60 protein-coding genes (2 of these 60 cut by a window edge) are annotated in these 57,671 nt (G+C 40.3%); 49 read left to right on the top strand and 11 right to left on the bottom strand.

The genetic code is table 11. The features are described from left to right. The 5 genes from LX92_RS07105 to LX92_RS07090 form a co-directional block, all read right to left on the bottom strand. A protein-coding gene (locus tag LX92_RS07105; RefSeq protein WP_109649570.1) for a SusC/RagA family TonB-linked outer membrane protein crosses the window boundary here: on the bottom strand, positions 1-3,096 show its 5' portion. Its footprint begins 60 nt before the window's first position; only the first 3,096 of its 3,156 coding nucleotides appear in the window; the start codon lies at positions 3,094-3,096; the stop codon falls past the left edge of the window. A 385-nt stretch (positions 3,097-3,481) separates the two neighbouring features. Further along, the gene (locus LX92_RS22385; protein ID WP_170117801.1) at positions 3,482-3,619 is read right to left on the bottom strand and encodes a hypothetical protein; all 138 of its coding nucleotides are present in this window, start codon (positions 3,617-3,619) and stop codon (positions 3,482-3,484) included. A gap of 688 nt (positions 3,620-4,307) precedes the next feature. After that, positions 4,308-5,219: a DUF1735 domain-containing protein gene (locus LX92_RS07100; RefSeq protein ID WP_109649569.1), complete on the bottom strand. Its 912-nt coding sequence runs from the start codon at positions 5,217-5,219 to the stop codon at positions 4,308-4,310. A gap of 18 nt (positions 5,220-5,237) precedes the next feature. After that, positions 5,238-6,620 carry a SusD/RagB family nutrient-binding outer membrane lipoprotein gene (locus LX92_RS07095; RefSeq protein ID WP_109649568.1) on the bottom strand — a complete coding sequence of 461 codons (1,383 nt, stop codon included), beginning with the start codon at positions 6,618-6,620 and terminating at the stop codon, positions 5,238-5,240. Between the two features lie 13 nt (positions 6,621-6,633). Then, entirely contained in the window at positions 6,634-9,855 is a 3,222-nt protein-coding gene (locus LX92_RS07090) for a SusC/RagA family TonB-linked outer membrane protein (protein ID WP_109649567.1), read from the bottom strand. A 429-nt stretch (positions 9,856-10,284) separates the two neighbouring features. Here LX92_RS07090 and rpsL point away from each other — a divergent pair, with 429 nt between their 5' ends. The 40 genes from rpsL to ctlX all read left to right on the top strand — a co-directional run bounded on the left by rpsL (position 10,285) and on the right by ctlX (position 37,103). Beyond that, the gene (gene rpsL, locus LX92_RS07085; protein ID WP_013305196.1) at positions 10,285-10,659 is read left to right on the top strand and encodes a 30S ribosomal protein S12; all 375 of its coding nucleotides are present in this window, start codon (positions 10,285-10,287) and stop codon (positions 10,657-10,659) included. Between the two features lie 25 nt (positions 10,660-10,684). Next, entirely contained in the window at positions 10,685-11,161 is a 477-nt protein-coding gene (rpsG, locus tag LX92_RS07080) for a 30S ribosomal protein S7 (protein WP_109649566.1), read from the top strand. A 6-nt stretch (positions 11,162-11,167) separates the two neighbouring features. Beyond that, positions 11,168-13,300 carry an elongation factor G gene (gene fusA, locus LX92_RS07075; RefSeq protein ID WP_109649565.1) on the top strand — a complete coding sequence of 711 codons (2,133 nt, stop codon included), beginning with the start codon at positions 11,168-11,170 and terminating at the stop codon, positions 13,298-13,300. A gap of 10 nt (positions 13,301-13,310) precedes the next feature. Beyond that, positions 13,311-13,616: a 30S ribosomal protein S10 gene (gene rpsJ / locus LX92_RS07070; protein WP_007094989.1), complete on the top strand. Its 306-nt coding sequence runs from the start codon at positions 13,311-13,313 to the stop codon at positions 13,614-13,616. A 149-nt stretch (positions 13,617-13,765) separates the two neighbouring features. Beyond that, positions 13,766-14,389, top strand: coding sequence for a 50S ribosomal protein L3 (gene rplC / locus LX92_RS07065; RefSeq protein ID WP_109649564.1), 624 nt, complete (start codon positions 13,766-13,768; stop codon positions 14,387-14,389). Continuing rightward, the gene (rplD, locus tag LX92_RS07060) at positions 14,389-15,018 is read left to right on the top strand and encodes a 50S ribosomal protein L4 (protein WP_109649563.1); all 630 of its coding nucleotides are present in this window, start codon (positions 14,389-14,391) and stop codon (positions 15,016-15,018) included. Before rplC ends, rplD begins: the two co-directional genes overlap by 1 nt. Positions 15,019-15,024: 6 nt before the next feature. Continuing rightward, positions 15,025-15,315, top strand: coding sequence for a 50S ribosomal protein L23 (rplW, locus tag LX92_RS07055; RefSeq protein ID WP_109649562.1), 291 nt, complete (start codon positions 15,025-15,027; stop codon positions 15,313-15,315). 9 nt (positions 15,316-15,324) lie between these two features. Beyond that, positions 15,325-16,149: a 50S ribosomal protein L2 gene (gene rplB / locus LX92_RS07050; protein WP_109649561.1), complete on the top strand. Its 825-nt coding sequence runs from the start codon at positions 15,325-15,327 to the stop codon at positions 16,147-16,149. Positions 16,150-16,161: 12 nt separating this feature from the next. Beyond that, positions 16,162-16,440 (top strand): 30S ribosomal protein S19, encoded by a 279-nt coding sequence (rpsS, locus tag LX92_RS07045; protein ID WP_109649560.1) that lies wholly within the window; start codon positions 16,162-16,164, stop codon positions 16,438-16,440. A 3-nt stretch (positions 16,441-16,443) separates the two neighbouring features. Then, complete coding sequence (gene rplV / locus LX92_RS07040) at positions 16,444-16,851, top strand: 50S ribosomal protein L22 (RefSeq protein ID WP_109649559.1); 408 nt, start codon at positions 16,444-16,446, stop codon at positions 16,849-16,851. 1 nt (position 16,852) lies between these two features. Further along, positions 16,853-17,572, top strand: coding sequence for a 30S ribosomal protein S3 (rpsC, locus tag LX92_RS07035; RefSeq protein ID WP_109649558.1), 720 nt, complete (start codon positions 16,853-16,855; stop codon positions 17,570-17,572). Positions 17,573-17,592: 20 nt separating this feature from the next. Further along, the gene (rplP, locus tag LX92_RS07030; protein ID WP_109649557.1) at positions 17,593-18,018 is read left to right on the top strand and encodes a 50S ribosomal protein L16; all 426 of its coding nucleotides are present in this window, start codon (positions 17,593-17,595) and stop codon (positions 18,016-18,018) included. 12 nt (positions 18,019-18,030) lie between these two features. Beyond that, positions 18,031-18,222 carry a 50S ribosomal protein L29 gene (rpmC, locus tag LX92_RS07025; protein ID WP_109649556.1) on the top strand — a complete coding sequence of 64 codons (192 nt, stop codon included), beginning with the start codon at positions 18,031-18,033 and terminating at the stop codon, positions 18,220-18,222. A 13-nt stretch (positions 18,223-18,235) separates the two neighbouring features. Further along, entirely contained in the window at positions 18,236-18,493 is a 258-nt protein-coding gene (rpsQ, locus tag LX92_RS07020; protein ID WP_079510393.1) for a 30S ribosomal protein S17, read from the top strand. A gap of 1 nt (position 18,494) precedes the next feature. Beyond that, positions 18,495-18,863, top strand: coding sequence for a 50S ribosomal protein L14 (gene rplN, locus LX92_RS07015; RefSeq protein ID WP_013993867.1), 369 nt, complete (start codon positions 18,495-18,497; stop codon positions 18,861-18,863). Between the two features lie 14 nt (positions 18,864-18,877). After that, positions 18,878-19,192: a 50S ribosomal protein L24 gene (rplX, locus tag LX92_RS07010; protein WP_109649555.1), complete on the top strand. Its 315-nt coding sequence runs from the start codon at positions 18,878-18,880 to the stop codon at positions 19,190-19,192. Positions 19,193-19,194: 2 nt separating this feature from the next. Beyond that, complete coding sequence (rplE, locus tag LX92_RS07005) at positions 19,195-19,746, top strand: 50S ribosomal protein L5 (protein ID WP_109649554.1); 552 nt, start codon at positions 19,195-19,197, stop codon at positions 19,744-19,746. A gap of 1 nt (position 19,747) precedes the next feature. After that, positions 19,748-20,017, top strand: coding sequence for a 30S ribosomal protein S14 (gene rpsN, locus LX92_RS07000; RefSeq protein ID WP_109649553.1), 270 nt, complete (start codon positions 19,748-19,750; stop codon positions 20,015-20,017). Positions 20,018-20,084: 67 nt separating this feature from the next. Continuing rightward, positions 20,085-20,483 (top strand): 30S ribosomal protein S8, encoded by a 399-nt coding sequence (gene rpsH / locus LX92_RS06995; RefSeq protein ID WP_109649552.1) that lies wholly within the window; start codon positions 20,085-20,087, stop codon positions 20,481-20,483. Between the two features lie 21 nt (positions 20,484-20,504). Next, positions 20,505-21,047: a 50S ribosomal protein L6 gene (gene rplF / locus LX92_RS06990; RefSeq protein ID WP_109649551.1), complete on the top strand. Its 543-nt coding sequence runs from the start codon at positions 20,505-20,507 to the stop codon at positions 21,045-21,047. An 11-nt stretch (positions 21,048-21,058) separates the two neighbouring features. Beyond that, positions 21,059-21,415, top strand: a complete 357-nt coding sequence (gene rplR / locus LX92_RS06985; RefSeq protein ID WP_109649550.1) for a 50S ribosomal protein L18 — start codon at positions 21,059-21,061, stop codon at positions 21,413-21,415. An 8-nt stretch (positions 21,416-21,423) separates the two neighbouring features. Beyond that, positions 21,424-21,948 (top strand): 30S ribosomal protein S5, encoded by a 525-nt coding sequence (gene rpsE / locus LX92_RS06980; RefSeq protein WP_109649549.1) that lies wholly within the window; start codon positions 21,424-21,426, stop codon positions 21,946-21,948. An 81-nt stretch (positions 21,949-22,029) separates the two neighbouring features. Further along, complete coding sequence (gene rpmD, locus LX92_RS06975) at positions 22,030-22,209, top strand: 50S ribosomal protein L30 (RefSeq protein ID WP_109649548.1); 180 nt, start codon at positions 22,030-22,032, stop codon at positions 22,207-22,209. Between the two features lie 15 nt (positions 22,210-22,224). Further along, positions 22,225-22,677: a 50S ribosomal protein L15 gene (gene rplO, locus LX92_RS06970; RefSeq protein ID WP_109649547.1), complete on the top strand. Its 453-nt coding sequence runs from the start codon at positions 22,225-22,227 to the stop codon at positions 22,675-22,677. 18 nt (positions 22,678-22,695) lie between these two features. Beyond that, complete coding sequence (secY, locus tag LX92_RS06965) at positions 22,696-24,039, top strand: preprotein translocase subunit SecY (RefSeq protein ID WP_109649546.1); 1,344 nt, start codon at positions 22,696-22,698, stop codon at positions 24,037-24,039. Positions 24,040-24,042: 3 nt separating this feature from the next. After that, positions 24,043-24,258 carry a translation initiation factor IF-1 gene (gene infA, locus LX92_RS06960; RefSeq protein WP_013305172.1) on the top strand — a complete coding sequence of 72 codons (216 nt, stop codon included), beginning with the start codon at positions 24,043-24,045 and terminating at the stop codon, positions 24,256-24,258. A gap of 9 nt (positions 24,259-24,267) precedes the next feature. Beyond that, positions 24,268-24,384, top strand: coding sequence for a type B 50S ribosomal protein L36 (ykgO, locus tag LX92_RS06955; RefSeq protein WP_013305171.1), 117 nt, complete (start codon positions 24,268-24,270; stop codon positions 24,382-24,384). Between the two features lie 2 nt (positions 24,385-24,386). After that, positions 24,387-24,761 (top strand): 30S ribosomal protein S13, encoded by a 375-nt coding sequence (rpsM, locus tag LX92_RS06950; protein WP_109649545.1) that lies wholly within the window; start codon positions 24,387-24,389, stop codon positions 24,759-24,761. 13 nt (positions 24,762-24,774) lie between these two features. Next, positions 24,775-25,167 (top strand): 30S ribosomal protein S11, encoded by a 393-nt coding sequence (rpsK, locus tag LX92_RS06945; protein WP_109649544.1) that lies wholly within the window; start codon positions 24,775-24,777, stop codon positions 25,165-25,167. Between the two features lie 84 nt (positions 25,168-25,251). Next, on the top strand, positions 25,252-25,857 hold the full coding sequence (gene rpsD / locus LX92_RS06940; RefSeq protein WP_109649543.1) for a 30S ribosomal protein S4: 606 nt from the start codon (positions 25,252-25,254) through the stop codon (positions 25,855-25,857). 18 nt (positions 25,858-25,875) lie between these two features. Continuing rightward, positions 25,876-26,868, top strand: coding sequence for a DNA-directed RNA polymerase subunit alpha (locus LX92_RS06935; RefSeq protein WP_109649542.1), 993 nt, complete (start codon positions 25,876-25,878; stop codon positions 26,866-26,868). A gap of 64 nt (positions 26,869-26,932) precedes the next feature. After that, the gene (gene rplQ / locus LX92_RS06930; protein ID WP_109649541.1) at positions 26,933-27,436 is read left to right on the top strand and encodes a 50S ribosomal protein L17; all 504 of its coding nucleotides are present in this window, start codon (positions 26,933-26,935) and stop codon (positions 27,434-27,436) included. Positions 27,437-27,586: 150 nt separating this feature from the next. Further along, a complete protein-coding gene (locus LX92_RS06925; RefSeq protein WP_146197811.1) occupies positions 27,587-28,279 on the top strand; it encodes a hypothetical protein in 693 nt (230 codons plus the stop codon). A 389-nt stretch (positions 28,280-28,668) separates the two neighbouring features. After that, on the top strand, positions 28,669-29,376 hold the full coding sequence (locus tag LX92_RS06920) for a hypothetical protein (protein WP_109649539.1): 708 nt from the start codon (positions 28,669-28,671) through the stop codon (positions 29,374-29,376). Between the two features lie 94 nt (positions 29,377-29,470). Then, on the top strand, positions 29,471-30,598 hold the full coding sequence (gene carA, locus LX92_RS06915) for a glutamine-hydrolyzing carbamoyl-phosphate synthase small subunit (protein ID WP_109649538.1): 1,128 nt from the start codon (positions 29,471-29,473) through the stop codon (positions 30,596-30,598). A gap of 102 nt (positions 30,599-30,700) precedes the next feature. Continuing rightward, positions 30,701-31,993, top strand: a complete 1,293-nt coding sequence (eno, locus tag LX92_RS06910; RefSeq protein ID WP_109649537.1) for a phosphopyruvate hydratase — start codon at positions 30,701-30,703, stop codon at positions 31,991-31,993. A 112-nt stretch (positions 31,994-32,105) separates the two neighbouring features. Continuing rightward, complete coding sequence (locus LX92_RS06905; RefSeq protein WP_109649536.1) at positions 32,106-33,647, top strand: glycogen synthase; 1,542 nt, start codon at positions 32,106-32,108, stop codon at positions 33,645-33,647. A 131-nt stretch (positions 33,648-33,778) separates the two neighbouring features. Next, positions 33,779-35,062, top strand: a complete 1,284-nt coding sequence (locus LX92_RS06900) for a citrate synthase (protein ID WP_109649535.1) — start codon at positions 33,779-33,781, stop codon at positions 35,060-35,062. 104 nt (positions 35,063-35,166) lie between these two features. Next, positions 35,167-36,081, top strand: a complete 915-nt coding sequence (locus LX92_RS06895) for a dimethylarginine dimethylaminohydrolase family protein (RefSeq protein ID WP_109649534.1) — start codon at positions 35,167-35,169, stop codon at positions 36,079-36,081. Positions 36,082-36,170: 89 nt separating this feature from the next. Then, positions 36,171-37,103: a citrulline utilization hydrolase CtlX gene (gene ctlX / locus LX92_RS06890; protein ID WP_170117800.1), complete on the top strand. Its 933-nt coding sequence runs from the start codon at positions 36,171-36,173 to the stop codon at positions 37,101-37,103. Positions 37,104-37,120: 17 nt separating this feature from the next. Here the strand turns inward: ctlX and LX92_RS06885 are convergent, their stop codons facing one another. The 3 genes from LX92_RS06885 to LX92_RS06875 form a co-directional block, all read right to left on the bottom strand. After that, positions 37,121-38,563: a BCCT family transporter gene (locus LX92_RS06885; protein WP_223308271.1), complete on the bottom strand. Its 1,443-nt coding sequence runs from the start codon at positions 38,561-38,563 to the stop codon at positions 37,121-37,123. Between the two features lie 61 nt (positions 38,564-38,624). Further along, a complete protein-coding gene (locus LX92_RS06880; protein ID WP_109649532.1) occupies positions 38,625-40,049 on the bottom strand; it encodes an SDR family oxidoreductase in 1,425 nt (474 codons plus the stop codon). Beyond that, positions 40,046-40,471 (bottom strand): hypothetical protein, encoded by a 426-nt coding sequence (locus LX92_RS06875; RefSeq protein ID WP_109649531.1) that lies wholly within the window; start codon positions 40,469-40,471, stop codon positions 40,046-40,048. Before LX92_RS06875 ends, LX92_RS06880 begins: the two co-directional genes overlap by 4 nt. A gap of 115 nt (positions 40,472-40,586) precedes the next feature. Between LX92_RS06875 and argS the strand changes: the two genes are divergently transcribed. Both argS and LX92_RS06865 read left to right on the top strand, forming a co-directional pair. Then, positions 40,587-42,374 (top strand): arginine--tRNA ligase, encoded by a 1,788-nt coding sequence (argS, locus tag LX92_RS06870; protein ID WP_109649530.1) that lies wholly within the window; start codon positions 40,587-40,589, stop codon positions 42,372-42,374. Beyond that, entirely contained in the window at positions 42,375-43,196 is an 822-nt protein-coding gene (locus tag LX92_RS06865) for a zinc-dependent peptidase (RefSeq protein ID WP_109649529.1), read from the top strand. Positions 43,197-43,231: 35 nt separating this feature from the next. Here LX92_RS06865 and LX92_RS06860 read toward each other — a convergent pair whose 3' ends face one another. The 3 genes from LX92_RS06860 to LX92_RS06850 form a co-directional block, all read right to left on the bottom strand. Further along, complete coding sequence (locus LX92_RS06860) at positions 43,232-45,802, bottom strand: TonB-dependent receptor (RefSeq protein ID WP_109649528.1); 2,571 nt, start codon at positions 45,800-45,802, stop codon at positions 43,232-43,234. After that, positions 45,783-46,694, bottom strand: coding sequence for a FecR family protein (locus LX92_RS06855; RefSeq protein WP_109649527.1), 912 nt, complete (start codon positions 46,692-46,694; stop codon positions 45,783-45,785). Before LX92_RS06855 ends, LX92_RS06860 begins: the two co-directional genes overlap by 20 nt. Positions 46,695-46,850: 156 nt before the next feature. Then, positions 46,851-47,363 carry an RNA polymerase sigma factor gene (locus LX92_RS06850; protein ID WP_109649673.1) on the bottom strand — a complete coding sequence of 171 codons (513 nt, stop codon included), beginning with the start codon at positions 47,361-47,363 and terminating at the stop codon, positions 46,851-46,853. Between the two features lie 106 nt (positions 47,364-47,469). Here LX92_RS06850 and LX92_RS06845 point away from each other — a divergent pair, with 106 nt between their 5' ends. The 7 genes from LX92_RS06845 to LX92_RS06815 form a co-directional block, all read left to right on the top strand. After that, a complete protein-coding gene (locus LX92_RS06845; RefSeq protein WP_223308270.1) occupies positions 47,470-49,233 on the top strand; it encodes a hypothetical protein in 1,764 nt (587 codons plus the stop codon). A gap of 332 nt (positions 49,234-49,565) precedes the next feature. Continuing rightward, complete coding sequence (gene ffh / locus LX92_RS06840) at positions 49,566-50,906, top strand: signal recognition particle protein (protein ID WP_109649526.1); 1,341 nt, start codon at positions 49,566-49,568, stop codon at positions 50,904-50,906. Positions 50,907-51,069: 163 nt separating this feature from the next. Then, the gene (locus tag LX92_RS06835) at positions 51,070-51,954 is read left to right on the top strand and encodes a bifunctional 5,10-methylenetetrahydrofolate dehydrogenase/5,10-methenyltetrahydrofolate cyclohydrolase (RefSeq protein ID WP_109649525.1); all 885 of its coding nucleotides are present in this window, start codon (positions 51,070-51,072) and stop codon (positions 51,952-51,954) included. Between the two features lie 114 nt (positions 51,955-52,068). Beyond that, the gene (locus LX92_RS06830; protein ID WP_109649524.1) at positions 52,069-54,114 is read left to right on the top strand and encodes a M13 family metallopeptidase; all 2,046 of its coding nucleotides are present in this window, start codon (positions 52,069-52,071) and stop codon (positions 54,112-54,114) included. Between the two features lie 257 nt (positions 54,115-54,371). After that, positions 54,372-54,914, top strand: coding sequence for an RNA polymerase sigma-70 factor (locus LX92_RS06825; protein ID WP_109649523.1), 543 nt, complete (start codon positions 54,372-54,374; stop codon positions 54,912-54,914). A 183-nt stretch (positions 54,915-55,097) separates the two neighbouring features. Further along, positions 55,098-56,255 carry a FecR family protein gene (locus LX92_RS06820; protein ID WP_109649522.1) on the top strand — a complete coding sequence of 386 codons (1,158 nt, stop codon included), beginning with the start codon at positions 55,098-55,100 and terminating at the stop codon, positions 56,253-56,255. A gap of 145 nt (positions 56,256-56,400) precedes the next feature. Then, positions 56,401-57,671, top strand: the 5' end (the start) of a protein-coding gene (locus LX92_RS06815) for a TonB-dependent receptor (RefSeq protein ID WP_109649521.1). The gene runs 2,110 nt beyond the window's last position; 1,271 of the gene's 3,381 nt are visible here — the first part of the coding sequence; it begins with the start codon at positions 56,401-56,403; its stop codon lies off the right edge, out of view.

Raw genomic sequence — 57,671 nt, 5'->3', positions numbered from 1 at the left:
AATACCCTGTAGGTTACCAGACCCATATGCATTTACATCAGGGTCAAAATTCGTGTACTTGGGTATGTTGGGGGCATAAAACCATAGGTTGTTCCCTACCAATGAAAAAGTCATGGACCCGATAAAGGTGTTTTCTAAAAACTCTTTTGGAATGTCATAGGTCAATGAAATTTCCCTTAACCTAAATACGGTACCATCATAAATAGAGGCTTCATCAACGGAGTTGATTGCGAAAGTGTTGCTATTGGTTGTGGGGGAGAAATACAGGTTGTTCATTGTTAATTGGGTCGTATTCGGGATTTTATTTCCGGACCCGTCAAGAATGGCTTCCCCTGTAGTGGGGTTTCCGTAAACTCCTGGAATGATAAAGGTGCGTTCCCGGTCCTCGGTGTCCTTAGTGACACCTCTTCCTAAAAGGGAGGCGATTGTTGTAGAGGAAATGTCCCCTCCTTCTTTCCAGTCAAATTGAGCCTGTAGGCTTAATGTTTTATACTTGAATGTGTTGGTGAAACCTACTTTGAAATCAGGATTAGGGTCACCTATTACTTGATTTTCCAAGGCCTGTAAGATGCCACCGGCACCCTCTTCGATCAAATAATTCCCTTCATCATCCCTTGCGAAAGCGGAACCGTAAAATACACCGAAGGGTTGGCCTTCGTCAACAAAGGCAATCTCGTTTACGTTGATTGGAAATCTATCAAGACCTTCAATCAATTTGTTTACCATGTTCTTGTTTTTGGTAAATGAAGTGAAAGTCGACCATTTAAAGTTCTCGGTTCGAATGGGAATCAGTTTTAGACCTACTTCAATACCCGTATTTTCCATTTCACCGATATTCGTCAAAAGGGAGGAGTAACCTGAAGAGGTTGGAACATTGACTTCGGAAATAAGGTCTGTTGTGGTTTTCTTGTACCACGTAAAATCGACAATAGCTCTTTTCTTAAACAGTTCCAGGTCAAGACCTACTTCAAATTCTTCGGTGTTCTCCGGTTTTAAGTCAGGGTTGCCCAGTGTATACGGTACGTATACAGAGGGTTGTTCGGCATACACTGTTCCTACACTAAAGATTTTGTTTATTTGGTAAGGGTCCGCATCCCTGCTCACATTGGCCCAACCACCCCTTATCTTACCGTAACTAAGAATGTCATTCTCTATTCCAAAAGCCTCTGTAAATATAAAGGAGGAAGAAACAGAAGGGTATAGGAAGCTGTTGTTGGATTTAGGGAGTGTAGAAGACCAGTCGTTTCTTGCGGTAGTATTTAGGAAAAGATATTTTTTGTAGGACAATCCCAAATCACCAAACACACCAACGATTCTTTTTCTCTCGGTCAAATCGTAATCGGATACGACATTGGCTGTGTTATTGATGGTAAAGATATCATCGGCAATTAGGTTGGTTCCTGTGTAACCTACGCGATGGCTTGAGATTTGGTTTACATTATTTCCTACCAAAAAGTTCATGTTCAGGTCATCGGTCAAATCATAATTGAAGGTGACTACGAAGGTCGATTCAATTTCTTCACTACCATAGTCGTCGGTTACCACCCTGCCTGTACCTGAAGCGGCTCTAGAGCCCTTATCGGTTATTTCTACACGGGCTAAATCGTATTTGTTGATACCGAGTTGGTATCGGGCATTAATATGTTCGTTAAAGTCGTATGCGAAATTTATATTGGCAACGGTCCTGTTTACACCGGTCCTAATTTGGTTGTGTTCCCAAGACCATAGGGGGTGGTCCCAACCATCATTGGGGGCAACCGGTGCTCCATTGGCATCTTCGTAAGGAAGGCTTAGGTCCCATGTTCTACCTAGTACCAGTGTTCTGGCGAAAGAGGAAGCGGCACCGGAGTATTGGTTTTCCCCAAGAAAGGGGCCTACTTGATAGCTGTCGGAATAACTGATGTTGGCTCCGACCTGTAAGCCGTTCTCCAGTTTGAAATTACCCCCAGTGGAAATATTGGTCCTTTTATAGGAGTTATACGGAATATATCCCTGTTGGTCCAAATTGGAAAAAGTAAGGTTGAAATTGGAATTTTCGTTGGCAGAACCAATGTTTATTGAATTATCTGCTACAAACCCGGTTTTAAATAGATTCCTAACGTTATTTGGTTGTGCGACATAGGGTACGGTGGGTCCAAATTGATCTGGAAATGCTTTAAGTAAATTTGGCCAAGTCGGTATGGTTTCCATGGAGTCGAATCTTGCGCCCCAAGAACCGTTCGCATTGCTATAGTTGAAATTGGAACCGTTTCCATAGGTGTTTTGGTAATCTGGAAGATTGGCAATTTGTTCGAAATATACACCCGTGTTCAGTGATACTTCCATTTTTTTGTTTGACGATCCACCTGATTTTCCAGATTTGGTGGTAACGACAATAACACCGTTTACGGCCCTGGAACCATAGAGTGCTGCGGCCACCGCTCCTTTTAGGACCTCTATATTGGCGATATCGTTGGGGTCTAAGGATGAAATACCGGTTTCATAACCGCCACCGCCAGTGACCTGACTGGAAGTGGTTATTTGGTCGTTGCTGTAGGGGGTTCCGTCAACAACAAAGAGAGGTTGGTTGCCTCCTTGGAACGAAGTAGTTCCCCTTATGCTTATTTTGTTGGAAGCCCCGGCAACACCAGTGGATACATTGACGTTTACCCCGGGCACTTTGCCGTTAAGTGATTTTATCAAATCGGGTTCGGAGTTTTTTGTAATGGCTTCAGCTTCGACGGACTTTACCGAATACCCTAGTGATCTGGGGTTTCTTTTAATACCTAAAGCTGTTACGACAACTTCATCCAATGCTTGTGCATCTTCCTCCATTTGTATATTGATCGTACTTGAGGTTCCGACTACGATGGAAGTGTTTTTAAAACCAAGGTAGGAGAATAAGACAGTTTGCCCTACATCAGCCTGTAGGGTATAGTTACCGTCAAAGTCGGTTTGGGTACCTTGTGTGGTATTTTGGATTAGAATGTTGACGCCTGGTAACGGAATGCCGGATTGATCTGTTACAATACCGGAAATCGTTTTTTCTTGTGCAAATGAAATGTGCACAATAAACGTTAATAATAGCGTAAGGATTCCACTAAGATTTGTTTTCATTGCTCGGGTGATTATTTGATTTAGCAGGTGCAAAATTCACTATTTCATGTTGGCAATCCAATTAATGTTAACTATATTTTAAGAATTTGAGATTAAAAACATAACAAAAACCAATAAAAATGTTGTAAAAAAACATAGAAAGCATAGAAATTTCAAAAAATATAGAAAACATAATAAAAATGTTAAAAAAGTAAGAATAAAATAATATGATTATTTAAAAAAGACAGGTAATTGTGAATATGAAAATTGTAGAAGAAGAATAGCTTAAGGAATTAAGAAAAATGACGCATAAATCTTAACTAAAAGGCCTTACTTGTGAATATAATGTCCAAATAAGGCATGGTTATTGATTAATTTTCGAATTTTTTTGATAAATCGTAAGGTGTCAATAATCGATTTCTTCTGTTAAGGTTCTTTTGGGTGATTTCCAACCAAGAAAGGTTATGATTTTGGTGGTCTCATATATTAAGGAAACGGACTCTTTTTGGAATTTGTTAGGGTTGTTCTTTTGGACTTTCGTCATTGGTGTCCTTGGTTGTTTACAAAGAATATTTTGTTGATAGGTAGTATATTAACTGTTGGATTTTACTTGTAAGTTTAATGGGTATCTAAGTTGTAGTATATTGTAGGAATTGTCGGGATGACTATACTGTGTCGTTTGAATATTTTGGGATGGAATAGGATTCTTGGATTCTGGTTCGAGCCAATAAAGCAACATGGCTTCTTTTCCTTTAGAAGTACTTTTACATTTATTATGGGACTGGTGATTTTAAGAAGTATGTCTAACTTTTTAGGGATTAAGCTTTGTTTGCCACACTGGAAACTCTTTAGGGGCTTTTGTGTGTGACTGATGGAATATACCGTCTTGTGTATTGATTGGCTCTCTTAGGGCTTTATAGGGGTCTTTTTTTAGTTGTTGTTTTGTAATTGAATGGGACTTGGGATTATTCTGTTTGTTGATAACGGATAAAGAAAGGTTGTCCAATTGAATAAAGGGTGTGTAAACCCCCTGTGATAATGGATTTTAGTCTGGTTCTATTGTGTTGTGAATAGTTTTTTAGGGAAAGTAAAGAGGGGCGTAGTGTTTTTTTATGGTGTGTGAGTTTAGATATGACAGGTTCTATGTTCCTTGAATTTGGTTTTATAGTATAGAAAAAGGGGCATTAAATTTAATTAATGCCCCTTGGTCTTTATTGGTAATGTAAATAATCTTAGTTCATGGTAAAAGTACCTCCTAAGGTCTCTGATGCTAAATAGGTAGGATAATATTGTTTTCCAAGACCATCAGTATCACCAACATAATAAATATCGTAATCAATTATTAATGTTGGTTTGGCATCACAATTCGTCCACTTTCCAGTGCCGGCAATTTCGTAGTCATACGGTGCGCCTTCATAGGTTGTGGTGTAGATGTATTGTCTCGGAATTGTTATTCCACCGTTTCCAGCAACTTCAGCAGAGATTGCTTCACTGGCAATAACGGGTTCACCCCAGAAGCCTTCGATGAATGAAACTCCCAGTCCGGAAATCATAAGGGTCTCCCCATCTGCAACAGCGGAAATGGCATCGCCATAACCGTTAAGATCACTGGTGGCGGTGTAGGTGCCTTCTAAATCAACAGCCCCATTTTCTAAAGGGCAAAATGCTATTCGTAACAAGTTATAAGTCAATTGAAGGCCAGCCGTTGCCGAGTTGGCACCTGCATCCATATTCAAAATTAAATCCAATTCTTCACCCACTGGCATCAATTCTGTATTAGTGGTTAGTGTAACCAATCCACCTGCAGAACCCGCAGGAATGGTAATCGATGAAGCCGATAGTTCATACATACTTTCGTCGATAGTAGACGCAGGGTCAAGGGTGAGATTAACTGTAATGTCCTGTGCCTGTGGCAATCCTAGTATGTTTACAATGATTGTGGTTTCTATGTCTACCAAATCCCCTGATTCAGAAACGCCTGATTCTAAACTTTTGGAAGCATCCTTAAATTGAACATAATAGGTTGCATTGGGATCTGGACTATTTGATAGCGCTGCGAAATTATCTTCGTCCCAATCACATGATACGAGGAGAACCGCTGAAACTGCTACAAAAGCAAAACGTTTTATTATTTTTTTCATCATTTTTTTAGTTTTTAAAGATTATTGATCCCACCAAACTTTGGTTAATAGTGTAACAGAAGGTACATTTTGGGTATTGTAATCCAATTCGGATTGCGGGTAAGGAAATCTTACAGGGATTTCGCTAAGAACTGCATCCGATGCCAAAGTAAGGCTAGGAAGCCCAGTTCTTCTATAATCAGCATAGGGTTGGTTGGTGGCAGCGCCATCAATATACTTCTGTATCATTAATTTCTCCAAGGTAACAGGATCACCATTGATATTGGCATCCAACCAAGCGGTGTTGGCATCACCGGTCACTCGCAATACGGAAGCGGCTACTGCTTCTTCATACGCTTCTTGGGCACCTGCTTGTCCAAGACCCAATCTAGCCTCGGCCTCAATGAACTTCAATTCGGAGTAGGTCATCAACTTTGTTGGGGCGTCAGAACCTGCAAGATTAGAACCCAGTTTGGAAGCTTTTGCATTCTGGGCTCTAAGGGCGCTTCCTGTATAATTGCCGTCATCGTCTTTTTCTGCATAAAAAGGTAATCTAGGATCGTCAGTGGCCAATAACAAGTCGATTAAAAAGGCACCCATCCTGATATCCCCCCTTTCATCCATAAATTGGTAGAGAGGATTTTTGTTTGCATCTTCCCAAGGAACCAACATATCATCGTCATTGGAAGTAAAACCATTGGAGACAGCTGCTAAGGCCGCTGTATAGGCTGCATTTCCATTTTTAGCGGATAATTGGATTGCGTGTCTTGCTTTAATCGAATAGGCAGCCTTCTTCCATAGATCGATATCACCGTCGTAAATAACATCTCCTTCAACATCGATGACGTTAGTGGCGCTGTTTAAATTACCGATTGCTTGATCTAGAAGCGTATTGACAGTTCCGTAAAGGGATTCCTGTGTGTCGTATACAGGACTATAAACAAGATCTCCTCCTTTAAAAGCTTCTGTATAGGGCATGTCACCGAATAAATCGGTGCCAATACCTAAAGTAGTTGCTGTTAGAACCTGGGCCACACCCGCAAAATGGGGGGACTCCACGCCTTCGTCATCCGCTTTGTCAATAATGATACCTAAATTCATCATCATTTCAGTATACATGGGTTCGAAACCGTTACCAGTATCGGCAGCTGTTATTTGATATCTTCCTTCGGTAAAGGACTGACGATCAACCCCTTCAAAAATTTGCATCCAAATATTATTGGTTCTCACTGTGTTGTTCCCAACAAGATTGAATCCCATGGATTGCTGAACTCCAGGAAGGATTAAGGCCATCGATACATCTGATGGTTTGTCCGGATCAATATTGATGTCGGAATCATTCCACTTCTCGCAAGATATGGTTAGGACAAATACTGACAGAATAAGTACCAGCCCTTTATAAGTTATATTTCTATTTTTTTTCATGATCTATTTTTTTTTAGAATGTCAATTTAAGGCCTAAGGTATAGCTCCTGGTACCAGGGCTATTGAAGTAATCCATACCCTGGGCGTTGGTAGCTCCACCTAGATTGGTTTCTGGGTCGATACCGGAATAAGGGGTGTCTATCCAAAGGTTTCTACCTGAGAAATATATTTGTCCACCTTTGATGACGTCACCGATTTCTGGTAGGTTGTAAGCAAAGGTTAAATCCCTAAGTCGTACCCAATCTGCTGGCTCCATAGCCGCAATAGATGGTCCACCACCAAAGTTACTTCCTTGTCCTTGGAACCATTCTTGGTCTTGGACAACGGGCGTTACGTTGGTAACACCACTGCTAACCACATCACCATTGGCATCAATATGTCCGTAAACCCCGTCCATTACAACTAAGTTCTCTTCTGGTGTAGTGTCAAAATTGATACTTCCATCGGTGTTATAATAAACTTCCCTTTTTTCAGTTCGCTTACTTACCCCGAATTTATTCATGGCAAAAGCGGTACCGTTGTACATTACCCCTCCTTTTTTAATGTCTATCAAGAAAGACAAGGATAGGTTCTTGTAGGAAATGGAGTTGGTGATGTTTGCTGTCCAATCCGGGTTAAAGTTTCCGATAGGTACCAAACCTTGGGCGGTATTGTTCATTGGGTACCCGTCCCTATAGCTATCCGTGGGGTCATCATTGATCAAAACGTTTCCGTTTGAGTCTCTATACCAGTCTTCCCCAAAGATACTTCGGTATTCCTCGCCAACAACGGCACGTACTTGAGGTACGGTAAATCCTCCTAGGAAGACGTTGTCAACACCATCCGCTAAAGCGGTTACGGGATTCTTGAATTGAGTATAATTGGCAACAAAATCCCAAGTAAAATTCTCTGTTTTTATGGGAGTGGCGTTCACACTGATTTCAATACCTTTAGATTCCATGGAGGCAGCATTCAAATAAACCGTATTAAACCCAGATGTAGCTGCGATAGGTACCGGCATTAACAAGTCGGTGTTGGTGTTTTTGAAATACGTAAAATCAAGTCCTAACCTACTTTTGAAAAAGCGAAGGTCTGCACCAACTTCCCAAGTATCCTGGGTCTCGTGTTTCAAATCGGCATTACCTAAATCGTCATCAATAAAAAAGGAAGTTTTATCTTGATATGGGAATCTGTAAGAAATACCCTCATCATCACCTGTCCAACCGTCACCACCATTAGCTGCCTCGTAATAGTTACTCGTACTGTACGCTGGTGCGATGTTTGCGGTACGTGCGGCTGATGCCCTTAATTTACCAAAACTAAAGAAATCACTCTTTAGGTCTCCTATTTCACTAAAGACGAAACCTAAACTGGCGGAAGGATAGAACGCTGATTTGTTCTGCTGTGGCATGGTCGTTGACCAATCATTTCTACCTGTAAACCCTAAAAAGATCATATCGTCGTACGAGAATTGTAAATCCGCAAAAACGGCTGAGGTCCTATAATTCGCCGTAAAAGTTGATGTGGTATTGGAACTGGAGTTGTTCAACTGATAAAAATCAGGAATTTCCAAACCTGTAGCATCACCGCGTAAATACTTGTAGTAATCGGAGAAGAAGTTGTTACCAATGGTGGCGCTCATATTGAATTTATCCGAAATATCCTTTCTATAGGTTAACAATAGATCTGAGTTAAAGACACTATTGAAATCCATAAACTCCTTATAGTATCCTGAGGTTTGAGCCCTAGAACCGATTTTGAACGTATCTGTATATTTGGTATTGTACCAATCGATACCGGTATTATAAACCAAACTTAATTCATCGGTAAATTGAACGTTTAGGTTGATGTTACCGGTAAAACGGTTTACATCTTCCTCATAGGCGATGTTGTTCGCAGTCCAGTATGGGTTGTCATACCCGCCACCGTTTCTATAATTACGTTGTGTGCCATCAGCAAATTCATAGCCTGCGCTATTGTCAAAACTAGCGGCTGTTCTTAAAAGTCCAAGCATAATACCGGATACGTTCGATCCTTTTTGGATTTGTACGGCTCTTGAATTGGTATAGGCCATATTTGCCCCAAACGTGATCTTGTCAGAAATTTTGGTGGAACCGTTTAAACGTAGGGTGGTTCTACCATAGGTGTTATTCGGTATGATCCCTTCCTGTTCCAAATTGGACATTGAAAAGTAATAATCGCCTTGTTCCGTACCATTACTGATACTGAAACGATTGTTTAGTTGATATCCATTTTGGAAAAAATCATAGGGATCATAATACTGGGCAGGGGTTCCGTTTCCTGTACCTTTAGGCACTAAACTGCCTTTGGGGTCCCATCGGTATGAAGTGTCACCATCATATTCCAAACTGGAGATTTCAGGTCCCCAAGAATCTGCATTACCACTTATCCAAACACCTGCTTGGCCTTGGGCATATTTCTTTTGCCTTGCAGGCAGATGGGATACTACATCAACACCGATTGAGGTATGGAATTCAATTCTTCTTTCAGTAAGGTTCTTACCTGATTTTGTGGTGATGATAATCGCCCCGTTTGCAGCACGTACCCCATAAAGGGCTGTTGCAGCACCACCTTTCAATACGGAAAGGCTAGCGATATCATCAGGGTTGATGTCAATGGTACGGTTTGAAGTATTCACTCCACCGGTTCCACTGTCTCCACCACCTGTATCAATGGGCTGGCCATTGACGATAAATAAAGGTTGGTTGTTTCCTGTAATTGAAGACGACCCCCTAATTGTAATAAAGGTAGAAGCACCGGCTTCACCTGAAGCACTTACAATTTGGACACCTGATGTGGCACCGGAAAGGGAGTTTACAAGGTCAGCATTAGGTTTTACACTAATGGCCTCGGCCTCTACACTCTGTACGTTGTAACCTAGGCCTTTTTGACTCCTTGTTATACCTACAGCGGTAACCACTACTTCGTCAAGGGCTTGTGCGTCATCTTCCATTTGAACGTTGATGCTGTTCCCTGCACCAACTTTTTTGCGCATTTCCTTTTGACCAATATAGGTAAACAATAGTGTTTGACCTTCTGATGCCTTAATAGTGTAGTTACCATCAAAATCGGTCTGGGTACCATTAGTTGTACCTACCACAACGATATTTACTCCAGGTAGTGGTAGCCCACTTTGGTCTGAGACCATACCGGAAATCGTTTTCTCCTGTGCAAACGATATGTGCACAACAAACGCCAATAGCAGCGTTAAGATTCCACTCAAATTTGTTTTCATTTTTATAATATTTGAATTAGTTGGGGGCTAAAATCTTAATATTAAGTTAATAAAGCAAGTTTATTTTAATAATATTTTAAGATCTGTTGCAAATAATGCAACTTTCCTAAATGTTTTTGTTATAAAATATGGATAGTTCAAGGAAACTCAATCATAATGAAAATATGATAATATTATTAATTTTTTGGAAATGAAAATTTAATAAAATGGGTTTTGGAGTGCATTTTTATTAAGTGTTAATTACGATATACAAGGTGGGGATTTTGAAGATTTGGAGCAGGGGTTTGTTGGGGAAGAATATTCCAGTTTTTTTGCATGCATTCAAAAAAACTTTAAAATTAATCTATATGTATTTGAATTATAATGAAATATTGCTACATTTGCCAGCCCTTAAACGAAGGGTAAAATATTTATACATTAATATATAGTATGCCAACAATTTCACAATTAGTACGAAAAGGAAGGGCCACGATTACCAAGAAGAGTAAATCGGCTGCTTTGGATTCGTGTCCTCAAAGGAGAGGTGTATGTACTAGGGTATATACAACAACTCCTAAGAAACCAAACTCTGCCATGAGAAAAGTGGCTAGGGTAAGGTTAACCAATGGAAAGGAAGTTAACGCTTATATTCCAGGTGAAGGACACAACTTGCAAGAGCACTCGATAGTATTGGTAAGGGGCGGAAGAGTAAAAGATTTGCCAGGTGTTAGGTATCATATTGTCAGAGGTGCTCTGGATACTGCCGGTGTTGCTGGTAGGACCCAACGTAGGTCTAAGTATGGAGCAAAAAGACCTAAGAAGTAATCAAAACTTTTTTTAAAAGACAGCAATGAGAAAAAGACAGGCAAAGAAAAGACCAATTTTACCCGATCCAAGGTTTAACGACCAGTTGGTAACACGTTTTGTGAATATGATGATGTGGGATGGTAAGAAGTCAGTGGCGTTTAACGTGTTTTATGATGCTATAGATATAGTTGAGGAAAAGAATACTGATGAAGAAAAGACAGCGTTGGAGTTGTGGAAAGATGCACTTTCCAATGTTATGCCCCATGTTGAAGTAAGAAGTAGGAGAGTTGGTGGTGCTACCTTCCAGATACCTATGCAGATCAGACCCGACAGAAAAATATCCACAGCTATGAAATGGCTGATCAGTTTTGCGCGTAAGCGTAATGAAAAGGGTATGGCTCAAAAGTTGGCGGCTGAGATTTTGGCAGCTTCAAAAGAAGAAGGTGCAGCGGTTAAGAAAAGGGTTGATACCCATAAAATGGCCGAAGCGAACAAAGCATTCTCTCACTTTAGATTTTAATCAGGAATGGCAAGAGATTTAAGATATACAAGAAATATAGGTATTGCGGCGCATATTGATGCGGGTAAGACCACGACTACAGAGCGTATATTGTTTTATACGGGTGTTAGTCATAAAATAGGTGAGGTGCACGATGGTGCGGCTACCATGGATTGGATGGAGCAGGAGCAAGAGCGTGGTATTACCATTACCTCTGCGGCTACAACCTGTGAATGGAACTTTCCGATGAAAAACGGAAAGGTTACCGATGAGACCAAGCCTTTTCACTTTAACATTATAGATACTCCCGGACACGTTGATTTTACCGTTGAGGTAAACCGTTCGCTAAGGGTTTTGGATGGTCTGGTTTTTCTTTTTAGTGCTGTGGATGGTGTTGAGCCACAATCAGAGACTAACTGGAGACTGGCTGATAATTATAAAGTGCCTCGTATCGGTTTTGTGAACAAAATGGATCGCCAAGGCTCTAACTTCCTTATGGTTTGTAAGCAAGTAAAGGAGATGTTGGGTTCCAATGCGGTTCCTATCGTATTGCCAATTGGTGATGAAGCTGATTTTAGAGGTGTTGTTGACTTGGCCAAGAATAGGGCTATCGTTTGGCATGAGGATAATTTCGGTTCCACTTTTGATGTCGTGGACATTCCTGAGGAAATGAAGGAAGAGGTTCATGAGTATCGGGCGGCCCTTATTGAGGCTGTTGCGGAATACGATGAAAATTTGATGGAGAAATTTTTCGAGGATGAGGATTCGATTACAGAGGACGAGGTGCATGCTGCGCTAAGGGCCGCTGTAATGGATAGGGCCATCATTCCTATGATCTGTGGTTCTTCATTCAAGAATAAAGGTGTTCAGTTTTTATTGGATGCCGTATGTAGGTATTTGCCATCCCCTATGGATAAGGAGGCTATTGTAGGCGTAAATCCTGATACAGGTAAAGAGGAAACTCGTAAGCCGGATGTTAAGGAGCCGTTTGCTGCATTGGCATTTAAGATTGCTACTGATCCTTTTGTGGGTCGTTTGGCTTTCTTTAGAACGTATTCAGGTCGTTTGGATGCCGGTTCTTATATCTTGAACAATCGTTCAGGTAAGAAAGAACGTATTTCGCGTATTTATCAAATGCATTCCAATAAACAGAATGCCATCGATTATATTGAAGCGGGTGATATAGGTGCCGCAGTTGGTTTTAAGGATATTAAGACCGGTGATACCATGTCAGCTGAAAAGCATCCAATAGTCTTGGAGAGTATGGACTTTCCTGATCCGGTTATTGGTATTGCAGTTGAGCCTAAGACTAAGGTTGATGTTGATAAATTGGGTATGGCTTTGGCTAAATTGGCTGAGGAAGATCCAACATTCCAAGTTAAAACTGATGAGTCTTCAGGTCAAACAATCATATCCGGTATGGGTGAGCTTCACTTGGATATTATTGTAGATCGATTAAGACGTGAATTCAAAGTGGAGGTAAACCAAGGTGAGCCTCAGGTTGAATATAAAGAAGCTTTAACGAAAACCGCTGCACATAGGGAGACTTATAAGAAGCAATCCGGTGGTCGTGGTAAGTTTGGTGATATTGTTTTCGAAATGGGTCCTGCGGATGATGATTTCGAAGGTACAGGTTTACAGTTTGTTGATCAAATCAAAGGGGGTCGAATTCCAAAGGAATTTATTCCTTCTGTAGAAAAAGGTTTCCAGGCTGCCATGAAAAATGGACCACTTGCCGGTTATGAAATGGATACAATGAAGGTTGTTCTTAAGGATGGATCTTTCCACCCTGTGGATTCTGATGCATTGTCCTTTGAATTAGCTGCCAAAATGGGTTACAAAGCTGCAGGAAAAGCTGCAGGTGCTGTAATCATGGAGCCTATCATGAAATTGGAGGTATTGACTCCAGAAGAAAACATGGGTGATATTGTTGGGGATCTTAACCGAAGAAGGGGTACGATTTCCGATATGGGAGACAGGGCAGGTTCTAAAGTTGTAAAAGGAACGGTTCCTCTTTCGGAAATGTTTGGATATGTTACTTCATTAAGAACACTTTCGTCAGGTAGGGCAACCTCTACTATGGAATTCTCGCATTACGCTGAGACACCATCGAATATCGCAGAAGAAGTAATTAAAGCAGCAAGGGGGATAACCGCTTAATTTTTAGAAGATGAGTCAAAAAATTAGAATAAAACTAAAATCTTACGATCATAACTTGGTGGATAAGTCTGCTGAGAAAATCGTTAAAACGGTAAAGACTACAGGTGCGGTGGTTACAGGACCTATTCCTTTGCCAACACATAAAAAGATATTTACTGTGCTACGTTCTCCACACGTAAATAAGAAATCAAGGGAGCAATTTCAATTGAGTTCTTATAAACGGTTGTTGGATATATACAGTTCTTCATCAAAAACCATCGATGCCCTTATGAAGTTAGAGCTTCCTAGTGGTGTAGAGGTCGAGATCAAGGTCTAAGTAAATGTTCCGCTTCAGATAGAAGTGGGGCTAACATGTCCCAAGCTGCGTGCGAGGGAAAAACGGAAACAAAGATAAATTCAGGGCTGAATTATTTTTGGCCCTGTTTTTTTGAAAATAATCAATAGTAATTAATAAATAGTAATAATATGTCTGGGTTAATAGGAAGAAAAGTAGGTATGACCAGCATCTTTGACGAGAATGGGAAGAATGTTCCCTGTACTGTCATTGAAGCAGGACCATGCGTAGTTACCCAAGTCAGAACCGAAGAGGTTGATGGGTATAACGCCCTTCAGCTTGGTTTCGATGACAAGGCAGAAAAACGTGCTAATAAGGCCGAAGTCGGTCACTTTAAAAAAGCAGGTGCTTCTCCCAAGAAAAAAGTCGTTGAGTTCCAAGGTTTTGCAGATGGGTACAAATTGGGAGACACAGTAGGAGTTGATGTGTTTTTGGAAGGTGAATTTGTTGACGTAATTGGAACGTCAAAAGGTAAAGGTTTTCAAGGTGTTGTGAAAAGACACGGTTTTGCTGGTGTAGGCCAAGCGACCCACGGTCAGCACAACAGACTTAGAGCTCCAGGTTCCATTGGTGCCGCTTCATATCCTGCGAGAGTGTTCAAGGGAATGAAAATGGCCGGTAGAATGGGTGGTGATAAGGTGACAGTTCAAAACCTTAAAGTTTTAAAAGTAGTTCCAGAGAAAAATCTTTTAGTGGTAAAAGGTTGTGTTCCTGGTCATAAGAACGCTTATGTAACCATTAAAAGGTGGCAGTAATGAAAGTAGCAGTTTTAGATATTAAAGGAAAAGAAACAGGAAGAAAGGTAGACCTTTCGGATAATGTTTTCGCTATAGAACCGAACAATCACGCAATTTACCTTGATGTAAAGCAGTATTTGGCTCATCAGAGACAAGGAACGCACAAGGCTAAGGAACGTGGTGAGATTTCCGGTAGTACACGTAAGATCAAAAAGCAAAAGGGTACGGGTACCGCTAGGGCAGGTAGTATTAAATCGCCAATTTTTAGGGGTGGTGGTCGTATTTTTGGCCCAAGACCTAAGGATTATACCCAAAAACTGAACAAGAACGTTAAGCGTTTGGCCAGAAAATCCGCTTTAAGTCTTAAGACAAAAGAGCAGTCTATCATGGTTGTTGAGGATTTTGATTTTGACGCTCCCAAAACCAAGGATTTTGTACAGATTCTGAAGTCTTTAGGACTTCAAGACAAAAAATCTTTATTTGTGTTGGGTGATTCAAATAATGGTGTATATTTGTCTTCGCGTAATTTGGCAGATTCTGAAGTTATAACTAACACAGAATTAAGCACTTACAAGATATTAAACGCAAATAATATAGTATTGTTGGAAGGTTCTTTGGAAGGAATTGAAACGAACTTAAATAAATAGGAAACCATGAGTGTGTTGATAAAGCCAATTATAACGGAAAAAATGACTGCGGATAGCGAGTTGCATAATCGTTATGGTTTCGTTGTGGATCCTAAGGCGAACAAAATTCAAATCAAGGATGCTGTAGAGGCAACTTACGGTGTTTCTGTGAAAAAGGTAAGAACCATGAACTATGGTCCTAGCAGAAAGACAAGATATACCAAAACCGGTATTCAGCATGGTAAGACGAATGCTATTAAAAAAGCGATCGTTGATGTTGTAGAAGGTGATATAATTGATTTTTACAGTAATCTATAAAGACAAAAAATGTCAGTTAGAAAATTAAAACCAATCACTCCAGGACAGCGTTTTAGAGTAGTAAATGGGTTTGACTCCATTACTACTGATAAGCCGGAGAAGAGCTTACTCGCTCCGTTAAAAAAGTCAGGAGGTAGAAACAGTCAAGGAAAGATGACCATACGCCACAGAGGTGGGGGTCACAAGAGAAGGTATCGTGTCATTGATTTCAAGAGAGACAAACAAGGTGTTGTTTCTACTGTAAAATCAATTCAATATGATCCGAACAGAACCGCTTTTATAGCGTTGTTGGAATATGTTGATGGAGAAAAACGTTATGTGATCGCACAAAACGGTTTGGAAGTTGGTCAGACAGTATCGTCTGGTGAGACTGCTGCTCCAGAGATCGGAAATGCTTTGCCTTTGAAAAGTATTCCATTGGGTACGATTATCTCTTGTATAGAGTTAAGGCCAGGTCAAGGGGCTGTTATGGCACGTAGTGCCGGTACATTTGCCCAATTGATGGCGAAGGAAGGTAAGTTTGTTACCGTGAAATTACCATCAGGGGAGACAAGACTTATTTTGTCTGAATGCTTAGCAACTATTGGGGCTGTGTCCAATTCGGATCACCAATTGTTGGTTTCCGGTAAGGCTGGTAGAAGTAGATGGTTGGGAAGAAGGCCAAGAACACGGCCTGTAGCGATGAACCCTGTGGATCACCCAATGGGTGGTGGTGAAGGTAGGGCTTCCGGTGGTCATCCAAGATCTAAAAACGGAATTCCTGCAAAAGGATTTAGAACTCGTTCTAAAACCAAGAGCACGAATAGATATATATTAGAACGTAGAAAGAAATAAAAAGAAAAACAAATGGCACGTTCATTAAAAAAAGGACCTTACGTTCATTATAGCTTGGAAAAGAAAATCCAACAAACTGTAACCTCCGGTAAGAAAAGCGTCATAAAGACGTGGTCAAGGGCTTCAATGATTACTCCTGATTTTGTAGGGTTGACAGTTGCAGTTCATAATGGTAGACAATTTGTTCCGGTATATGTTACTGAGAATATGGTAGGTCACAAATTAGGCGAATTTTCTCCAACACGATCTTTTAGGGGTCATGCAGGGGCTAAGAATAAAGGTAAAAAGTAAGCTATGGGAGTTCGAAAAAGACAAATGGCCGAAAGAATCAAGGCTGAAAAGAAACAATTGGCTTTTGCTAAATTGAATAACTGCCCAACATCGCCAAGAAAGATGCGGTTGGTAGCTGATTTGATCAGGGGTGTGGAGGTTGAGAAAGCTTTGGCTATCTTAAAATTCAATTCGAAGGAAGCTTCTCGAAAATTGGAGAAATTGCTTTTATCAGCTTTGGCAAACTGGCAAGCTAAGAATGAAGATGCCAATATGGAGGAAGCTGAGCTTATCGTAAAAGAGATAAGGGTAGATAGTGGAACCATGTTGAAAAGATTGCGTCCGGCCCCGCAAGGTAGAGCGCATAGAATAAGAAAACGTTCAAACCATGTAACATTGGTATTGGGATCTAATAATAATACAGCAAGCTAGAATGGGACAGAAAACAAATCCGATAGGAAATCGTCTTGGAATAATCAGAGGATGGGAATCTAACTGGTACGGTGGAAATGATTATGGTGATAAGCTGGCTGAAGACGATAAGATAAGAAAGTATATTCACGCACGTCTTTCTAAGGCAAGTGTCTCTAGGGTGATTATCGAACGTACGTTGAAGTTGATAACCGTTACGGTTACAACGGCTAGACCAGGTATCATTATTGGTAAAGGAGGTCAAGAGGTTGACAAGCTGAAAGAAGAGCTTAAGAAGATTACCAATAAAGAAGTTCAGATCAATATATTTGAGATCAAGAGGCCAGAGGTTGATGCGAATTTGGTTGCTGCGAGTATAGCGAGACAGATTGAAAGTAGAATTTCCTTTAGAAGGGCTATTAAAATGTCTATCGCTGCTGCAATGCGAATGAATGCAGAAGGAATAAAGGTTCAGATTTCAGGACGTTTGAATGGTGCTGAAATGGCTAGATCCGAATCCTATAAAGATGGTCGTATCCCATTGTCCACTTTCAGGGCTGACATAGATTATGCTTTGCATGAAGCGCACACCACCTATGGAAGATTAGGTATTAAAGTGTGGATCATGAAAGGTGAGGTTTATGGTAAGAGAGAACTTTCCCCATTGGTTGGAATGCAAAAAGGCCAAGGTGGAAAAGGTGGGAAGCAAGACGGTCAGAGAAAGCAACGTCGTAGAAAGTAATTTTTTAAAGAAGTAAAGAAATGTTACAACCGAAAAGAACCAAGTTTCGTAAAATGCAGAAGGGCCGTATGAAGGGTAACTCTGGAAGGGGTCATCAGCTTTCAAATGGTATGTTTGGCATTAAATCCTTGGATTCATCATTTTTGACTTCCCGTCAAATTGAGGCAGCCCGTATTGCGGCAACAAGATTTATGAAGAGGGAAGGACAATTGTGGATTAAAATATTCCCAGATAAGCCAATTACCAAAAAACCATTGGAAGTACGTATGGGTAAAGGTAAGGGTGCCCCTGAATATTTTGTTGCCGTGGTAAAACCAGGTAGGATTATGTTCGAAGTTGGTGGGGTTAGCCAGGAAATTGCGAAGGAAGCCTTGCGTTTGGCAGCACAAAAGTTGCCTGTAAAGACAAAGTTTGTTATTGCAAGGGATTATACAGATGAGAATTAATCGTAAGGAATCATGAAAAATTTAGAAATTAAAAAGTTATCTGTCGAGGAACTTACGGGAAAGCTTGCTGAGTATAAGAAGCAATACGCTGATTTGAAAATGGCACATTTTGTTACTCCGTTGGAGAATCCGCTTCAGATAAAGAAAGTAAGAAGAACGGTTGCAAGATTGGCTACTGAAATAACTAATAGGGAAAACCAATAATTGGTTCTGCTTTATGGAAAAAAGAAACTTAAGAAAAGAGAGAGTAGGGGTTGTTACTAGTGACAAAATGGAGAAATCCATTGTTGTGGCAGAAGTAAAAAGAGTAAAACACCCGATGTACGGTAAGTTCGTTTTGAAAACAAAGAAATATGTTGCTCACGACGAAAAGAACGATTGTAATATCGGTGATACCGTGAAAATTATGGAGACCCGTCCCATGAGTAAGACCAAATGTTGGAGGTTAGTAGAAATCCTAGAAAGAGCTAAATAATATGTTACAGCAAGAATCAAGACTAAAAGTAGCAGACAATACTGGAGCAAAAGAGGTTTTGACCATTAGAGTTCTCGGTGGTACAAAAAGGCGATATGCTTCTATTGGAGACAAAATCGTTGTTACCGTTAAAGAGGCTACACCAAATGGGGGTATCAAAAAAGGAGCAGTTTCTACCGCAGTTGTGGTACGAACCAAAAAAGAAGTTAGAAGACCGGATGGTTCATATATTCGTTTTGATGACAATGCTTGCGTATTATTGAATCCTACCGGTGAAATGAGAGGTACCCGTGTTTTTGGACCAGTGGCCAGGGAGTTGCGCGACAAGCAATTCATGAAGATTGTATCATTGGCCCCAGAGGTGCTTTAATATTTAATACTACAATGAAAAAGTTAAAGATAAGAACAGGAGATACCGTTAGGATCATTGCCGGAGACCATAAAGGTACGGAAGGTAAAGTGACAAAGGTGTTGATCGAAAAGAACAAGGCTATCGTAGAAGGAGCCAATATGGTTTCCAAACATGAGAAACCAAGTGCTAACAATCCTCAAGGTGGTATTGTTAAGAAAGAAGCTCCTATCCATGTTTCCAATTTGTCGTTGATTGATCCAAAATCAAGCGAAGCTACTAGGGTAGGTTTGGAAGTAAGGGATGGTAAGAAGATCAGGTTTGCTAAGAAATCCAATGAAGTAATTTAGTTATGGCTTACGTTGCAAGATTAAAGAAAGAATATAAAGAGCGTATCGTTGATGCGCTTAAAGAGGAATTTGGTTACAAAAATGTAATGCAAGTACCTAAATTAGAGAAAATCGTGGTTAGTAGAGGTGTTGGTGCTGCCGTGGCCGATAAGAAGTTGATTGATCACGCAGTTGATGAATTGACTATGATAACCGGTCAAAAAGCAGTCTCAACCATGTCTAAAAAGGATGTCGCTGCATTCAAATTACGTAAAGGGATGCCAATTGGTGCCAAAGTAACTTTACGTGGTGAGAGAATGTACGAATTTTTAGATCGCCTAGTGACTTCTGCTTTGCCTAGGGTTCGGGATTTTCAAGGAATTCGAGCAACGGGCTTTGATGGTCGTGGTAATTATAGTTTGGGTGTAACCGAACAAATAATTTTCCCTGAGATTAATATTGACAAGATCAATAGAATCAATGGGATGGATATTACCTTTGTAACTTCTGCGCCAACAGACAAAGAAGCAAAATCATTATTAACAGAATTAGGATTACCTTTTAAAAAGAATTAGTATGGCTAAAGAATCAATGAAGGCCCGTGAAAGAAAAAGGGCGAGAACAGTTGCTAAATATGCTGAAAAGCGTAAAGCCTTAAAAGAGGCAGGTGACTATGAAGCACTTCAAAAATTGCCAAAAAACGCTTCTCCTGTTCGTATGCACAATCGTTGTAAACTTACTGGAAGACCTAAAGGGTACATGAGGACTTTTGGTATTTCAAGGGTAACATTCAGGGAAATGGCCAATCAAGGTTTGATTCCCGGAGTCAAAAAAGCCAGCTGGTAATTAAAAATAAATAAACTGGTTTCAGGTTTAGCGATATTGCTAAAAACCGTCACCGAATTTAATAAAAATGGTAACAGATACTATAGCAGATTATTTAACACGAGTTAGAAATGCCAGTTCAGCCGGACATCGGGTGGTTGAAATTCCTGCTTCCAATGTTAAGAAAGAGATAACTAAGATATTATTCGATCAAGGATATATCCTGAGTTACAAATTTGAAGAGGACAAAGTTCAGGGGTCGATTAAGATTGCTTTGAAATATGACAAGGAAACGAAAGAACCTGTAATTAAGAAAATACAACGTATAAGTAAGCCAGGTCTACGTAAATATGCCAATTCCGGTGATATGCCCAGGGTGTTGAACGGTTTGGGAATAGCCATTGTCTCTACCTCCCATGGGGTAATGACCAGTAAGCAGGCCAAGAAGGAAAACGTAGGTGGCGAGGTTTTATGCTATGTGTATTAATACTATATAAAGAGTAAAAAAATGTCAAGAATAGGTAATAATCCGATAGCAATTCCAGAAGGAGTGACTATAGATGTAAAAGAGAATGTGGTTACTGTAAAAGGTAAACTGGGTGAGTTGACTCAAGAGTTTTCTGGTGTGGCTATAAAGATTGAAGACGGACAAGCTTGGGTTACAAGACCATCGGATTCGATAGATTCCAAATCAAAACACGGTCTTTACAGGTCACTTGTTTTAAATATGGTCGAAGGAGTTTCCAAAGGTTGGACCAAGGAGCTTGAATTGGTAGGTGTTGGTTATAGGGCCAGCCATCAAGGACAGAAATTGGATTTGGCTTTAGGTTTTTCACACAATATAGTTTTGGACATCGCTCCGGAAGTGAAAATAGAGACTAGTTCAGAAAAAGGAAAGAACCCAATCATAAAGCTTACCTCTTTTGACAAACAATTGGTAGGGCAGGTAGCGGCAAAGATTCGTTCTTTCCGTAAACCAGAACCTTACAAAGGAAAAGGAATCAAGTTCGTAGGAGAACAATTAAGAAGAAAAGCAGGTAAATCAGCTTAATAATAAGTATCATGGGATTATCAAAGACTCAGAGAAAATTTAGAATTAGAAGGAGAATTAGAAAGGTCTCTTTCGGAACCGCTGAAAGGCCAAGATTGGCTGTGTTTAGAAGTAATACAGGAATCTATGTCCAAGTAATCGATGATAATAGTGGAAACACCTTGCTTGCTGCTTCTTCTAGGGATAAGGATTTGGCATCGGCTAAAGGGAGTAAATCTGAAATTGCAAAACTAGTGGGTAAGACCATAGCTGAAAAATGTCAGAAAGCCGGTATAGAAAGGGTAGCCTTCGATAGAGGTGGAAATTTATATCACGGAAGGGTTAAAGCACTTGCAGAGGCGGCAAGGGAAGCAGGACTAAAATTTTAATATAGAGTATGTACCAGAAATACAAAAACGTAGAAACTGTTAAACCAGGAGGTTTAGAGCTTAAAGATAGGTTGGTTGGTGTGCAAAGGGTGACCAAAGTAACCAAGGGTGGTAGGGCATTTGGCTTTTCTGCTATCGTAGTGGTAGGTGATGAGGCAGGAGTCGTAGGTCATGGTTTGGGTAAATCCAAGGAAGTAGCCACTGCCATTGCCAAAGCTATCGAAGATGCGAAAAAGAACCTTATTAGAATTCCTTTGGACAAGCATACCTTGCCACATGAACAAAAAGGAAAATTTGGTGGGGCCAGAGTTTATATCCAGCCTGCATCCCATGGTACAGGAGTTATTGCAGGTGGTGCTGTGAGAGCGGTATTGGAAGCAGTAGGTGTACATGATGTATTATCTAAATCCCAAGGTTCATCTAACCCACATAATGTTGTTAAGGCTACATTTGATGCACTATTGCAATTGCGAGGTGCCAGTACGGTAGCCAAACAAAGAGGGGTTTCATTGGATAAGGTTTTTAAAGGATAAAAAGAAGTTTGGGGTATAGGTAAAACGATTTGGGTTTCCCATTCGTGTCTACTGAATATCTACTTCGAAATACTAAGAGAAATGGCAAAGATTAAAGTAAAACAGTTAAAAAGTAGTATTAAGCGTCCACAGAACCAAAAGAGGACTTTGGAGGCTTTAGGACTACGTAAGATTGGTCAAGTAGTAGAACACGATGCCACGCCAAATATTATTGGCATGATAGATAAAGTTAAACACTTAGTTTCCACAGAGGAAGCTTAATATACATATAGTGTAATGAATTTAAGTAATCTAAAACCAGCTGAAGGTGCCGTCAATAGGGATGGCAAAAGGGTAGGAAGAGGTCAAGGCTCCGGTAAGGGAGGAACTGCAACTCGAGGACATAAAGGAGCTAAGTCTAGATCTGGATATTCCAAGAAAATCGGTTTTGAAGGAGGGCAGATGCCATTGCAAAGGCGTGTACCCAAGTTCGGCTTCACCAACATCAACAGAAAGGAATATAAAGGCATCAATCTTGATAAACTTCAAGAATTGGTTGACAACAAAGCAATCAAGGATGTTGTTACTTTTGATAACCTTGTCGAGTTAGGCTTGGTAAGAAAGAACGATTTGGTGAAAATTTTAGGAGGAGGGGAATTGAAGGCTTCCTTAAAAGTATCAGTGCATAAGTTTACAGCTACTGCAAAAGCAGCTATTGAGGCAGCTGGCGGTGAAGCAATAAATTTATAAGGCAGACAATACATTACTATGAAGAAATTTTTCGAGACACTATCCAATATTTGGAAGATTGAGGAGCTAAGGAATAGAATAACCATTACCTTGGGTCTTCTTTTGGTATACCGCTTTGGTTGTCAAATTGTTCTTCCTGGTATCGATACGGCACAATTGGCCGAATTGACCTCTAGTACCGACAGTGGTATATTGGGTATTCTAAATGCCTTTACGGGTGGTGCTTTTGCGAATGCCTCCGTTTTTGCATTGGGGATTATGCCATATATCTCAGCATCGATTGTTGTACAGTTGATGGGTATTGCCATTCCGTATCTACAGAAGTTACAGAAAGAAGGTGAGAGTGGTAGAAAAACAATCAATCAAATTACCAGATGGTTGACCATCGGTATCTGTATTGTTCAGGCACCGGCTTATTTATATAGCCTTGGTGCATTGGGTGTACCGGATAGTGCTTTTGTATTGGGTAAAGGATTGGATTTTATCATCCCTTCGGTTATCATATTGGTAACCGGTTGTGTCTTTGCGATGTGGTTGGGAGAGAAAATTACCGATAAAGGTATTGGTAATGGTATCTCTTTATTGATTATGGTGGGTATCATTGCAAGACTTCCACAATCCTTCGCACAGGAATTTATTTCTAGGACTGCCAATAATAATGGTGGACTGATGTTCATTCTTATTGAAGTGATTCTTTGGTTCCTTGTAATTTTGGCTAGTATATTATTGGTAATGGCAACAAGACAGATACCAGTACAGTATGCAAGAAGAACCGCTTCCGGTGGTTATGAGAAGAATGTAATGGGATCTAGACAATACATTCCATTGAAATTGAATGCATCAGGGGTAATGCCTATCATTTTTGCACAGGCAATAATGTTCGCACCCGGATTAATAGGAAGAACGTTCAATAATACGGCAATAGGACAATGGATGGAGGTGCAATTCCAAGATATATTTGGATTGGCATACAACATATTGTTTGCATTGTTGATAATCATATTTACCTATTTCTATACGGCTATTACCGTGCCTACGAATAAAATGGCGGATGACTTGAAACGAAGTGGCGGATTTATACCTGGGATTAGACCCGGTAAGGAAACCGGTGATTTTCTTGATAAGATCATGTCGTTGATTACATTACCAGGGTCGGTCTTTTTGGCCTTGTTGGCAGTGTTGCCAGCTATTGTTGTTAAGCTTATGGATGTACAATCCGGATGGGCCATGTTCTATGGAGGTACTTCCTTGTTGATTATGGTAGGTGTGGCTATTGACACGGTACAGCAGGTAAACGCTTATTTGTTGAACAGACATTATGATGGTTTAATGAAATCTGGTAAAAACAGAAAAGTAGCATAGGTTATGGCTAAACAAGCAGCAATAGAACAAGATGGGTCTATTATAGAGGCACTATCAAATGCAATGTTTCGGGTAGAATTGGAGAATGGCCATGTGGTCACTGCGCATATCTCAGGTAAAATGAGAATGCATTATATAAAATTGCTCCCTGGGGATAAGGTTAAGTTGGAAATGAGTCCATACGACCTTACCAAAGCAAGAATTACATATAGATATTAAGACAGTAAAATGAAAGTTAGAGCTTCAGTAAAGAAAAGAAGTGCCGATTGCAAAATAGTACGCAGAAAAGGCAGGTTGTACGTAATCAACAAAAAGAATCCTAGATTTAAACAAAGACAAGGATAATTATGGCAAGAATTGCAGGTATAGATATACCAAAACAGAAAAGAGGGGTCATAGCCCTTACCTATATTTTTGGTATCGGTAGAAGTAGAGCTAAAGAGATTTTAGAAAAGGCCCAGGTTAGTGAAGATACGAAGGTGTCTGACTGGAACGATGATGAGATTGGTCGTATTCGTGAGGCGGTAGCCTCGTTCACCATTGAAGGTGAATTACGATCAGAAACCCAATTGAACATTAAGCGATTAATGGATATTGGTTGTTATAGGGGTATTCGTCATAGAGCCGGTCTACCATTGAGAGGGCAAAGGACTAAGAACAACTCCAGAACCCGAAAAGGAAAAAGAAAAACAGTCGCCAACAAGAAAAAGGCAACTAAATAATAAGTAGCATATTATGGCAAAGACAAATGCAAAATCGGCTAAAAAACGTAAAGTTATAGTAGATGCTGTTGGAGAAGCTCACGTTACGGCATCTTTCAATAATATCATTATATCGTTGACCAATAAAAAAGGAGATGTTATTTCTTGGTCATCAGCCGGAAAACAAGGATTCAGAGGGTCTAAAAAGAACACTCCCTATGCTGCTCAGGTAGCTGCCGAGGATTGTGCTAAAGTGGCCCATGAAGCAGGTCTTAGAAAAGTTAAGGTTTACGTTAAGGGACCGGGAAATGGTAGGGAATCCGCAATTCGTTCTATACATAATTCCGGAATAGAGGTGACAGAGATCATCGATGTTACCCCAATGCCACATAACGGCTGTAGACCACCAAAAAGAAGAAGAGTTTAATTAAGATTAATTCATAGGAAGTGTAGTTACGATTATCGAAGGATTAAGCCTTAATTCATAATCACATTTCCAAATTAAAAGAAGATGGCAAGATACACAGGACCAAAAAGTAAAATCGCCCGTAAATTCGGTGAAGCGATTTTTGGAGACGATAAGTCTTTTGAAAAGAAAAATTACCCTCCAGGACAACACGGACAAAATCGTCGTAGAGGTAAAAAATCAGAATATGCTATCCAGTTGATGGAAAAGCAAAAAGCCAAATATACTTACGGTATATTAGAGCGCCAATTCAGAAACTTGTTCTCCAGTGCCAATAGAAGTAAAGGGGTTACCGGTGAGGTACTTTTACAATTGTGTGAATCAAGATTGGACAATGTTGTTTATAGAATGGGTATCTCTACATCAAGAAGAGGGGCTAGACAATTGGTTTCACATAGACATATTACCGTAAATGGGGAGTTGGTTAACATACCATCGTATTCCTTGAAGCCCGGTGATGTTGTTGGGGTTAGGGAGAAATCCAAGTCTTTGCAGACTATCCAAGATGCTTTGGCAGCCAGCAATCATGTGTATGAATGGATTACCTGGAATACAGAAAAGAAAGAAGGTACTTTCGTTTCGATTCCAGAAAGAATGCAGATTCCTGAAAATATCAAGGAACAATTAATAGTCGAGTTATACTCAAAATAAAACAACACTGATCCAATTATGGCATTATTTAATTTTCAGAAACCCGATAAAGTAATAATGATCGATTCTTCAGATTTCGAAGGGAAATTTGAATTTCGACCATTGGAACCTGGCTACGGATTAACCATTGGGAATGCATTAAGAAGAGTATTGCTTTCATCTTTGGAAGGCCATGCCATTACTTCGGTAAGAATTGATAAAGTTGAACATGAGTTTTCGGTAATTCCTGGTGTTGTAGAAGATGTTACTGAGATGATCCTGAACTTGAAACAAGTTCGGTTCAAAAAGCAGATCGAGGATTCTGAAGCAGAGGTTGTTTCAATCTCAGTGAGTGGAAAAGATCAATTGACTGCCGGTGATTTTCAAAAATTCATTTCAGGGTACCAAGTATTGAATCCTGATTTGGTTATTTGTAACATGGATTCCAAAGTCGCTATCAATATGGAAATAGTTATTGATAAAGGTAGAGGATATGTTCCAGCCGAGGAGAATAAAAAATCAAATGCTGCTTTAGGTACCATAGCCATCGATTCTATTTTTACACCTATAAAAAATGTAAAATATAGTATTGAGAACTTTAGGGTGGAGCAAAAGACCGATTATGAAAAATTGGTTTTTGAAATCGTTACCGATGGTTCCATCCATCCAAAGGATGCTTTGACAGAAGGGGCAAAAGTTTTGATACATCACTTTATGTTGTTCTCTGATGAGCGTATTACCTTGGAAGCTGATGAAATCGCCCAGACTGAAACATATGATGAGGAATCATTGCATATGCGCCAACTTTTGAAAACAAAATTGGTAGATATGGATCTTTCGGTTCGTGCCTTGAATTGCTTAAAAGCAGCGGAAGTTGATACATTGGGTGACTTGGTTTCATTCAATAAAAACGATTTAATGAAGTTTAGGAATTTTGGTAAAAAATCCTTAACGGAATTGGAGGAGTTGGTTATCAACAAAGGTCTTAGCTTCGGTATGGATCTTTCAAAATATAAATTAGATAAAGATTAAGTAATCATATTTTGCTCTTCTGACGTCCCTGTCAGGATTTGTAGCAAGATGATAAAATTAGAAAATGAGACACGGTAAGAAAGTTAATCACCTAGGAAGAAAAGCAGCCCATAGAAAGGCAATGTTAGCCAATATGGCTTGTTCTTTGATCGAACATAAAAGAATCAACACGACGGTAGCAAAGGCCAAAGCCTTAAAACAGTTTGTTGAACCTTTGATCACTAAGTCAAAAGCAGAGAACAACCTAACTGCTGATAAAGGAACCCATAATAGACGTATTGTTTTTAGGTATCTAAGAAGCAAGGATGCGGTTACCCAATTGTTCAGTGAGGTTTCTGAGAAAGTTGGTGATAGACCAGGTGGTTATACAAGAGTCATAAAGTTAGGAAATCGTTTAGGTGATAATGCTGATATGGCAATGATTGAGCTTGTGGATTTCAATGAAATCTACAATGCGGATAAGCCTAAGAAGAAAACTACAAGACGTAGTAGAAGAGGTAGTGGTGCGAAAACCGAAGTTCCGCCGGTTCCTGTAGCTGATAATAAAACTGACGATTCTGAAGAATAGGATGTTATTGACCATAATAATTAAAAAAGGATAAACTTAATAGTTTATCCTTTTTTTTATGTTGAATCCTAAGATAAGGTATGGTATTTGTGGTTTAAAAAAGTTATATTAAGGTTGTTCCTGGGTACTAATTTTTTAATCTTAAATGCTATGAAAACATTTATTTATTCCGGTTTTTTATTATTTAGTTCATTCTTGTCTTCGCAAGTCCAGGTGTATTCATATGGTTTTGTTGATTCTAGTCAGTCTATGTCTATGGGGGATTATGTGGTTGGAGAGAATAAAAAAACCACAGAGGGCTCACCCTACCTGTACGAGACATGGGACAACGAATCAAAAGTCTATTTCGAAGAAAAGGCCTATATTTTCAAAGCCTGTAATTACAACGCACATGTAGGGCAATTTGAGGCTAAGCTTTCCAAAGACTCAGTATTCGTCATCAATCCATCCGGTGTTGACAAAGTGGTTTTGGGAAATAGGGTGTTTAAACAATATTTAGATCCAGATAATAATAAGAAGGCCTATTTTGAGGAAATTCTTAAATCAAAGGATTTTCTTTTATTGCGTAAGTATTATACTAGAATTAAGAAAGCGAAAGTAAATCCATTAACTAAGACCCCAGAGGGTCTGCCGATTTTGGAACTGGAGGAGCAATGCTATGTTCTTAAAGGAGAAAGCACCCAATTGGAGAAGATTAGTTTAAAAAAATCTACGATACTTGAATTAATAGATGAGAAGGTTGTCAAAGAGGTGCAATCCTATGTAAAGAAGAATAAGTTGAAATATGGCAATATCGAGGATGTTACCCGTATATTGGAGTATTACAATACGATTGCATCCTAAGATTTGAGAAACAATAAAAATGCCAAATGGGGTAAAATCGTTGGTTCTAAAATAATGAACCCACCTGTTGTGGAAAAAATGGATGATTCAGAGGGTCAATAACGTATGAAATGAACATAAAATAGGCTAGGCCATCTGGTTTTATTCTTTTTTTTTATGTTTATTTGTGAGAAAGTCAATGGGGTCTGGGATAATCAATATCAAGGGATTGGGAGATTCTTTAAAAAGGGAAAATACGATGGGGTTTGGGAATCCGCGAAACCACGTTGGTGCCATGGATTATTTTAAAATACCTAAAAGTGTACGACCCCTGGGGGGAGTAATTTGTAATTGTTGATTTTGTGTCGAATATTTTTGAAAAACTTTAGTGGGAATTTAAACGAGTTGTTATGAAAAAAGGTATCTGTTTGTTAATGTTGGTGTGTAGTTTGAAGATGTTTTCCCAAGATGGATTTTCAATGGCATATGGTCAAAATGATTATATACAGCTTGTAGGTATGAGTTCCCAGGATTATAATAAGGCTGTTCGCAATAATTTTGATAATAAGGTAAAAGGGTCAGCGTATTTATACCCCTCTTGGTCTAATAATGCCAAGGTGTATTTTGAGCAAAAGGAGTATGCTTTTCCCAATTTGAATTATAATGTATATGCCGAAAGGTTTGAGGCAAAAATGGATAAGGATTCCGTTTTCATCATTAATCCTAAGGGAGTTGATAAGGTAGTCTTGGGAAATAAAGTGTTTAAACGGCACCTTGATCCCGAATATCAGAGGAACTCCTATTTTGAGGAACTCTCTAGACTAAATGATGTGGTTTTATTGAGAAAATACTATGCCGAGATCCAGGAGGCCGGCTTAAACCCGTTGACCAAAGTCCCTATGGGTGCTTCAAAACTGCTTCAAAAAGAGAAATTCTACACCTTAAAGGGGAAAGAGGACTTGAAGGTGGTAAAATTGAAAAAGTCGTTGATTTTGAATTTAGTCGATGATGATAATGTCAAAATCCTGAAAACCTATGCCAAGGAGCATGGACTGAGTTTTAGGAATCCCGAGGACGTAATACAAATAGTAACATATTATAATTCCTTAGGCGCCTAGCTCCTAGGTAGATCAGGGCACTACAATGGGTAAGATGGTCTACCTTTGTAAAAGTAAATTTGAACGGTTGGAATAAATGAACAAAAACAGATAAATGAAATATCAATCCAAGAAAAAAGCACTGTTATTATTGGCCGATGGAACCATTTTCCATGGAAAGTCCGTAGGGGGAAAAGAAGGAACATCATTTGGTGAAGTTTGTTTTAACACGGGGATGACCGGTTATCAGGAAATATTCACGGATCCTTCCTATTATGGGCAGCTTATGGTTACTACCAACGCCCATATCGGTAACTATGGAACCAATAAAGAAGAAGTAGAGTCGGATTCTGTGAAGATAGCCGGGTTGATCTGTAAAAATTTCAGTTACGATTACTCCCGTCCTGCTGCTGATGGCGGACTATTGGAATTTTTGGAGGAAAACAACACCTTGGCCATATCCGATGTGGATACCAGGGCATTGGTTGGCTATATACGTGATAATGGGGCAATGAATGCCGTAATATCCACAGATGTCGATCAAGTAGACCAACTTAAGGCTGAACTTGCGAAAATGCCGAGTATGGAAGGGCTGGAGCTTGCTTCGAAGGTTTCTACCAAAGAGGCATATTTCGTAGGTGATGAAAATGCCACGTATAAAGTGTCTGCCTTGGATATTGGTATCAAAAAGAATATTCTAAGGAACCTAGCGAAAAGGGACTGTTATATTAAGGTGTTTCCATACGATGCAACCTTTGGGGAGATGGGTGAATGGAACCCTGACGGTTACTTTATCTCAAATGGCCCCGGTGACCCCGAGCCATTGGAAGAAGCCATTAAAACGGCTAAGGATATCATTGCATGCGGCAAACCACTTTTCGGTATCTGCCTAGGACATCAAGTAATTGCATTGGCCAATGGGGTGTCTACCTATAAGATGCATAATGGACATCGTGGAATAAACCATCCTGTAATGAATTTACTGACCGGTAAGGGGGAAATCACGAGTCAAAACCATGGTTTTGCCATCAATCGGGAAGAGACGGAATCCCATCCCGGGCTAGAGATAACCCATGTGCATTTAAATGATGATACAGTGGCTGGCTTACGAATGAAGGATAAGGATGTTTTTTCTGTACAATACCATCCTGAAGCAAGTCCTGGTCCCCATGATGCCGAGTATCTTTTTGATCAATTTTTCGATTTGATCGAAAAATCTGCAAAGAAAAAAATAGAAGTTTAAACTATCGTTATTTTCATGTAAAAATAGGGTTCAAATGCCTCTAAAAAGTAGCTTGTTTTGTATCTTTGTACCTTCAAAAAATCAATACTAAAACAAATTCATATGAGTATTATTCTTAGTGTCCATGCGAGACAGATATTTGATTCTCGGGGCAATCCAACAGTAGAGGTAGATGTAATTACAGAAAATGGTATTATGGGCCGTGCCGCGGTTCCTTCGGGAGCTTCAACCGGTGAGCATGAGGCAGTTGAGCTACGAGATGGCGGTAATGCTTTTATGGGTAAAGGTGTTGGTAAGGCTGTTGAGAATGTCAATACAGTGATTGCAGAGGAAATTTTGGGAATGTCTGTTTTTGAGCAGAACCTTATCGACCAGACAATGATCGAATTGGATGGAACTCCCAATAAATCAAAACTTGGTGCAAACGCCATTTTAGGTGTGTCATTGGCTGTAGCCAAAGCGGCAGCAAATGAACTTGGGATTTCTTTATACAGATATGTAGGTGGTGTTAGTGCCAATACACTTCCTGTTCCTATGATGAACATCATTAATGGAGGTTCACATTCAGATGCCCCTATTGCATTCCAGGAATTTATGATTATGCCTGTTAAGGCAAAAAGTTTTTCCCACGCCTTGCAAATGGGTACGGAAATTTTCCACAACCTGAAAAAAGTATTACACGATAGAGGATTAAGTACCGCTGTTGGTGATGAAGGTGGTTTTGCCCCTACATTGGATGGTACTGAGGATGCTATTGAAACAATAGGTAAAGCTGTTGAAAATGCCGGTTATAAATTTGGTGAGGATGTTAAGATTGCATTGGATTGCGCGTCTGCCGAATTCTATGAAAACGGAAAATACGATTACACAAAATTCGAAGGTGATAAAGGAGCTGTTCGTACTTCAGAGGAACAAGCTAAATATTTGGCTGAACTTTGCGCTAAATATCCTATTATCTCTGTTGAGGATGGTATGGATGAAAACGACTGGGATGGTTGGAAAGTCTTGACGGAAATGATCGGGGATAAAGTACAGTTGGTTGGGGATGACCTTTATGTTACAAACGTAGAGCGTTTGGCAAAAGGTATTGAAAATGGCATTGCCAATTCAATCTTGATCAAGGTAAATCAGATCGGTTCCTTAACCGAAACCATTGCTGCCGTAAATATGGCTAAGGATGCTGGGTACACTTCAGTAATGTCACACCGTTCTGGTGAGACTGAGGATAATACTATTGCCGATTTGGCTGTAGCCTTGAACACTGGCCAAATAAAAACCGGTTCTGCTTCCCGTTCAGATAGGATGGCAAAATATAATCAATTGCTTCGTATTGAGGAAGAATTAGGTAGTACGGCCTATTTCCCGCAAGAGAAAGCTTTCAAAGTAAATCAGTAAATAGATTAATTTTTAAAAAAGCCTTTCTTTAGAAAGGCTTTTTTTTGGCTTAATGCCAAACTTTACTTAATTTAATGTAAAATAGAGTACTAATTAATGATTGCTTCAATACATGACAAATTTTCTTTTTGTTGCCGCAGAAAACGACGGATTAAATAAGTGTAAAGCTGGTGGTATGGGCGATGTCGTCCGTGATGTACCCAGACAGATAGCGCAAAGGGGAGATAAAGTACATGTGGTGGTGCCTGCGTATTCGCGATTGCATATAGGAGGGACTTTCAAAACCAATCTTCATTTTCAATTAAGGGGAACGACCTATATTGCGGAATTATATGAGGTTGTTCCAAAGAAAGAGTTTCCGAATATTAGCCATTATGTAATTCATCATCCGGAAATCGAAGCTGGGGATATTGCCCAAATCTATCACAATAACCCTGTCGAACCTTTTTATTCTGATTTTATCAAGTACGTTATTTTTTGTACAGCAGTCGCTGAGGCTATAAAACAAGGTGCTTTCGGGGAGTTGGATATTGTGCATATGCACGATTGGCATTCAAGTCTGGTATTATTCTTAAAGACCTTTCACCCTGCATACAGGGATTTAAAGAAAATTAGATATGTATATAGTATACATAACTTAGCCATACAAGGAATTCGTCCTTTCGAGAATAATTACGCATCCTTGCGAAATTGGTTCCGCGATATTGATTATGATACTGAACAATTAAAGGATTATAGGTATCAGGATTGTATTAACCTTATGGCGGTAGGTATTCGTTTTGCCGATGCCGTTCATACCGTTTCGCCATCTTATAAGGAAGATGTGTTGCTACCTAGTGCCCCGCCCGAATTTATTGGAGGGGAAGGTCTCGAGGTGGATTTGCAGAGGGCAGATAATGAAGGGAGGTTGTTCGGTATTTTGAATGGAAGTAATTACGCCAATATTCGAGAGGCCGAAAAGAATGCCATCTATAAGAATATCATAAAGGCCATCTTTCAATGGTTACAGGAGGAATCTAAAAAATATAAGGCGGACTTTCTGGCCCATACAGGGGAGAAGGTCGTTAAGTTCTTGACTGAACCACCTAGTTTCGTCGTCTCCAGTGTGGCACGATTGACAGAACAGAAATTTTATTTTTTTAAACGCTCACCGGAAGCGTTGATCGAAATATTGAAAAAGTTGGAGAGCCAAAACGGAGTCCTAATGATTTTGGGAACCGGTGCTCCCGAATATGAAGAGTTGCTGCGGTCTATTAGCTATGAATATTCCAATCTTATTTTTATAAATGCCCAATCAGAGGATGTTATTGATTCTTTGTATTTGGAAACAGATCTCTATTTTATGCCAAGTCTGTTTGAACCCTGTGGTATTAGCCAAATGTTGGCCATGAGAAATGGCCACCCATGTTTGGTGCATCATACAGGAGGATTGAAAGATACCGTTGAGCATATGAAAACAGGATTTAGTTTTGACGGGGACACCTATGATGAAAAGATAAAAAATATGGTGGCCTCCTTTGATTTGGTCTTGGATGTCTATAATAATGACAAGGCCCAATGGAAAAGGATCCAAGAAAATGCCAAAAAAATGAGGTTTACTTGGGAGAAATCCGTGGACGCATACTACAAGTTGTTATATTTATGTGGTTCATAGTCGATTTTTGACATATTTTTACTTAAATATCTTATAGTAATCTTTAGGGAGATTATTAACAATTGCGGAATTGTTAAAATGATGCGTTTTGTTTAAATTTACCGCTCACATTAATTCATTAAAATATAAAAATGTCAGATAAAGCAATTCTTGAATACGATGGCAAGAGATATGAATTTCCAGTAATTAAAGATACTGAGAATGAATTGGCCATCGATATCAAAACATTAAGGTCATCCACAGGGATGATAACCATCGATCCAGGGTTTAAGAATACAGGTTCTTGTGAAAGTGCAATAACGTTTTTGGATGGTGAAAAGGGAATGCTTAGATATAGAGGATATGCGATCGAGGAACTGGCTGAAAAGGCCGATTTTCTTGAGGTTGCCTATTTGTTGATATTTGGTGAATTACCGAACAAAGAGCAATTGAATACTTTCCATGAGGATATAAAAGCGGAGTCCCAAGTGGATGAGGAAATGAAGAAGATTTTGGATGGTTTTCCAAAATCGGCGCATCCAATGGGGGTTTTGTCATCCTTGACAAGTGCTTTGATCGCTTTTAATCCAACATCGGTAAATATCTCGTCTGAAAAGGATATGTACCATTCCATTGTTAAGATTTTGGGTAAATTCCCCGTTTTGGTCGCGTGGACCATGCGTAAAAAGAAAGGATTACCCCTTGATTATGGTGATGATAATTTGGGCTATGTTGAAAATCTTCATAAGATGATGTTCAAAAAGCCTAGTAAAGAATATAAATGCAACAAAATAATAATTGATGCCCTAGATAAATTGTTGATTCTTCATGCGGATCACGAACAAAACTGTTCAACTTCAGCGGTTCGGATTACCGGTTCTTCGCATGCAGGGTTGTTTGTGTCGTTATCAGCAGGTATTTCCGCACTTTGGGGACCTTTGCATGGAGGTGCGAACCAAGCGGTTATAGAAATGTTGGAAGCCATTAAGAACGATGGTGGCGATACCCATAAATATATGGATAAAGCAAAAGACAAGAACGATGAATTTAGATTGATGGGCTTTGGTCACCGTGTTTATAAAAACTTTGATCCAAGGGCAAGGATCATTAAAAAGGCGGCCGATGAGGTCCTTGAGGATTTAGGCATTGTCGATCCTATTTTGGATATAGCCAAGAGTTTGGAGAAAGTAGCCTTGGAAGATCCTTATTTTGTGGAGCGGAATCTATACCCCAATGTTGATTTCTACTCAGGAATCATCTATAGGGCCTTGGGTATCCCAAGGGAAATGTTCACCGTGATGTTCGCCATGGGCCGACTTCCTGGTTGGATTGCACAATGGAGGGAAATGCGATTAAATCATGAACCTATCGGTAGACCAAGACAGGTTTATATTGGAAAAACGTACAGACCTTTTGTTCCTGTCGAACAACGGTAACCGTACCTTTTGAATATATTTTATGACACCCTTTTTCTGGTTGGATAAGGGTGTTTTTTTATGGTCCACAATTCCGATTTCTTATATTTGCCCAAAATAAAACCATGTTGAATCTTCATATAAAAAACGAAACCTCAAAACTTAAGACAGTCGTCTTGGGTACAGCTCTGGAATGTGGGCCAATACCCTTACCAGAAGAGGCGTATGACCCTAAATCCTTAGAACATATCCTTGCTGGGACTTATCCCAAAGAAGCGGATATGGTATTGGAAATGGAAACTTTTGCAAAGGTTTTTGAAAAGTATGGAGTGCAGGTTTTTCGCCCAAAAGTCCTGCATGATTGTAATCAGATATTTTCAAGGGATATTGCCTTTGTTATTGAGGATAAATTGATCAAGGCCAATATTCTTCCTGATCGTGAAGAGGAATTCGAGGCCATACTCCATGTGGTTGATAAAATTGACCCCAAGAATATTTTGTATCCTCCTGAGGAGGTACATATTGAAGGAGGTGATGTGATGCCGTGGAACGACTATATCTTTATCGGCACCTATACCGGAAAGGATTATCCGGATTATATAACCGCTCGGACCAACAAGGCCGGCGTGGAGTATATCAGGAAAATGTTTCCCGATAAGAAGGTAAAATCCTTTGAGTTGAGAAAATCGATCACGAATCCTAAAGAGAATGCCCTGCATTTGGACTGTTGTTTTCAACCTGTAGGGAATGATAAGGCAATCATACATAAGAACGGTTTTTTGGTCGAAGAAGAGTATGAATGGCTAGTGGAATATTTTGGCAAGGAGAATATCTTTGAGATTTCTCCCGAAGAAATGTACCACATGTACTGCAATGTGTTTTCAATCGCTCCCGATGTTGTGGTTTCTGAACGCAACTTCAAACGATTGAATACATGGCTCAGGGCTCAGGGGTTTACTGTCGAGGAAATTCCGTATGCCGAAATCTCAAAACAAGGGGGGTTGCTCCGATGTAGTACCTTGCCATTGGTTCGGGAGTAGTTTGTTTATTAACAATTGCATACGATTTTGTGTTTTTAAGTAGCCAATACTAGGTCAAAAAGTTATTTTTGCCCAAATACTCCATTTAAATGATGCAGATTACCAATACCATATTGATGATTCGCCCTGTCAACTTCAGGATGAATGAACAAACGGCCGTGAACAACTATTTCATGGAAGAAATGGATTTGAAAAACCAGGCGATTAATGCGAAGGCACAATCGGAATTTGATGTTTTTGTAAACGCCCTGCGAAACAAAGGTGTAGAGGTAATTGTAATCGATGATACCAAGGAGTTCGATACTCCGGATTCTATTTTCCCTAATAACTGGATATCGTTCCATGAAAATGGAACCGTTGTTATCTATCCGATGTTCGCCGAAAACCGAAGGAATGAACGTAGGGAGGATATTTTGGATATCCTAGAGGATAAAGGATTCAAGATTAAGGATGTTGTGGATTATACGTCCGCAGAGGAGCAAGGTGTCTTTCTGGAAGGTACTGGTAGCATACTGATGGATAGGATAAACCAAAAGGTGTATTGTGCCTTGTCCGACAGGGCCCATGAGGATTTGATTATTGAATTCTGTGAGGACTTTGATTGTTTTCCGGTTATCTTTACGGCCAATCAAACCGTTGATGGCCAACGCTTACCGATTTACCACACCAATGTAATGATGGCCATGGGGGAAGATTTTGCGGTCATTTGTTTGGATACGATCGATGATAAGAAAGAGCGTAAAAATGTTGTATCGCATTTAAAAAAGGATGGAAAGGAACTGATTAGGATTACTGAAGCACAAATGCATCAATTTGCGGGTAATATGCTTGAGGTGCGGGGAGATGATGATAAACGTTTCCTAGTGATGAGTTCCGCGGCCTATAACAGTCTTGATCCTAAACAACTGGCACAAATAGAAAAGCGTTGTGAAATAATCCATAGTCCTTTGGATACCATTGAGACGTGCGGAGGTGGCAGTGCCCGTTGTATGATGGCCGAGGTATTCCTGCCAAAGGAATGATACCAGCACAGGCCCGATCAATGCTTTCTTAAAACGTTCCTTAGGAAAATTCCCGTCATTACTACCATGAATAAGGCAAAGGGCAACGATGTTATTATCAGTACTTTTTGCACTACGATAAGAATATCGATTTCAGGTTTTGCACTACTGAGCCATAATAAGGCCATGATTGTAAAGAGAATAAAAACCGACCATAGTAACCTATGGCTTTTCGCAGGTGTTTTCCTTCCTTGATCGGTGAACATACTAAGTACAAAAACAGCGGAATCCAAGGAAGTTACCAAAAAACCTATCAATAGAAAAAGTGTAATGATATTGAGTGCGCTGGCCAGGGGATAATTTCCGAAAAAGACAAACAGGGAAGAAAAAACACTGTCGAATTCACTGTGGTATCCGCCCCAACCCTCAATCAATTGGAAGGCCGAAGTGCCAAATACCGAAAACCAGAAAAAAGTACCTATACTGGGAACGAGTAGTACACCCAATACCATTTGGCGTAACGTTCTGCCTTTTGAGATACGTGCAATAAAAATACCCGTAAAAGGGGCCCAGGCCAACCAAAACGCCCAATAGTAAAAGGTCCAATCCGTAAGGAAGGCAATGCCGGGATCGTATGGCCCATAGGCGAGGCTCATAGGTAAAAAGTCAATAAGGTACTGTATGGTGGCCTTTGTGAATACACTCAAAATCGCGGTGATATCACTGGTGGAGAAGATGTACAGTAAAAGGGAAAGGGCAACAAGAATGTTGATCTGGGATATGACTTTGATTCCTTTGTTCACCCCTTGCCATGCAGAGTAAAAAGCCAATAAGGAAATGAATACGGCCAGTAGCAGCATGGTTCCCAGACCAAAATCATTTCCGGTTAAATGGTTGATGCCTCCTTTTATTTGGGCGGTTCCCAAGGCTATTGCCGCAATAAGGCCGAAAACCGTTGTGAGAATGGTTATAATGTCAATCCCATTTCGGGCCAATGGGTTGGTGATTGAATCCTCAATGGAGGCACTGACCCTGACTTTCTTTTTTTTGACGAACAATGCATACCCGATGACCATGGCAAAGAGGCCATAAAATGCCCAGGCGGTAAATCCCCATTGGTAAAATGTGAATTCCAAGGCCAGGATATCCGGTGATAGGGTAGAGGAATAGGGTGGATGTTGCTGCATGAATACAGGTTCTTGAACGGCACGCAAAAGAATACCTGCACCCATTCCCGCACTATATAGCATGGCTATCCATGACCAGGAAGAGTATTCCGGTCTTGAGTCCTTTGAGCCTAGCCTTATCCTCCCAATAGGGGAAAGTGCTATTGCAAATAGAAATAAGACACATCCCAATCCCAAATACAAATAAAAATATCCGAAGTAGTTGCGAACCCATAGCGAAGCCGATTCGATAGCATTATAGCTGAATTCCGTCGCGAACAGCACAATCCCGGAAAACAGGAGTAGTAGGGCCAAAGAAACGGAAAGTAATGGATTTGTCTTAAGTAGTTTGAATATTTCGATAGTATTGGATATTTTATGTTTTGGTGATATTTCGAATCATTCCGCCAAAGATAAAGTAATGAAAGGGTATAATACTATACCAATACAAACGGCCCTTTAATCCTCGAGGTCTAAAGGTGGCCGTTTGGTGTAGTATATCGTTTTCATCGATTTTAAATTCGAGCCAAGCCTCGCCGGGTAATTTCATTTCGGCAAAAAGCAATAACCGTTTGGCCTCCTTATCGGCTAGAAGAACCCTCCAAAAATCCAAGGCATCACCAGGAAAAATCTTATCAGGATGGGTTCGCCCCCTTCTTAGTCCGACCCCACCATTCAACTTGTCAAGAAATCCCCTGATCTTCCACAGCCAATTGCCGTAGTACCATCCGTTTTCGCCCCCTATTTTCCATATGTTGTCCAAAACGGCCTCTACATCGGTGACCTTCCTTTTTTGTTCGTCTTTTAGGATACCATACTTAGGTACCTGTATGTATTTTTCCAGATTTTTTTGAAAGCGTCCGCTCACCATACTGTCCTTCCAGCTGCTGATGACCAGATTCTGTTCTATCTTTTTAAAGGCCATCGCAATCGCTTCTTTATAGCTATGGGTTTTGATTCCCAAAATATCCTGCAATCTTTGGTCCTTGGCAATGACTTCCATCTTCATGCTATCAACAAGGTTAATGGCCAATTTGTAAGAGGTCGATGTAACAAAATACAACCAATAAGAGGATAATTTCGGGGTCATAATGGGTACGGTAACAATCCAGTTTTTAAAACCGCGGGACTTTGCATACTGATGCAACATCTCTTTGTAGGTGAATACATCGGGTCCGCCAATATCGAAGGAATCGTTATAGGTCTTCTTATTGCCGATAACCCCGGTTAAAAAACGTATAACATCCCTAATGGCAATGGGTTGGGTTTTGGTCAATACCCATTTTGGGGTGATCATAAAAGGTAATTTCTCGCATAGGTCCCGTATGATCTCAAAGGATGAACTGCCCGATCCCACAATAATGCCGGCTCTAAGAACGGTTAGGTTGAAATGACCCCGATAAAGGATGTCCTCGACGTTTTTCCGTGAACTCAAATGCTTCGACAGCTTCTCTTCATTGACAATCCCGCTCAAATAAATAACCTGTTTTACATTGGTCCCGACCATATATTGGTTAAAGGTTAGGGCTGATTGGGCTTCCTTTTCGTCAAAATCCGATGTGGATGAACTCATGGAATGAATAAGATAATAGGCGATATCTATATCTTTGGGAAGAATGTCGGGTGAAAATTCACTTAAGAAATCCAATTCGATGACTTGTACTTGGGATTTGGTCCAGTCATCGATAGACAAACGATTTTTATCCCTGACCGCACAGATGACCTCATGATCCAACGCCAGTAGTTGGGGCAGTAATCGCATTCCTATATATCCATTGGCACCAGTGAGCAGTATTTTCATAAGTCCTCTATTGAAGTGGGTTTGTTATCGGTTTTGTAATCCAGAATCTTTTTAAAGAACTTTTGAATGGCCTTGGTATCCGAACGTACTTTTATAAAGTAATTGTCCCTATAAATGGTGTAAATAGCTACATCCCCCTTATAGATGGCCAATTTGTAAAAGGGAATAACCAAGGCATAGGACTCCAGTAAAGACCGGAACCGTACAATGATTCCTTTGGGTCGTAGTTCGATGTTGCAACAGTTGATGTTATTGTCCAGGATGAGTAAATTCCTGATTTGCGTACTGGCGCCCGTAATGAACAATTTTGGGGATCCAATACCATCCAAGGCCCAACGTTCTTTTAAGGTAAAGGGCTTTCCGACTTCCGCATCGACCTTTCTCGTAATCTCAATACGATTGTAGGAAACATTCAATAACATATTGTCTCTTTTTTATTAGCTGTACTAAAGTTAGCCAAATCCAGATGATTTAGGGAATGGCTATATCATTAAAGCCTAAAAAATGTTTAGTTTTGCAGCTTAAAATCAATAAGTAATGAATATCCAAGAAGTCCTGTCAGCTAAGGTCAAAGAAGCCATTTTCACAATCTTTAACGTGGAACTGCCTACTGTTGAATTTCAGCCAACCCGAAAAGATTTTGAAGGGGATGTCACCGTTGTCGTATTTCCCATGCTTCGTTTTGTTAAGGGGAATCCCGAACTCATCGGGAAGCAAGTGGGGGAATTTCTGCAGGAAAATGTTGAAGAGGTATCTGGTTTTAATGTAGTCAAGGGTTTTTTGAACATCGTGATCAGCGATACCTATTATCTTGGGTTTTTCAATAAAATAAAAGGGGAACGTGATTTTGGGTATGAGCCCGAAACCGGTAACGAGGCGGTAATGGTGGAATATTCTTCCCCCAATACCAATAAACCATTGCATTTGGGCCATATCAGGAACAATTTATTAGGATATTCGGTTGCTGAAATCCTGAAGGCCTCTGGAAAAAAGGTGTACAAGACCCAAATCATCAATGACAGGGGTATTCATATCTGTAAAAGTATGTTGGCCTGGCAACGATTTGGTAATGGGGAAACACCGGCAAGTTCAGGATTAAAGGGGGATAAGCTGGTCGGTAATTACTACGTGGCATTCGATAAAGCCTACAAAGCTGAGGTTGCCGAAATGATTGCTGGGGGTGTTGAAAAGGAAGTTGCTGAAAAAGAAGCTCCGCTTTTAAAAGAGGCCCAGGAAATGCTTCGAAAGTGGGAGGCCGGGGATGATGAGGTGGTTACCCTATGGAAAAGGATGAACGGTTGGGTGTACAAAGGTTTTGAGGAAACCTATAAAAATCTTGGGGTCGATTTTGACCAATTGTATTTTGAAAGTGATACCTATCTCTTAGGGAAGGATGTGGTTGCCGACGGATTGGAAAAAGGGGTTTTCTATAAAAAAGAGGATGGTAGCGTCTGGATCGATCTTACCGAGGAAGGGTTGGATGAAAAAATAGTATTGCGTTCCGATGGAACAGCGGTTTACATGACCCAGGATATCGGTACCGCCATTCAACGGGTCAAGGATTATCCTGATGTTACGGGAATGGTCTATACGGTCGGGAATGAGCAGGATTATCATTTTAAAGTATTGTTCCTGATCCTGAAAAAATTAGGTTTTTCATGGGCTGAGCGATTGCATCACCTTAGTTATGGAATGGTCGATTTGCCCAGTGGTAAAATGAAGAGTAGGGAAGGTACGGTAGTCGATGCCGATGATCTTATGGATGATATGTCCCAGACAGCCGCAACGATATCTGAGGAATTGGGTAAGTTGGAGGAATATACCGATGCCGAAAAACAGGAATTATACCAAATGATCGGCTTGGGGGCCTTGAAATATTATATTTTAAAGGTAGACCCCAAGAAACGTATTTTGTTCAATCCTGAGGAGTCTGTCGATTTCCAGGGAAATACGGGTCCGTTTATCCAATACACATATGCAAGGATACAGTCGATCTTACGAAAGGCCAATGAAATCGATAATGTTTGGTCTAGTACCGTGGATATTTCCATTCCATTGCATTTAAAAGAAAAGGAACTTTTGAAGCAAATACAATTGTTTCCAGAGACCATTCAATTGGCGGCTGAGAACTATAGTCCAGCCTTGATTGCCAATTATACGTATGATTTGGTGAAGGAATTCAATTCGTTCTATCAACAGGTTTCGATATTGGGGGAATCCGATGACCAGAAAAAAATACTTAGGGTACAGTTGTCCAAAAAAGTAGGGGAGGTCATTCAATCCGCATTTTTGTTATTGGGGATACAGGTTCCTGAACGCATGTAAATGGCAGGGATCATTGATTTGATGATTTCAGTAGACGATATCTTTCCACTGGTGTGCTTGGCTTTGTTGTTGGGCTACTTTTTGTACATCGTTTATTATACATTGGATCTGTTTTTCCTAAATCCATTTCAGAGAATCCCAGCCTTAACACCGCAGGAAGAATTATTGATTGCCTCGCACTTGCCTTTTTTCAATCACCTATCGGTATCCAAAAAGGAAAGATTCAAAAAAAGGGTCGTACGATTTAGGCAACGCAAAAGAATGGATTTTCATGAGGATGTCCAAGAAAGGGAAAAAATCACCTTATTGTTAAGTGCTACCGCTGTGATGCTGACTTTGGGCATGGCCGATTTTCTCATTCTATCCATAAAAAGAATCATCGTTTACCCCACGCAATATTATTCCCGAATAACAAAGCAAGACCATTATGGGGAGTATAATCCGGGATTAAAGACGATTGTTTTTTCCGCGGATCACTTATTGGAAGGATTTCGTATTCCAAACGATAATAGGAATTTGGCCGTACATGAGTTTTCCCATGCAATCAGTTTTAATGTTGCCAACAAACTATACATTCGGTCTTATGTCTTTCTTATCGGAATGAAAAAAATCAAATGGTTGTTCAAAAATCCTGAATTCAATCGAAGAATGGGACAATCTGATTATTTTAGGGCATATGGCAAAACAAATGTCCATGAATTTTTCGCGGTAGCGGTGGAGAATTTTGTGGAAACACCCGCTGCATTCGAAGCCCAATTCCCAAAATTATATCGTATCATTAAACGGATGCTTAATTTCGGGTTTTACCGGATGCCCCATTAGCATTGGGTTTTTAAATCATTGCCATGGGCGTGTTTTTAAAACTTAACCCTAAAACTGATATTGGGGGTTAGTCCTAAAGAAACACTTTCCACCGTTTCAATTTCATCATTGTCATTAATGCGATAATACCGATTGAGAATGTTTCTTCTGTTGGTGAAATTCAAGACAGAGGCACCAGCGGTTGCTTTTATCCTAGGGGATAAGCTAAAATCATAAATAGCCGAGGCATCGGCCCTTAGGTATTGGGCCAAACGACTACTGTTCGGTTCTTCGAAGTTGATCCTACTGGGAACAAAAGTCGCGTCGATCGGATTGTTGGCGTCTGGTTTCGTATAGGGTTTCCCCGTTCTGTAATTTAACCCAATCCCGAATTTGAAACGGTTGTAGGTGTAGTTGCCCGCAAAGGTAACGGTGTGTCGAATATCCGAATTGTTCGGGAAGGTTTTTGGGACTATCTCCTGGAACGTATAATCATTCACGTTAAAACCGTAACTCAGCCATGCGCTATAATCCTTAGTTTTTTTGTTGATTAGGAATTCCAAACCTTTGACCGTGTAATTGCCGATTTCCCCATTGAACTCCCCTTCACTCTGAAACCCTTGGGTACGGGCACTAATACCATCTACTTGCTTGTAAAATCCTTCAATCCCTATATAAAGGCTATGGTGGTCGTAATTCAAACCAAAAGAACCTTGTTTGCTTTTGGTAATGGGTAGGGGTAATAAGGGGTTGCCGGGATCCGCGATATACCAACGACGTTTTTCAATCCCCAAAAAATTCTGTTCCAGATCAACCACCTGATGGGTGGTTTGGTTTTTAAATTCGCCTTGCAGTTCCATTTTCAGGTGGTCAATAAACTCATAATTGACATTCAGTCTCGGTTCAATTCGAAACTCACTGAAGGTATTTAGGTTTTCAATATAACTAAAGCGGGGTCCTCCGCGTGCGTAGAGCCTTCCATTGGGCGATTTGTACTCCAGTTCTGAGAAAAGGGCATGCGTTCTCATAACACCTTTGATTTTGTTGCTGTATGGCGGTTGGGTCACATCGGAAAAGTTCAATACACCCGTTTCCGTTATTTGGTAGCCATTAAGCCAATTTAGGGCATCCCTTAGTTTGTAGGTGGTTTTGAGTTTCAAGGCGGTCTCGATTACTTCGTTTTCTTGGGATAGTAATTGGGGTGAATTTACCGTTGTATTCTCCGAATCCAAATTGTAACGTGTGTAATAGGCATTTATTTTTGTGGAGAAAACATCGTTCCATTCACTTTCCAAGCTCCCTCCAAAAGAAATATTGGTTTGGTTTAAACGGCTTTGGGTCTCACTTGACGTGGTTAGGTTCTGTTCGTTATAATACAGGTGGTTGTTGATGTTTATAAAGCTTACCCTGATTTTATGATGGGGGTTCAGGTCGTATAAAAGTTTGGCGGTGAAATCGTAGAAGTAAAAATCCTCGTTTCTTTTGATTTCGTCATTTTGGCCTGATCCACTTTTAATTTGACTGTCTTGGAAGGCCCGGTCAAAAAAACTCGTGTAGGTCGGCGTATCAAAAAAGTCGGTCAATGATCGCCTGGCCGAAAACTGGAATGCGGTGTTTGGGGATAAGGGGATTTCACCATACACATCGCCATTGATCAGATTAAAACCGGCCCCTCCATAAAAATCATCGGTAATGTCATTTTTGGTCTCTATATCCAAGACCCCACTTACGCCATCTCCATATTGGGCACTAGTGCCATTTTTAATTACCGTAACCTTGTCGGTAAGGTATGGGTTGAATGCGGAAATAAGTCCGAAAAAGTGGCCCGACTGGTACATTTTTATTCCATCCCAAAGAATGAGGTTTTGGTCATTCGTGCCCCCTCGGATATTGATGTTCGACACGGTTTCGTCAATACTTTTTATTCCCGGTAGGGCTTGTATGGTCTGTAATACATCAGGTTCTATCAGTCCGGGAAGAATCCCAAAATCCGCTGTGGTCAACCGAATGCTGGCATCGATTTCCTTGCTTAGGCCCGTGGTCAAAAATTGGTATACGATAACCTCATCGAGCTCCTCGTAGTTTAGGTCCAGCAATAGGGTCTTGCACGGATTGTGCCTTGCTAATTCCCGGGCAGGGATAAACTTGGGTTTAAAACCCATATGTTTTATCTGTAAAATGGAATTCCGGGGTATGTTTTCCAAGAAAAATTGCCCTTGGCTATTGGTGATGATGGCAATGTCAGTACCTAGGACCTCAACAGAGGTGCCCGTGACGGTATTCTCTTTGTAATTGTCCATGACCGTTGCGCAAACATCGACCGTAGTACTTCTTGAAAGGGCATAATACCGTTCATTGAGTTTTTGGATTTTTAAGTGGGTCTGTTCCTGAATATTGTCAAGAATGCTTTGGAGGTCTTTGGAAGAATTGATTGCTACCGATAAATTCTGGATATCCCCATCGATATAAGAGAATTTAATATCGAATTTTTTTTCGAGATCTTGTAATAAGACGGTAAGGTTTGTGGTATCGGCAATCTTGTCCTGGGCCATTATCTTCGGGAAGGAAAAAAACAATAGCAGACATGTGAAAAATGTAAAAAGTGGTTTATGGTGCGCTTTCAGCATAGAATAACACTTTTTTCCCATCTAATTTAAACTGTAGTTGGGAAGGTACACTTATACTTTGTAACGCCAAATCTGTATTTGTGTTGCTAAAAGTGCCGGTGAATAGTTTGCCCAAATCAATATTCTGGGTTTCCACCTGTATATCGTGCTGTCTTTGAAATTCGGCCAAGACATATTTTAGGGGAATACTTTTAAAAGTGCTCTCCTTGTTCAGCCAGGAAGGGGTTGATGATTTGGGGGTTTCCGAAGCAACTATGTTGCCATCGACAACCATAAAAGAGGTCCCAGCCGGTAATTTGGTTTCCTTACCATTATAAGTTACACCCACCAATCCTTCGAAACAGGTTACCTCGAAAAAACCTTTGCGGTTTTCAACATTGAATTGGGTGCCCAAAACGGCTACTGTCCCGTGGTCCGTGGCAACCGTGAATCGTTTGCCCTTGGCCACTTTGAAAAATGCTTCCCCCTTTAAGGTTACATTTCGTTTTTTGTCCCATTTTTTTGGGTTGAATGAAATTTCGGAATCGGCATTCAAAATGATTTTGGAGGAATCGGGTAGTATGACCTCCTCATTTTGGGCATATTGGGTAGAGAAACTTTCGTCCAGGGTGTTTAAATAGAAATAAGAGCCGATCATGATGATCATTACCGCGGCGGCAACCTGCAAGAACCTTCTGAACGGTTTCAATTGAACCACTTTGGATTCATGCAAGGTTCTCTTGTTCTTAACAGCCTCTAGGGCGTTCTCCATATCGAAATCCGGACCATTCAAAGAGTCCGAAGCCTTAATAATACGCTGGTAGGAGGTGTACTCGTCAGATTCTTTGAATGCTGCGAGCTCCTCCTCTGTCAGTTCGTTATTGAGCCATTTCGCCAAGTAATTCTCTTGCATGATTTCTTCCTTTACTTTAGTATAACAATCAAGGGTATAAAAACCCTACTTTGTGTGGGGACCATAAACCGTCGATTGGTAATCGAAATTCCCACATCACCTATTTCTTAAGGGTGTATTTCAATTTTTGCCATTTAGCGTTAACACCTAATCCCCTTAAATCCCATCGATTTGTTCCCTTAAGGATTTTAATGCCAAATGCATCCGTTTTTCGATGGCCTTTAAACTGACCCCCTCCATTTCGGCTATTTCCGCATACTTTTTTCCGTCAATCCTATTCAATAAAAAGGTGGTTCGTTGATTTTCAGGCAAACCATTCAATGCGGCGTCCAACTTTTTCCTGAACTCATTTTCCTCCATGACATATTCAGGGGTCTCATGATCTGTCGTATTCACCCGATCTGCATACTTTAAACGTACCTTTTCTGCCTTTAGGACATTGAGGTAAAGGTTGTTCGCAATCGTATACACATAGGCTCTTGCCTTAGTGGGGGAAACCTTGGAACAGTTCTCCCAGAGTCGTGCAAAAGCCTCCTGTACAGCGTCATAGGCTTTTTCCTCGTTACCGAATTTATAATATATGTAATTAAAAACCGTTTTGGAATTAGCCCTGAAGAGGTTACTGTAAACCTCCTCCTCACATACGTTATCCTTGATTTCTTTTTTCAAAACATGGGTTTGTATCAAAGATATTTGAAAAAAATGAATAAATGGGGTAGGGTATTTTTTAAGTGGGTTGTTTCAAAGAGGTACGAACAAAAAATACCAAATCGTTATGAAAAAGTTTTTTAGTTACGCATTATACCTGGGCCTACTGGTAGTGGCGTTGAGTCTTACTTCGTGTCAGGAGGAATTCGAGCCCCTACCTGAAGAAGGTGCCCAAACAGAATCGATTGCGGCAAGTTCCTCAACTGCCAAATTAATTGAGGATACCTGTTCCAATGATGGGTCTTTTGATAATATAGTGGATGAGTCCAGTTGTTTCAATATCAATTTTCCCTATACGGTAAAAATAGATGGCGTTGAGTTGGTTGTTAACGGGAAACAAGATCTTGAGGTTATTGAAGAGGTCTTTGATGCCTTGGATGATGATGAGGATGTACTTGATATCATTTTCCCAGTGACCATTACCATGGCAGACTATGCCGAAATCACCATAAACGGTATCGATGACCTACGGGAAATGGCACAGCAGTGTAAGGAAGGTGGTGAGGATGATGATATTGAATGTATTGATTTTGTTTACCCGATAACCCTTTACACTTTTGATCTTAGCAATGAGGCAACAGGGAATATCTCTGTAGAGGATGATAGGGAGCTTCGTCGTTTTTTCGCAGGATTGGATAAGGATAATTTGATAGGGATTGATTTTCCCATTACCCTAAAACTCTATGATGGGACGGATATTAAGGTGAACTCCAATGCAGAGTTGGCCAATGCCATTGAAAATGCCAAGGAATTATGTGATGAGGATGATGACAATGACCATAATGATGATGATTTTACCCAAGAAGGTTTAGAGGATTATTTAATCGAATGTCCTTTATTGGTCAAAGAGGTAAAGCGGAACGATCAATCGCAAACCGAACAATACTTTGACTATGTAATGGACTTTAAAGACGATGGTTCTGTAACGGTTAAGGACAGGGAAGGGAACGACATGACAGGTGCTTGGAGCACTAGGGAAACCGAATTTGGATTGCTTCTTAAATTGGATTTTGATACGCTGGTCGATTTTAATATGGAATGGTTCTTATATGATCAGGGAGAAGGAATGGTTAAGCTACATGTAAGTGATGGAAATAGGATAGTCCTGAAAAGTGGATGCGATATAATAAACGAAGACCCGAATACACTGGGTGGAGCACTAAGGGAGTGTAGCTGGATCATTAAGAAGGTTTATAATGATGGACAGGAAATCAAGCGACTGTTGGGGTTTGAATTCAATTTTGAGGCTGAAGGGGTTGTGACGCTTAGTAATAACGATGTTGTTTCTGAAGGAACATGGGAAATCACTACCAATGCACAAGGTCGTTTGGTAATGGCCGTGACCATGGGTGATGAAGAAGCTGTAAGTTTTGAATGGCCGTTATCCCATCTAGGAAATGACAGGTTGAAGTTTGAGATAGCGGAAACCGATTATGAACTGATTCTCGAAAGAAACTGTGATAACGATGATAATGATGAAGATGTAACTTGGATCAGGGGATTGTTCAATGATTCTCAGTGGGAAATCGCATTGTACTCCCAAAATGAAGATCCACTTACTGAAGCTTTTGATGGATTTACCTATGAATTCAATGTGGATGGAACTATATCGGTCCTTGATCAAGATTTGGTTGCGATCAGTGTAGGTAACTGGTATGTGTACCGAAACAGTGATGGTAAATTGGAAATGATCGTTCGTTTTGGCTCTGAAAGTAATTTCTATCCCCTAGGGAATGATTATCTCATCGTTGAGGTGGAGGAAAACAGATTGGAGCTAAAGCATGGGAATGATGATGGGGACTATGATCATTTGGTTTTCGAGAAAAAATAATTTTAAAAAAACCCCGATGTCTTTGTGCATCGGGGTTTCTATCCAAGAAGTGTCACGAACAAAGTTCGGCTTCAGAAATCGAAGGTCATGATTATTATTGTGGGGATAGTGGTTCCGATTAATTGACCTTTGAAAAAATATACTATTTTTTGCCCCACAATTTTGTGAAAAGCATCCATTTTAAATGGGTGCTTTTTTATGTTTAATATTCACGGGGTGGGATGGCCAACGTTTTATAAATTACTGAACAATCGACTATTGTTATTAACACTCCCTTGCCTAGGGGCGCTATATTTCTTTACTTTGCAATCCTCCGCTAATAAGGAAAGCATATGTTTGATAATTTAAGCGAAAAGTTAGATAAGGCCCTCCACGTTCTTAAGGGACATGGGCAGATTACAGAAATAAACGTGGCAGAGACCACCAAGGAAGTCCGTCGGGCTTTATTGGATGCGGATGTCAACTTTAAGATAGCCAAGGAATTCACCAATAGGGTAAAGGAGAAAGCCTTGGGGCAAGATGTGTTGACCACCTTACAGCCGGGCCAGTTAATGGTCAAGATCGTAAAGGATGAGCTTACCCAGCTAATGGGAGGTGAAACGGAAGGTATTAATCTTTCGGGGACACCATCGATAATTTTAATGTCAGGACTTCAAGGTTCGGGTAAAACTACCTTCTCCGGTAAGTTGGCAAATTACCTTAATACCAAAAAAGGCAAAAAACCATTGTTGGTGGCCTGTGATGTATATCGTCCCGCAGCGATTGATCAGTTGCATGTGGTGGGTGACCAAATTGGAATCGAGGTATATTCGGATCGTGAAAATAACGATCCTGTGGCCATTGCCCAAGCAGGTGTAGCCCATGCGAAAGCAAATGGTCATAACGTGGTTATTATTGATACCGCAGGTCGTTTGGCTGTTGATGAGAAGATGATGACCGAGATATCGAACATCCGTGATGCCATAAAACCGCAAGAAACGTTGTTCGTGGTGGATGCCATGACAGGTCAGGATGCCGTGAATACCGCAAAGGCATTTAATGATGTCTTGAATTTCGATGGGGTGATCCTTACCAAATTGGATGGTGATACCCGAGGTGGTGCGGCGATATCCATTAAATCGGTGGTTGATAAACCCATTAAGTTTATTGGTACCGGAGAGAAGATGGAGGCAATCGATGTATTCCATCCTTCGAGAATGGCCGATCGTATTTTGGGCATGGGGGATGTGATTTCCCTAGTGGAAAGGGCGCAGGAACAGTTTGATGAAGAGGAAGCCCGGAAAATACAGAAGAAAATCGCCAAGAATAAATTCGGTTTTGATGACTTCCTCAACCAGATCCAACAGATCAAAAAAATGGGGAACATCAAAGACCTTATGGGTATGATTCCCGGAGCGGGAAAGGCCTTGAAGGGATTGGATATCGATGATGATGCCTTTAAACATATTGAAGCTATCATCCATTCGATGACCCCGGACGAACGTTCTACCCCTTCAAAATTGAATGCGAGTAGAAAGAAACGTATCGCCAAGGGGAGTGGTAGAACCATTCAGGAAGTCAACCAACTTTTAAAGCAGTTCGATCAGATGAGCAAAATGATGAAAATGATGCAAGGTGGTGGCGGCAAAAAAATGATGCAGATGATGGGCGGTATGAAAGGGATGAAGCCTTAACAGTGAAGAATGAAGAGTGAACAGTGAGCGGTGAAAGTTTATAAAGAGTGAGTTTTAAAAAAAAGAAAGCCATGAAATTGGCAAACTAATAGGGTATATGATTAACAATACTGGCAAGTTTGCAGTATAAATACAGCAAACTGCCTCTGCCAACTTAAATACTATGGAAATTCTAGACGGAAAGAAGATTTCAAATCAAATCAAGGATGAAATTGCGGCCGAGGTCGCCAAAATGAAGGAGAATGGGGAGAAAGTTCCACATTTGGCAGCTATAATCGTTGGTAATGATGGGGCAAGCCTAACCTATGTAGGTAGTAAAGTACGGTCGTGCAAACGGGTCGGTTTTGAGTCAACCTTGGTTCAAATGCCAAGTACGACCTCGGAAGTCGAGTTGTTGAAAAAGATAAAGGAGCTGAATGAGAACTCGGATATCGATGGTTTTATAGTACAATTACCATTACCCGACCAAATTGATACCCAAAAGGTGATCATGGCCATCGACCCGGATAAGGACGTAGATGGTTTCCATCCTACCAACTTTGGTAAAATGGCATTGGATATGAGCACCTTTATTCCGGCCACACCATTCGGTATTTTGGAATTGCTCGAACGTTATGGCGTTGAGACCCAAGGAAAGCATACCGTGGTAATCGGTAGAAGCCATATCGTTGGGCGTCCCATGAGTATTTTAATGGGACGTAAAGGGTTTCCAGGGAACTCCACGGTAACCCTTACCCATAGTAGGACTAAGAATATAACCCAGATTACTTCCCAGGCTGATATTATTATCTCGGCCTTGGGAGTGCCCAAATTCCTTAAGGCCGAAATGGTAAAGGATGATGTGGTCATTATCGATGTGGGGATTACACGTGTACCCGATGACACCAAGGAAAAGGGGTATTACATTACAGGGGATGTCGATTTTGAGCATGTGAGTAAAAAGGCTTCCTACATAACACCGGTACCTGGTGGGGTGGGTCCCATGACCATAGCCATGCTGATGAAAAACACCTTATTGGCCCGTGAAAGGCATAGAAGTAGAAAGTAAAAAACTGGGCCTCATTTATTTGAGGCTTTTTTTTTGCTTTTTTTTTGTAGTTATATCTGTAACAAATTATTACTTTAAACCACTTATTGTAAAACTAAATCAAATAAGAACAATATGAGAAAAATGGGTTTGCTTAAATTTTCATCTGCCTTGGCCATAATTTTTGCTGTAGGATGTAAAGGTGAAGCAGAAAAAATGACGGATAAGAAAGAACTTGTCTCCGGTGTTTATAAAGAGTTTATGGATACCTCGGTAAATCCCGGTGATAATTTTACCGCCTATGTAAATGGCACTTGGGTTAAGAATACCGAAATTCCAGCGGATAAGGCATCCTATGGAATCGGTTATATCCTTCACGAAGAGTCTGAGGATAATGTCAAGAAAATTATCGAGGAATCGGCATCAGGTGATTTCGAACAGGGCTCTGATGAGCAGAAAGTTGGTGGACTGTACCAGTCATACATGGATGTGGAGACCCGAAATAAATTAGGGGTTACCCCCCTCGCCGATGAGTTTTCCAGAATAGAGGGTATTAAAGATTACGATGATTTGGCCACCTATTTTGCCTATGCCAATAAGTACGGAATTAACGTACCTATGGCCCTTCTTGTGTACCAAGACTTTAAAGATCCCACCATATATACGGTTTATACATGGCAATCCGGTTTGGGTTTGCCTGATCGGGATTATTATTTAAAGGACGATGAACGATCCAAAGAACTAAAGGCCAAATATGTTGCGCATATTGAAAAGATGTTCGGATTGGCCAATTTACCAAACGGTGAGGCAGCCGCAAAAAAAGTGATGGCCTTGGAAACTAAAATTGCTTCCGAGCACATGGAAAAGGAGAAGACCCGGGATTTAGTCTCACTTTATAACATGTTCCCAGTTGATACCCTGTCGAATATCATGCCCAATTTTAATTGGTCTAATTACCTAGAGGAAGCTGGACTTGGGAATCAGGATAAATTAGGGGTTTTGATGTTGGACTATACCAAGGCACTGGACGGAATTATCCAGAATACAGATTTGGATACTTGGAAAACCTATTTGAAGTGGAGTGTTTTGGATGCTAGTTCTACGCGATTGACCGAGGCCCTGGATAAACAAAATTGGGAGTTTTTCAGTAAAGAACTTAGGGGAACAAAAGAACAACGTCCGCTTTGGAGAAGGGGTGTTTCTACCGTCAATGCAACTTTAGGTGAAGTAGTCGGTAAGGTCTATGTGAAAAAACATTTTCCACCGGAAGCCAAGGCCCGTATGGAAACATTGGTCGATAATTTGTTGAAGGCGTATGAGGTCAGTATCAAGGATTTGGACTGGATGAGCGAGGAAACAAAAAAAGAGGCTTTGGATAAGTTGAGTAAGTTTACCCCTAAAATCGGGTATCCCGATACATGGAAAACTTACGATTTGGAAATTAAGGCAGATGATCTTTACGGAAACCTAAGACGTTCTACACTTCTGGAATACGAAAGGGAATTGGCAAAATTAGGGCAACCTATTGATAAGTCCGAATGGGGTATGACACCACAAACGGTAAACGCCTATTACAATCCCACAATGAATGAGATTGTTTTTCCGGCAGCGATCCTGCAACCACCGTTCTTTGATATGAATGCGGAGGATGCCGTTAATTACGGGTCTATCGGAGCGGTTATCGGACATGAGATCGGACATGGTTTTGATGATGCTGGAAGTACATTTGATGGGGACGGAGCCATGCGTAATTGGTGGACCGAAAGCGATCGGGAGGAATTTAAGAAACGTACCAGTGCATTGGTAGAGCAGTACAACAGCTTTGAGGTTTTGCCTGATTTGAATGTCAATGGGGAATTTACCCTAGGGGAGAACATTGGTGATCTTGGTGGTTTAAGCATTGCATTGAAAGCCTATAAAATGGCATTGAACGGTGAAGAGTCGCCTGTAATGGATGGCTTTACAGGAGACCAACGCGTTTTTATCGGGTACGCCCAATCGTGGAGGAGTAAATCCAGGGATGAAGCGTTGAGGGTACAAGTGAATACAGATCCTCATTCCCCTGCGGATTATAGGGTTAACGGGGTTGTCAGGAATGTACCTGAATTTTACACCACCTTCAATGTAACGGAAAGCGATTCATTATATCTAGCACCTGAGGAGCGGGTTAAAATCTGGTAAGTTATCGAAACTGAATTTTTGAACCCTAGCCATTATGGCTAGGGTTTTCTTTTTTATATACTATGCCGAAATAATCAAAGGGTATTTCCCTGTTTTTATTGCGATAATAGTTTTTAACAGGGAAAAGATTACAAAGAAATTATTATATTTACATGTATATTTGTTAAGGTATTCTTTTTTTTAGTCTTAAAAATTATTAAATTCATAAAATGCGGATTCACTAAGTCCTATATTAATAATTTGAACCTATTTGTAGATTGCTGTATAAAAATCTCTCATCGGATAGAAATGAATATGAAGAGTGCTTTAATGAACTCTTCACCCCCCTCTGCTTGTTTGCCTATTCCTATGTCAGGGATGGACAGCTTTCCAAGGATATAGTACAGGATGTGTTTATGGTAATTTGGAAAAAGAAGATATTTCTGAAACCGGAGGTTGTCTTAAAATCTTACTTATATACTTCGGTAAAAAACAAATCGTTGGATTATCTGAAATCCAAATATCATAAAACCAATTGTAAATTGGTAAATGGAAATTTGGAAGCTCTAGGGACTAACGATTTTTTCCTAAGGGAAATGGTTGTTTCTGAAGTTAGTGAGATTGTCCGAAGTGCAGTAAAAACACTTCCGCCCAAATGTAAAAAAGTCATTGAACTCAGTTTGGGTGAATTGTCCAATAAGGCTATAGCGGAAGAGCTCTCAATTTCATTGAACACGGTTAAGACTCAAAAGAGATTGGCCTATAAAAAATTGCGTCCCTTGTTAAAGGAGCATTTCATTTTTATATTACCCTTTCTTTAATCGATTTCAGGAATGTTCGGCATCAGTTACCCTTCTTCCTATGGCTTCCGGGGTACCTATCCCATTCTCAGGGGGTGTCCATGAAAATCCCACAACGAATTTAATTATTCCTCTATTTCTTTAACCCCTATAACACTTTTTGTCGTTTTGGGTAGTAGAAGTAGTAATTGATTGAATTTGTTTATGGCCGATTTTAAAAAAATAATGCGATTGTCCAAAAGGATTGCTGATGCGATTCTGAAAGAAAAGAGGATAGAGGAGGATGATTGGGGAGGTCATTTTGATCAAAAGAATCGTGATTATATTTATAATCGCCTGACCGATTCAGAGGCATTGGAGCAAAGAGAAGATCTCAGGAATGAATTTGAAAATTCAAAGGAAAGGGCTTGGGCAGAACTTCGTGAACGTTCCAGGCCAACCCGAAGGATCCACTTGCCAATATTCATAGCTAAAATTGCTGCGATTTTTATCTTTCTATTGGGGCTTGGCTTTTTGTATACCTCTTATATGAAAGACCAAACCAAGGAACTTCCCGTGGATGGTAATGTAATAACCCTGATTATGGATGATGGTACCGTAAAGATCATAAATACCGAAAAAGAAGAAGAATTATTGAATGCTAAAGGGCAAATAGTAGGAGAGCAAGAGAAAGGAACCTTAAACTATATGAGAGCAGCTTTGCCCGAGGAATTGGTTTACAATGAAATAAAGGTGCCCTATGGGAAAACAATCAAACTCTTACTATCCGATGGAACCCATGTACAATTGAATGCTGGTACTTCGATGAGATATCCGATCAAGTTTATCAAGGGAAATGAAAGGCATGTTTTTTTAGAGGGTGAGGCCTTTTTCGTTGTAGCCAAGGACTCATTGCATCCCTTTAGGGTCCAGATGGGTGATTTGGAGGTAAAGGTATTGGGAACCCGATTTAACGTAGCATCATATGCAGGGGAACCTGAAATAAAGACAGTGTTGGTAGAGGGTTCGGTAGCCTTGTATGATGCCGAAAGCCCACAGGAGACGTTGTTGACGCCAGGCCATTTGGCCACTTGGGATAAAGAGGATAAAAAGATATTGATAACTGAGGCCGATGTTGAAAGATGTACGGCATGGACTAAAGGAGGATTGATTTTTCGTGGTATGGCTTTCGGTGATATGATCAAAAAGCTAGAGCGTGCCTATAACGTATCTATAACATGTACAAACCAAGAATTGAATAATGAAATTTTCAGTGCCAACTTTCATGTTGAGATTGAAAGCATTGAACAGGTATTGGATTATATCAAACTACAATATCCTTTTGACTATACAATTGAAAATCAACGGATAAATATAAACTAACGAATAAATATGATGCTAATGAAATAAAAACCTTTTTGGATTTCCATCATTTTAGAAAAGAATCGGGAAATGTGCGACCATTCCCCGAATAAAGCTAAAATGACTCAACGAACTAATGTTAAATCTTAATTAACGCTTTAAAATTATGGAAAAAAAGTATTCTTCCAGGATATCATCGTTATATCCTATTAAAATCAGTTTAAAAGTAATACTCACTACATTATTTTTACTAGGCTCACTTTTTGGGATTCGGGCCAATAATTATGTCGAGATTACCAAGATTTCTTTGAACTTATCGAATGTAAAGGTTAATGAGGTACTGGATGTGATAGAATCAAAGACCGAGTTTAGGTTTTTATACAAAGACCGGGATTTGGATTTAGACAGGAAGGTAACCATAAATGTCAATCAAGAGCGCGTAGTTAATGTTCTCGACAAGCTGTTCGAGAATACAGCTGTCATTTATAAAATCTATAATGATCGACAAATACTTTTGAAAACGGTTTCTGAATCCAAAAGGCCAAAGAGCTCCTTGGGTGCCGAAATCGTTACACCACAGCAACAAACGTTAACGGGTTCTGTTATCGATGAGGAAGGCTTACCGATTCCAGGAGCAAGTATTGTGATTAAGGGAACAAATGTTGGGGTAGCCACTGATTTTGATGGTCATTATAGTATTAATGCCGAACCTGGGGATATATTAGTGGTTTCCTTCATTGGTTTTGCTACTCAGGAAATCGTATTAGGCAATCAGGATACCTTGAATATAACAATGAAGACGGAAACTTCATCTTTGGACGAAGTGGTAGTCGTAGGTTATGGTACCCAAAGAAAATCTGATTTGACAGGGTCTGTGGGGGTTATAGGAAGTGAAAAACTTTTAAAAGCTCCGGTAACCAATTCACTACAAGGACTACAAGGTAAAGTTGCCGGGGTAAATGTATTTTTGAATTCGGGTTCCCCAACAGGGGCACCAAGGATTGTTATTAGGGGGGTAGGTACCATTAATTCATCTTCAGATCCCTTATATGTGGTTGATGGTGTTGTAATGGATGAAATACAATTCTTGAACCCGAATGATATTGAGCGTATGGAAGTGTTGAAAGATGCATCTTCTGCTGCAATATACGGGGCTCGTGGAGCAAATGGTGTTGTACTAATCACTACGAAGAGAGGTGGAGAGTCGGGCCGTACCATTATCGGTTACGATGGTTTTGTTAGTGTAGGGAAGATGCGTAACAAAATGGATATTCTAAATGCGGAGGAATGGTTGGATGTTGTGAGAATCGGAATGGAAAACACGCCTAAGTATAGGCCTGGGACTACACCGGTTTTTACCACCAATGATCCAGATTTGTTCGATGCCCAGGGTAATCCCCTTTATGATACCGATTGGCAGGAAGAGGCCACGAGAAC

The sequence above is a fragment of the Maribacter polysiphoniae genome, from assembly GCF_003148665.1.
GTDB lineage: Bacteria > Bacteroidota > Bacteroidia > Flavobacteriales > Flavobacteriaceae > Maribacter_A > Maribacter_A polysiphoniae.
The sequence above is the reverse complement of the archived record's forward strand: the minus strand, read 5'-3'. Positions and strand labels throughout refer to the sequence as shown.

What these genes read in the sequence shown, in the direction of transcription:
- LX92_RS22385 (WP_170117801.1), bottom strand. Translation starts at nt 3,619, where the DNA reads ATGACGAAAGTCCAAAAGAACAACCCTAACAAATTCCAAAAAGAGTCC.
- LX92_RS07100 (WP_109649569.1), bottom strand. Translation starts at nt 5,219, where the DNA reads ATGATGAAAAAAATAATAAAACGTTTTGCTTTTGTAGCAGTTTCAGCG.
- LX92_RS07095 (WP_109649568.1), bottom strand. Translation starts at nt 6,620, where the DNA reads ATGAAAAAAAATAGAAATATAACTTATAAAGGGCTGGTACTTATTCTG.
- LX92_RS07090 (WP_109649567.1), bottom strand. Translation starts at nt 9,855, where the DNA reads ATGAAAACAAATTTGAGTGGAATCTTAACGCTGCTATTGGCGTTTGTT.
- rpsL (WP_013305196.1), top strand. Translation starts at nt 10,285, where the DNA reads ATGCCAACAATTTCACAATTAGTACGAAAAGGAAGGGCCACGATTACC.
- rpsG (WP_109649566.1), top strand. Translation starts at nt 10,685, where the DNA reads ATGAGAAAAAGACAGGCAAAGAAAAGACCAATTTTACCCGATCCAAGG.
- fusA (WP_109649565.1), top strand. Translation starts at nt 11,168, where the DNA reads ATGGCAAGAGATTTAAGATATACAAGAAATATAGGTATTGCGGCGCAT.
- rpsJ (WP_007094989.1), top strand. Translation starts at nt 13,311, where the DNA reads ATGAGTCAAAAAATTAGAATAAAACTAAAATCTTACGATCATAACTTG.
- rplC (WP_109649564.1), top strand. Translation starts at nt 13,766, where the DNA reads ATGTCTGGGTTAATAGGAAGAAAAGTAGGTATGACCAGCATCTTTGAC.
- rplD (WP_109649563.1), top strand. Translation starts at nt 14,389, where the DNA reads ATGAAAGTAGCAGTTTTAGATATTAAAGGAAAAGAAACAGGAAGAAAG.
- rplW (WP_109649562.1), top strand. Translation starts at nt 15,025, where the DNA reads ATGAGTGTGTTGATAAAGCCAATTATAACGGAAAAAATGACTGCGGAT.
- rplB (WP_109649561.1), top strand. Translation starts at nt 15,325, where the DNA reads ATGTCAGTTAGAAAATTAAAACCAATCACTCCAGGACAGCGTTTTAGA.
- rpsS (WP_109649560.1), top strand. Translation starts at nt 16,162, where the DNA reads ATGGCACGTTCATTAAAAAAAGGACCTTACGTTCATTATAGCTTGGAA.
- rplV (WP_109649559.1), top strand. Translation starts at nt 16,444, where the DNA reads ATGGGAGTTCGAAAAAGACAAATGGCCGAAAGAATCAAGGCTGAAAAG.
- rpsC (WP_109649558.1), top strand. Translation starts at nt 16,853, where the DNA reads ATGGGACAGAAAACAAATCCGATAGGAAATCGTCTTGGAATAATCAGA.
- rplP (WP_109649557.1), top strand. Translation starts at nt 17,593, where the DNA reads ATGTTACAACCGAAAAGAACCAAGTTTCGTAAAATGCAGAAGGGCCGT.
- rpmC (WP_109649556.1), top strand. Translation starts at nt 18,031, where the DNA reads ATGAAAAATTTAGAAATTAAAAAGTTATCTGTCGAGGAACTTACGGGA.
- rpsQ (WP_079510393.1), top strand. Translation starts at nt 18,236, where the DNA reads ATGGAAAAAAGAAACTTAAGAAAAGAGAGAGTAGGGGTTGTTACTAGT.
- rplN (WP_013993867.1), top strand. Translation starts at nt 18,495, where the DNA reads ATGTTACAGCAAGAATCAAGACTAAAAGTAGCAGACAATACTGGAGCA.
- rplX (WP_109649555.1), top strand. Translation starts at nt 18,878, where the DNA reads ATGAAAAAGTTAAAGATAAGAACAGGAGATACCGTTAGGATCATTGCC.
- rplE (WP_109649554.1), top strand. Translation starts at nt 19,195, where the DNA reads ATGGCTTACGTTGCAAGATTAAAGAAAGAATATAAAGAGCGTATCGTT.
- rpsN (WP_109649553.1), top strand. Translation starts at nt 19,748, where the DNA reads ATGGCTAAAGAATCAATGAAGGCCCGTGAAAGAAAAAGGGCGAGAACA.
- rpsH (WP_109649552.1), top strand. Translation starts at nt 20,085, where the DNA reads ATGGTAACAGATACTATAGCAGATTATTTAACACGAGTTAGAAATGCC.
- rplF (WP_109649551.1), top strand. Translation starts at nt 20,505, where the DNA reads ATGTCAAGAATAGGTAATAATCCGATAGCAATTCCAGAAGGAGTGACT.
- rplR (WP_109649550.1), top strand. Translation starts at nt 21,059, where the DNA reads ATGGGATTATCAAAGACTCAGAGAAAATTTAGAATTAGAAGGAGAATT.
- rpsE (WP_109649549.1), top strand. Translation starts at nt 21,424, where the DNA reads ATGTACCAGAAATACAAAAACGTAGAAACTGTTAAACCAGGAGGTTTA.
- rpmD (WP_109649548.1), top strand. Translation starts at nt 22,030, where the DNA reads ATGGCAAAGATTAAAGTAAAACAGTTAAAAAGTAGTATTAAGCGTCCA.
- rplO (WP_109649547.1), top strand. Translation starts at nt 22,225, where the DNA reads ATGAATTTAAGTAATCTAAAACCAGCTGAAGGTGCCGTCAATAGGGAT.
- secY (WP_109649546.1), top strand. Translation starts at nt 22,696, where the DNA reads ATGAAGAAATTTTTCGAGACACTATCCAATATTTGGAAGATTGAGGAG.
- infA (WP_013305172.1), top strand. Translation starts at nt 24,043, where the DNA reads ATGGCTAAACAAGCAGCAATAGAACAAGATGGGTCTATTATAGAGGCA.
- ykgO (WP_013305171.1), top strand. Translation starts at nt 24,268, where the DNA reads ATGAAAGTTAGAGCTTCAGTAAAGAAAAGAAGTGCCGATTGCAAAATA.
- rpsM (WP_109649545.1), top strand. Translation starts at nt 24,387, where the DNA reads ATGGCAAGAATTGCAGGTATAGATATACCAAAACAGAAAAGAGGGGTC.
- rpsK (WP_109649544.1), top strand. Translation starts at nt 24,775, where the DNA reads ATGGCAAAGACAAATGCAAAATCGGCTAAAAAACGTAAAGTTATAGTA.
- rpsD (WP_109649543.1), top strand. Translation starts at nt 25,252, where the DNA reads ATGGCAAGATACACAGGACCAAAAAGTAAAATCGCCCGTAAATTCGGT.
- LX92_RS06935 (WP_109649542.1), top strand. Translation starts at nt 25,876, where the DNA reads ATGGCATTATTTAATTTTCAGAAACCCGATAAAGTAATAATGATCGAT.
- rplQ (WP_109649541.1), top strand. Translation starts at nt 26,933, where the DNA reads ATGAGACACGGTAAGAAAGTTAATCACCTAGGAAGAAAAGCAGCCCAT.
- LX92_RS06925 (WP_146197811.1), top strand. Translation starts at nt 27,587, where the DNA reads ATGAAAACATTTATTTATTCCGGTTTTTTATTATTTAGTTCATTCTTG.
- LX92_RS06920 (WP_109649539.1), top strand. Translation starts at nt 28,669, where the DNA reads ATGAAAAAAGGTATCTGTTTGTTAATGTTGGTGTGTAGTTTGAAGATG.
- carA (WP_109649538.1), top strand. Translation starts at nt 29,471, where the DNA reads ATGAAATATCAATCCAAGAAAAAAGCACTGTTATTATTGGCCGATGGA.
- eno (WP_109649537.1), top strand. Translation starts at nt 30,701, where the DNA reads ATGAGTATTATTCTTAGTGTCCATGCGAGACAGATATTTGATTCTCGG.
- LX92_RS06905 (WP_109649536.1), top strand. Translation starts at nt 32,106, where the DNA reads ATGACAAATTTTCTTTTTGTTGCCGCAGAAAACGACGGATTAAATAAG.
- LX92_RS06900 (WP_109649535.1), top strand. Translation starts at nt 33,779, where the DNA reads ATGTCAGATAAAGCAATTCTTGAATACGATGGCAAGAGATATGAATTT.
- LX92_RS06895 (WP_109649534.1), top strand. Translation starts at nt 35,167, where the DNA reads ATGTTGAATCTTCATATAAAAAACGAAACCTCAAAACTTAAGACAGTC.
- ctlX (WP_170117800.1), top strand. Translation starts at nt 36,171, where the DNA reads ATGATGCAGATTACCAATACCATATTGATGATTCGCCCTGTCAACTTC.
- LX92_RS06880 (WP_109649532.1), bottom strand. Translation starts at nt 40,049, where the DNA reads ATGAAAATACTGCTCACTGGTGCCAATGGATATATAGGAATGCGATTA.
- LX92_RS06875 (WP_109649531.1), bottom strand. Translation starts at nt 40,471, where the DNA reads ATGTTATTGAATGTTTCCTACAATCGTATTGAGATTACGAGAAAGGTC.
- argS (WP_109649530.1), top strand. Translation starts at nt 40,587, where the DNA reads ATGAATATCCAAGAAGTCCTGTCAGCTAAGGTCAAAGAAGCCATTTTC.
- LX92_RS06865 (WP_109649529.1), top strand. Translation starts at nt 42,375, where the DNA reads ATGGCAGGGATCATTGATTTGATGATTTCAGTAGACGATATCTTTCCA.
- LX92_RS06860 (WP_109649528.1), bottom strand. Translation starts at nt 45,802, where the DNA reads ATGCTGAAAGCGCACCATAAACCACTTTTTACATTTTTCACATGTCTG.
- LX92_RS06855 (WP_109649527.1), bottom strand. Translation starts at nt 46,694, where the DNA reads ATGCAAGAGAATTACTTGGCGAAATGGCTCAATAACGAACTGACAGAG.
- LX92_RS06845 (WP_223308270.1), top strand. Translation starts at nt 47,470, where the DNA reads ATGAAAAAGTTTTTTAGTTACGCATTATACCTGGGCCTACTGGTAGTG.
- ffh (WP_109649526.1), top strand. Translation starts at nt 49,566, where the DNA reads ATGTTTGATAATTTAAGCGAAAAGTTAGATAAGGCCCTCCACGTTCTT.
- LX92_RS06835 (WP_109649525.1), top strand. Translation starts at nt 51,070, where the DNA reads ATGGAAATTCTAGACGGAAAGAAGATTTCAAATCAAATCAAGGATGAA.
- LX92_RS06830 (WP_109649524.1), top strand. Translation starts at nt 52,069, where the DNA reads ATGAGAAAAATGGGTTTGCTTAAATTTTCATCTGCCTTGGCCATAATT.
- LX92_RS06820 (WP_109649522.1), top strand. Translation starts at nt 55,098, where the DNA reads ATGGCCGATTTTAAAAAAATAATGCGATTGTCCAAAAGGATTGCTGAT.